Genomic DNA, 42219 nt, shown 5'->3' with positions numbered 1-42219 from the left:
GTCTGGTGGGCTCGGAGTTTTTTATAAGAGACAGGGTCCTCCTTCCTGCCCATCGGTAACCGCCAAGAACTTCGAGAAACTTCGAGAACAAGAGAGCTGAGCGGGTGGCCAGTCATAAGGAAACCTTAAAATCCCAAGGCCAGCCATCAGCCTCTACTAGGATTTAAATAGTAAAATTTCTCATTAAGGAGGAGATTATGGCAGCACAGCAAGCTCCGGCCCGAGAGCTATTCAAGGAGGCTTTTGAGAATCGCTACACCTGGGACAAAGACTTTCCTGGCTACCGAGCTGAGATAACCTACTTTCCCAAAGAAGGTGACAGCAGCCTCTCCTTCTCAGGAGTTGTGAGTATTGACCGCAACATGAAGATCGATGTTGCCGGCGTCGAGGACGAGGAGATCCGCCAGAAAATACGGGAACAGATGTGGGAAGTCATGGTGCATCGCGTTCGTCATTCCTTCGACGAGGAACACGGTGGCCACACCTTTGCCTATGGAGAGCCACAAAATTCAGACATCACTGAAGTTCTTGTTTCGGGCTTATCTTCTACCGATAGGTACTGGGTTCAGGGCAAGCACATTCAAATGGTACATCGCCATCTTGCCAATCGGACAATTACAGTCTCAGTTCAAGAGTTTTACGATACAGGTGAGGGCTACCTACCCACTCACTACACTGCTGAGTATTGTAGCCCAGGAACTGGAGAAAAAACTCAAGCAAAGATGATCTACGAAGATCGTTATCAAAAAATAGGTCGGTATTGGATTCTGGTTGAGAGAAGAATTTGGGAAGAGCAGGATGGCCAAAAAAGTTCATCCCCTCAACTTTTCCTCTTCTCTAATATTCGATTTTTCGAATAGCTGAGAAAAATAAGTTTTTCTTTGCGGCTGTGGGCATCTCTCATTATAGAAGGTGATGAGGTGCTCACAGCCAAGCTCAAAACAGATGGCCACAGGGTACAGCCTGTTAAGGGCTCAAGGGGTACAATAGCAGCACTTAGCAAACCAACTTCGGAAGGAGGATGGATTGATCAGTAGTAAAGAAGTCTTCACTATCTGCTCCATGCTATATTTCCCAATTCTGCAAAGCTGCCGAATAAAATGCTTCAACACCGACCACATCATCTCAATGGGATTCAACTCCGGCGCATACACAGGCAGGTATAGGATTCGTGCTCCTGTCCCCCTAATCAATTCCTCAACTTCCCGACTCTTGTGGATATTTAAATTGTCCATAATCACAACCTTCCTCGCATCTAGCTTCGGACATAGCTCGCTTCTCAAAAACTCCAAAAAATCTCCTTTCTTCATCCCACCCTTGATGACACGACAGCCAACTACACCTCTCAAGGAAATAGCTCCAATAACCGTATACTTTTCACCCTTGTATCTCTGACGATAATGATAAGCCCTTTGACCACGTAAACTCCGAGATACTCTCCGCTCCATTCCCTCCCAGACTCCCGTCTGGTCGATGGCAATCAAATCCTCCGCTGGAATATTCCTGACTTCTTGACTATAAGCTAGTCGTTCCCTTTGCACCTCCTCTTCTTTGACTTTTGCACTGCGGTAGGTCTTTTTTTTAGAGTCATTCCTTGCTTTTTCAAGAAATTATGTATCGTGACGATGCTTACATTGATTCCTAAGCGCTCGCGCAACAGTTCTTGATACTGCCACAGGTAGAAGTCTGGGTGTTCTGTAATAATTGCCATCACTTCCTGCCGATGTTGTTCCAAAATGCCCACTCGCTTGGTGCCTGCTTTCTTAGGGGCTAAATCTTGAGTTTGTTGGTACTGACGCACCCAGCGGTGTACTGTTCTTTTGGTCACCATGAAGCGTTTAGCTACCTGGCGGATGGAGGTGTTACCTGCCTGATAGGCTGCTACAACTCTTTGCCGCAAATCCAAAGAATGAGTCGGCATTCCTTTCTCTCCTTCCTCTTGAATACCTGTACCCTATTTTAAATTAAAAGGCTGTATCTTTTTTGGAGTTACCTATGTCTAAGCTGGACTCAAAAAATGCACCTGGACACCAGGTACTGGCTGCGGCAGGTAAAAAGGCACTTCGACCGGGGGGCTTTGGCGCTACCGAACGGCTCTTCAAGTTTGCCGAGTTCCGTCGAGGAGAAACTGTGCTGGAACTTGCCTCAGGCCTTGGCTACACGGCTATTCGATTGGCAAAGCGCTATGGCATACATGTTACCGGCATTGAGAAAAATCCAGATAACATTGCTCGCACTCGCGCTAATGTTTCTGCAGCAGGGCTAGCCGGCCAAGTTGAGATCCTCGAGGGCGATATCTTTCACCTAGATCAAATCGATCAGAAATTTGACTATGTCTTGGCGGAAGCTATTTTAACAATGCAGTCCGATGCAGGAAAATCTAAGATTTTGTCAGGGATTTACAATTGCCTCAAGCCAGGGGGTAAGTTCCTCAGCCATGAGCTGCGAGTTGAGGGATCCAACAGCGACGCTATCCGCAAGGAGTTATCCTCCGTAATCCATGTCAATGCCAATCCTTTATCTACTGACAGCTGGCTTGCAACTGTTCAGCAAGCAAATCTTACGGTTGTCCAGTATGCCACCGGCCCCTTAACTTTGCTCAATCCCGTTGCTATTGCTACAGAGGAAGGATTGCCGACGCTCTTAACTATGGTGTGGAATGTGCTTACACGTCCTGTAATCCGGCAGCGGATCTTATCTATGAAGCAAATCTTTAGCCGATATCGAAATAACCTAGGCTACATCATACTGATTGCCAAGAAGGAGGCTTAATGATGTCTCTTGTCTCCCCTGAGTCACCTTTTTTGCAGCTCAAAGATCACATTGCTTATTCTGTGGAAGGAGTTCTCAGCAAGATCATTTGGAAAAGTGAAGTCTGCCAACATACTCTTTTCTGTATGGCGGGAGGCACAAGTATTTCCGAGCATACCTCCACAAGGGACGCTACTCTCCACGTCATTGAAGGAACTGGAGTCTTAACCCTTGCAGGTGAGAAGATCTCTCTATCTCCGGGCATATTTGTCTTAATTTCGGCAAATGTTCCCCATGAGTTAGAAGCCACTGCTGACCTTGCTTTTGTTCTGACTTTATCAAAGGCAAGTTAAGAACGCCGCCTTTTACTCAGCCAGCCGCTTAACATCGCCAAAGCAAACATTCCCAGCAAAGCAAAGCCCAGCAGCCACCTTCCCTGCTCTAGGATCCCTGCCCCCAGAGCCACTACTGGGAGTGTAGAGACGGCAATGCCCAAAGCTAGGGCGAGAAGAAAGTTCTGCCATTTTATTTGGGTTAGGCCGGCGGCGTAGGCGACAAAGTCGAATAGGCCCGTCATTAAAAAACCAGCTGTAAGAAAAATATTGTTTTCCAGATAGTTAGCTGAAAGGGCATCGACTTTGTACATCCATTGTCGCCCAACTACTCGCTGTACTAGGTCTCTACCAAACTTTCTGGCTAGGTAGAAGTTAAGTGTACAAGAGATAAAATCAGCAATTGCAATGTAAAGGATTCCCGATCCAAATCCAAAGAGGGCTCCTGCCAAGATGGAGTAAAGGGTGCTGGGTATGGCAGGAATAATAATACTCAGGGAGCGTAATCCAATCAGGGCAAGGGGTGCCCAGGGGCCTAGTTTTGCTATAAATTCTCGAGTTGCCTCTGGATCTAAGCGACGGGCCAGCAAGATGGCAGCTAACAGGACAACAAGCAACAACAGCAGTGAGAGGATGTCTTTCCTTTTTCTGGAATTGATTTTGCTGCTAGAGGACAAATCCTCTGAGGGGGTAGGGGACGATCCTACTGACTCGCCATCTGCTGACTTGTCAAAGGTAGTGCCGGGCGGATAATAGAGTTCATCCTTCAGGATCCAACCTGTTTTCTGTTGCAGATAGGCATGTGTGCTCAAGCCCAGACGCTTTGCCTCGGTGGCAACAGCCTTGTAGTCTAAGCCCAATAGCTCGCAGAGCTCTTTTTGTCGAATACCAGAAGGTGGCTGCATAGGGCAAAAGATCTCTACTTTCTCTGCTAGATGCTTAAGGTTTCCGAGGGATGCTCGAAGTAGGCATGATTTTCATAAGGCTTGTTTTGCTAGTGTAGAAGGTGTCATGTATTTTGCTTTTTAGAGGTTGATAATGATCTTGTGTATTGGCGATGTTCTTAGTTTAGCAGAATTGCAACAGATTCTGTCCCTCATAGCCGATGCTGAATTTGTGGATGGTGCTCTGACGGCAGGCTGGAATGCCAGGCTTGTCAAAAACAATAGGCAAATGCCAAAGGGATCCCTTCAGCAACGGAAGATAGAGGAGATTATCTTGGCAGCTCTAGAGCGTAATTTGTTGTTCCAGATGGCTGCCCGGCCCAAGCTCATTCATTCCATTTTAATTAGCTGCTACGAAGCGGGAATGTCCTATGGCACTCATACCGACGATGCGCTGATGCTCGATCGGCATCAGCTGATGCGCACGGATATTTCCTTTACGCTATTTCTAAGTGCCCCTGAAGACTATGATGGCGGTGAGCTGAAGATCGAGAGTAGCGAGGGGGAGCAAGCCTACAAGCTGCCGGCGGGTGCTTTGATCCTCTATCCTGCTTCCACCTTGCACCGAGTTGAGCCTGTAACCCGTGGGATCCGCTATGCTGCCGTCAGTTGGGTTCAAAGCCTAATTAGGGATCCGCAAGAACGCGAGATCCTCTTTGATTTACAGACTGTGCGGCAGCAGATGTTTCAGGAATCGGGCAAGACACGCCACTTTGATTTGATCTCCAAAGTTTACGCGAACCTGCTGCGGAAATGGGCAGAGCTCTAGAGGGATCGAAGAAAATAGAGCAGGGCTTCTCTGTCTTCAGCAGCCATATTTTTAAAGATCTCGCGGGAGCGTTCAGCTTCTCCCCCATGCCAGAGAATGGCCTCCTCGAGGCTGCGGGCGCGGCCATCGTGCAAATAGCCGGAGGAGGGCAGAACTGTCTGCGACAAGCCGATGCCCCACAAAGGGGGGGTGCGCCATTCTCGGCCCGTGGCCTCGAAGTCAGCGCGGCCATCTGCTAGTCCTTCGCCCATGTCATGCAACAGCAAATCGGTGTAGGGGTGGATGACTTGGTTGGCCAGGGCAGGGATCTCATGAATGCCGGTTTGTAGCTCTGGTCGGTGACACTTGGCGCATTGGGCTTGGACGAAGAGCTTTTCCCCTCGCTGAACTTGGGGATCCTGCCAAAGGGCGCGGCCAGGCACGGCCAGGGTTTGCACGTAAACGGTTGTCGCTTGGAGAGTGGCCTCGTCGATATCTTGGCTGCCATCCGCGGCCGGAAAAAGAGGATTCGTGACACCCATGTCGTTGGCGTAGGCGGCCGCAGTTTGTTGCCTGAGGTTGGGGGTATTGGCTTTCCAACCAAACCGTCCCAGCACCAGACGCTGCTGCTCTTGATCCCAGACGTAGTTGGGGCGGCCAGAGATGCCATCTCCATCTGCATCGTCAGGATCAGCTGCTGCTAGGATCTCAGACTCAGGAACTGCCTCCAGTAGGCCAGCTCCAAACACCGGCTGAGGGACCCGCAGGGAGATGAGGACAGGATCGATGGGCGATCCCTCCAGAGTTAACAGCTTTACAACAGGAGAACGCAGCCTGTAGGGAGTTCCGTCGGCGTACTCTCTGGTCTGCTCTACCCAGTGCAACTCCACCTTGGCCTCTGGCCGATAGCCCCGAACGGCCTTTTCTTGAACCTGCGTGCCGATGCCGGCCACAGGGGGAGTGTTGCTATGAGGAGCAATGGCCTCCCATCCAAAAGGCTGGGGATCCCCGCTTCTATCCAGGGATCCAACCTGGCTGACTCTGACGACCCGCTGCCCCTTGTCAGGAAAACCTCGGCCGTTTTTAACATGACAACCGGCGCAGGAGTTGTTGTTGAACAGAGGCCCAAGGCCGGGGTTAACAGGCGCCGGAGCGGTGACGAAGCGAGCCTCAAAGGCGATGTCCCCCAGGGCATGCAACCTGGCCCAGCGGGGATCCAAGTTGGGAGCCGGCTGCTCGTAGGCTGTTGAGGTGCGGTTCCAAAGGGTTGTTTCGCCACCCGCTCGAGGGGGCAATGGCTGGGATCCCTCTGGGGCAGCGGGGAAAGCCAGAAAGCTCGCCGCCCAAAGAGAGGCCAATCCCAGCATGAAAATCTGGAGAAGACGACGCATCGGCTATCAAAATATCGGCAACTCAGCTCTTTTGGGACTTTCTTACTACTGCAGGAGCGGCACAACTTCCTGAGCAAAGCTGTCGAAAGCGTCTTCAATTTTTTCCATAGCGGCAGTAATAGATCCACGGGCATTGGCATCGCAAAGGCTTTTTTCGATAGGGGCAGGGATCCCCTGGAGAGCCGCCGCCGCTGCTTGTAACTCCGACTGAATTTGACTATCCAAATTGGGATTGATGTCCCGGACAAATTGGCTCAGGCCACGACCTTTTCTATCTCTAAATCCGCCCAAGTAAGCATACTGAACGCTGCGCACATTGGCCTGGAACTCCGGCAGCGAATGGTGGGCAAAGCGACTTTCCAGCAGAAAAGGATTTTGCTGGGCGAAGGCTTCGCCAATTTTGACCTTGCCCAGCTCGTCCAACATGCCGAGAATACCTTGGGCTATTTCTTCAGCAGCAGCTTGCAGCGTGAGATAACTCTTGCTGCCCTCGCCGGCTTTTACCCATTCTTCGCGAAAAGCAGGCAGCCCTTGCACTCCCTCTGTCCAGCTTTTGAGCAGCTTTGCCGCCGTATCCGCCAAAACTGGGCCAAGGGCAGCCAAGTACTCCCGATCCCGCTCGGTAAAGTCTTGCAAAGACTTGTTGTTATCCACGCCAAAGAGCAAGAAGGCCACGGCATGAAATCCCTTTTGCCCGCTTTCCAACTCGGCCACGGTCTCTGGAGTGAGGGGATCGCCGCTGTTGAGAACTTCCAGCACCTCCACCTCGTTCAGGGGCCATTCGTCCAAATCCGCATCCAGCCCCAAATAAGCCGCCGGCCCAAAGGCAAAAGCCTCGCTCTCCTCCCAAGTGATGCGGGCAACAGACCAAGCCTGGCGAGCCGCTTGCAAAGTCTGGGCATTGGGATCTTGCACGAAGGCCTGGATGGCCTGAGACAGGGCCTGGGTATCGGCGACCAACTGCTCATAGGCAGGGATCACCACCTGATCGGCAAAGTCGAGCAAAATCTGCCGATCCTGAAACCGCTGCTCAGGAGAGAGCACAACGGCTGGCCGGCGAGAGCCTGCCCCTTCTTCCCCACCCTCGCCGCCGCCATCCACCGGGATAGGCCGACACTCCGGGTTCATTTGAGCTGCCTGCTGAGGCGAAGCCTGGCTCAGGGCCGGTGGATCCCCGCCGCCCGCAGCCGAGGGATCCTTTTGGGTTTCCCCGCAAGCGGCCCCGCTGACCAGAACATAAAGCCCTATCCCCGTCCACAGCTTCAGATACCTCGACATCTCCTCCGACTCCTTTGCCCTCGACTTGGCCAACTTTGGCTTGATTGTAATCCAGCTATTGCGACTCAATCTTAAGAAGGGAGAGATTTTTATCACCGGCTGCCACCGGATCGCCCGGCTCGTCCCTCTGCGGGCCAGCTTCCATCTGCAGCTTCCCCAGGTGGGGCTATGGGCGGATACAAGTCCGACTCTTAACAAAACTTAACTCTAAAGACATTGATATTTGTTTGCAAGAAGCCTAGAGTAGGTCACAGCTCGCTGTTGAGATTTACTCTCAACAGTTGGTTACGTGTCTCGAAAGGATGTGTCCGTGCGGCCAGAGGCGGGCCTGGGGCAAGGTCTCTGGCCTTTTCCTAGAAAAGCTTGTTTAGAAACGCAAGAGGAGCGGAGATGACAGCGACGACACTCAAGCAAGAAGGGGGATCTAGCTCGCAACAACAGATCCCGTGGTGGGCGGGCAACGCCCGTTTGACCGATCTTTCTGGCCGGCTGCTGGGGGCGCATGTGGCCCATGCCGGGCTGATCGTTCTCTGGGCAGGGGCGATGACCCTGATCGAGTTGGCCAAGTTTGACCCCAGCCGACCGATGTATGAGCAGGGGCTGATTCTCTTGCCCCACCTGGCCAGCTTGGGGCTGGGGGTGGGATCCGGCGGGGAAGTCCTGGATACGGATATCTACTTTGCGGTGGGAGCGATCCACCTCATCAGCTCTGCCTTTTTGGGGTTTGGCGGCATTTTTCATGCCCTGCGCGGGCCGGCGGTGCTGGATCCCAAAGCCTTTCCCCTGTTTAGCTACGACTGGCAAGACAAAAACAAGATGACCACCATCCTAGGGATCCACCTGGTGCTGCTGGGATTGGGAGCCTGGCTTTTGGTGCTCAAGGCAGTGGTGTTTGGCGGCTTGTTCGACCCGGTGGCAGGAGAGGTGCGCCTGGTGTCTCCCAACTGGAACCCCTTTGGCCACCTGTTGGGCATAGAAGGGCGCCACTGGATCGCCGGGGTGGACACTTTAGAAGACGTGGTGGGCGGCCACCTCTGGCTGGGCTTGCTCCTGGTGTCAGGTGGGGTTTGGCATATCGCGACCAAGCCTTTTGCCTGGGCAGAACGGATTTTTATCTGGTCTGGGGAAGCTTATCTTTCCTACAGCTTGGGAGCTTTGGCCTTGATGGGATTTATTGCCGCCTATTTCGTTGCCGTTAACCCAGTGGTCTATCCCGAAGTTTTCTATGGGCCGCTGCTGCAGGTGGGCTTGGATCGCTATCCCTTCTTTGAGCAAGGGGGAGCTCTCACATCTAGGGTTTGGCTGGCCAATGCCCATTTTTGGCTGGCCTTTTTCTTCCTTCAGGGCCACCTGTTCCATGCCCTGAAAGCGCGAGGGTTCAATTTCCGTACCGGCAGAGTAGAACTTGCAGCGCAGCAGGCCTAACGGCAATCTAGCCATCTGATTTTGAGCTTTGCACTTGCAGTTTCGAGGTAGGAGCAATGGCAAAAGTAGGTCTATTTTTCGGCACTCAAACCGGAAATACCGAGAGAGCCGCTGAGATGATCCAAAAAGAGCTGGGCGAAGACAATGTAGATTTGATCAACATTGCCGAGGCCACGGTTGAGGACTTTGATAGGTACGACTACTTAATCATCGGCTGTCCAACTTGGAATATCGGGGAGCTGCAGGCCGATTGGAATGGGTTTTTCCCCTATTTGGATGAAATCGATTTTTCCGGTAAGACGGTAGCCTATTTTGGAGTTGGGGATCAGTTGGGCTATCCCGACAACTTTCAAGATGCCATGGGGATCCTGGCCCAAAAAATTGCCGAGCGCGGCGGAAAAAACGTCGGCTCCTGGCCTACAGAAGGCTACGAGTTCAATGAGTCCAAGGGAGTGGTTAACGGCGAGTTTGTCGGCCTTGCTCTGGATGAAGACAATCAGCCGGAGCTGACGGAAAAACGAATTAAAGAGTGGACGGCCAAACTCAAAACACTCTTCAATCTGTAATCTCAAACTCGGCTTCTTAGCTTGTTGTGGATACTGTGGGAGTTTGTCATGACTGGCGCAGTTCTATCTTCATCGCCTACCTCTGCTGAGGGATCCCCTCAGGTGAGCTGGCTGGCGGGCAATGCTCGCTTGGTGAATCTGTCCGGAAAGCTGCTGGGGGCCCACGTGGCCCATGCGGGGTTGATCATGCTGTGGGCCGGCGGCATGACTTTGTTTGAGGTGGCCCACTGGGATCCGGCTCAGCCCATGGGCAGCCAGGGGCTGATCTTGCTGCCCCATTTGGCCACGTTGGGCATCGGCGTGAATGCAGAGGGGGTGGCCACGGATCCCTATCCCTTTTTTGTGGTGGGCGTTCTGCACCTGATTGCCTCGGCGGTGCTGGGGGCAGGAGGGATCTTCCATGCCCTTTTGGGACCAGAGGTGCTGAGCAAGGGGAAAACCTTTGCCGAGTTTTTCGGCTACGACTGGGAAGATGACGACAAGATGACCACCATCCTCGGCATCCACCTGCTGCTGCTGGGGCTGGGTGCATGGCTGCTGGTGGCCAAGGCTCTCTTTTGGGGAGGGCTGTACGATGCCAACCTGGGCCGCGTGCGGATCGTTGCGGATCCCACCCTCAATCCGCTGCGGATCTTCGCCTACTTGACGCCGCTGATGGGTCAGCAGGGCATGGCCGCCGTGGACAACCTGGAAGACCTGGTGGGGGGACACATCTACGTGGGCCTGCTCTGCGTGCTGGGGGGATGGTGGCACATAGCCACGCGCCCCTTTGCCTGGGCCAAGCAAGTCTTGATCTACTCGGGCGAAGCCTACCTCTCCTACAGCCTGGGGGCCCTGGCTTACATGGGCATCTTGGCGGCCTATTTTGTCAGCGTCAATGAGATCGCCTACCCTGCGGCTTTTTACGGGCCGCTGGGGCTGGCCGCTGACGAAAGGGGAATTGTAAGCAGCCGTACCTGGTTGGCTACAGCCCACTTTGTCTTGGGGATCCTGTTTTTGGCGGGGCACATCTGGCATGCCATCCGGGCGCGGGCGGCGGCCAGCGGCTTTGACTTCCAGCGCGGGGGCTGGGTGCGAGCCACAGATCCCCAGGTGGGCAACTTGGACACGCCGGTAAACCAGGGCGATCTCACCCTGCTGCTGCTGCAAAACCTGCCCATCTACCGGGAGGGCTTGTCGCCTTTCCTGCGCGGTTTGGAGATCGGCATGGCCCATGGGTACTTCCTGGTGGGGCCGTTTTACAAGTTGAGTCCGCTGCGGAATTCGGAGCAAGCCCTGACGGCAGGTACGCTGGCGGCCATTGGTCTGGTGCTGATCCTAACGGTTTGTCTTTCGATCTATGGACGAGTCTCTTTTCCGCGCTCGCGGCTGGTGGCGGTGGTGAACACCCCCTATGGAGAGGTGGCCTATCCGACGCCGGGAGTGCAACTGATGGCGGAATCGCAGGGATCCCCTCAGCCGGTGCGAGTACCGGCAGGATCGGAGGACTTGCCCGAAAACTTGCGCACCCGTGCCGGCTGGAGCCAGTTGGCGGGAGGGTTTCTGGTGGGCGGCGTTGGCGGTGCCCTGTTTGCCTACATGCTCCTGAACAGTGCGGACGTGTTGGCCCAGATTTTGCCTGGGCTGTGAATGAGGTTTGAGGCTCCCTGGTTCGGGGATCTGCAGAAAGGAGAGGGGTATTGTCCCCTCTCCTCTATCCAGATCGGCTCGGATCCTTTGGGCCGCATTTTCCAATGGCAATTGCACTGTTCACAATTGCATGGTTCAACCGCACTTTGCCGGTTGGTTTCTGGCTACTGGACTTTGTAGATCTTTTGTTTGGCTAGCAGCCTTGATGGTTTTAACAGTCGAGATGGAATAGCGAATATGAGTTTAAGCTCCGCTTCTGCGCTCGCTTTTGAGGCCCTGTATCTGGGCATTTCTCCCAGTCTCAAGCTCTTTGATCAGCCTTTATTAGGATCCCTGGGGAAATGCTTTCGGATAGCCTACTGGGAGTACCACCAAACCCAGGATGAGCCTTGTAGCCTGGAGACTGTAATCACGCTGCTATACGAATATCTCAAAGCTTGGGATCGACCCGTTCATCTTATCGGCCACGGCTTGAGCGGGGTGGCCGCTTATCTTTTTGCCTGCCGTTACCCACAGCGGGTACAGTCTCTGACCTTGCTGGCCGTGGGAGGTTGGCCTGCTACCACTTGGCATGCCCATTTCTATGTGCAGCGAAAAATCTTTTGCTGGAGTCGGGAACAACTCTTGGTGCGTATAGCCCAGAGCCTTCTACCTACTTCAGAACAGTGGCGAGCACGCTCACTCTCCTATGCTCTGGCTAAAGATTTGGATACTTCTCCCATACCTCACTCCCTATTTCAGGTGATAGCGATTCCAGCCCAGAAAGTGTCGGTGCCGATGTTGGTTTGCGCCAGCAAGGATGACCCCATTGTGGATCCTGCTTCGCTCGAGAAGTGGAGAAACCACCTAAAGCCAGGGGATCAAATGTGGTTTTGCCCTGGGGGGCGACACTTTTTTCATTATTCTTTTCCAAGTTTGGTCAATCTGAAAATAATGGATTTTTGGCAGGAATTGCGTAAACTTCAGCCCAGCATGGCTTAGGGCGGCTGGACTTTCGCGGGATGATAGAATGGCTACTCATCCAAACAGCAGAGGAGCTCCGTTTGCAGCTAGGGCGAAGCAGCCCAGGTGGAGCCCCTGACAACAGGAAAACGGGCAGGGGTGGAATGAGGCCATTGAGCTCCCGGTAAAATTGATAGAATAGGGCAAGCCCCCAACTTGGATAGGGAATGGGCTTGACCGCGGAATCCGCGACTATGTTCGACAAGCTGCTCTTTCCCATCGACAACTCGCGTGAGACCAGCCACGCCTTGCCCTTGGTGGCAGACATAGCGCAGCGCTACAAAAGTCAGGTGTACTTGCTCTCTGTACTGGATGCCGCGGAGCTGGACGCGGAGAGGGCGGAACAAGCTCGGCAAAACATCCACAACCTGCTCAAGCAAACGGAGTCTGGCCTGCATCAAATCGGCCTCAACAGCGTCAAGAGTGAGTATCGAGAGGGAAAGGTGCCTTTTGTCATCTGTGATGTGGCAGACGAGCTGGAGATTAGCCTAATTGTAATGGGATCCCGCGGCCTCACCCTCTCCGGAGAGGGGCAGAATAACTCTGTCAGCCACCGCGTGATCGATCTTGCCCCCTGCCCGGTGTTGGTCGTGCCCTGAGGAGAGGGATCCCATTAACGGTATTCTATAGGGTACGCCAAGGCTGGCTCTTGCTACGGCGCCTGGATGTTGCCATGTGTAACAGCAAGGCCGTGATTTTTTGTCTTGCCTGGAGGTCTGCAGTACAACGAAGAGCAAGATACAGCTTTTTCCGACGTTGTGGGAGGTCTGTAGAGTCAGTCAGGAGCATCCCGGCCCCGCATACGTTTGTACCGACTTCAGGAAGTGTCGCCGGAAAAAGCTGTGAGCCCTATTGCTAGCAACAGCCGGTTAGTTCCACCTTTGGGAATCGTCATGGAAAGTCGTGGTTACAACAAGTCCTCACAGAAGAGCTTTGAGTTGATGCGGCATTTCGCAGAAACCTACGCCAAACGCTCCGAGACCTTTTTCTGCTCGGATCCGTCCATTACAACGGCGGTGATCGAGGGCTTGGCTCTGCATAAAGAGCAATTGGGCGCCCCGCTGTGTCCCTGTCGTTTTTATGAAGACAAAGAGGCAGAAGCGAAAGCCGGCTACTGGAACTGCCCCTGTGTACCCATGCGGGAGCGAAAGGAATGTCACTGTATGCTGTTCTTAACGCCGGATAACCCCTTTGCGGGCAAGAGCCAGACCTTAGAAGAGGTGCCTCTGGAATACCAAACTACCCAATGACAATGCCCGGCAGAGGACCTGCTGTCGGGCGACAAAGGTAGGCTTTGGAAAGGGGGCAGGGCTCGGTATAATCGAAAAGCCGTTGGGCAATGGTTATTTGCACGAGGAGGAAACGCTTTTATGACTCCCTCACTTGCTAACTTCCTCTGGAGCTTGGTGGCTGGTGCAGTTGTGCTGGGGGCTCTCTTTGGCGCCATCATCTTTGTCAGCCAAAGGGATAAAGTGCGTCGTCGCTGAGATCCCCGCTCGTTGGCACTTGCCCGCCAATGCTTCCCTTTTCCCTGTACTGCTATCGCTGGGTGGGGAGAGACTGGGGTGGCAAGATGTGGCTGCGGTACGCAATCGCTGGAGGGCTTCGCCCCTGTTGTCGGGGATCCAGCTGGGTTGGGTGACCAACAGATTGAGATCTAAGGCGCTTGAAGCCGTTGTTGCAAACGATCACACCTTATGATCGAAGACTATCCAGCGATACCCCAGGGATCCCTTGCCAGCGTTGACCCACCCCTTGTATTACTGGCGGCAAAAAAACCGCTACTACCACGAGGATCTGGAGCGGCTGCATCGCTTTTTTGTCCCTGCCGGTTTGCGCATCTTGGAGATTGGTTCCGGCACGGGATCCCTGCTCAACGCCCTGCAGCCCAGCGTTGGGGTGGGGATCGACCGGGATGCGGAGATTGTTGCCCAAGCGCAGGCAGAGTTTCCCCATCTCCATTTCCGGGTGCAAGATGCCCACACCTTGGACAAAGGGGATCCCATCTTGGCGGAGCCTTTTGATGTCATTCTCCTCACCAATACCCTGGGCTACCTGGCCGACATCCAGCAGGTTCTCCAGCAGTTGCGCCGCTTCTGTACCCCGCGCACCCGCCTCATCCTCTCCCACCACAACCCCCTCTGGGAGCCAATTCTGAGCCTGGCGACCCTCCTGAAGCAGCGCATGCCCTTGCCGGCAGCTAATTGGCTCTCGGCAGCCGATGTGGCCAATCTGCTGCACCTGGCGGGATACGAGGTCATTCAGCAGGGCAAGCGGCTGTTGTTGCCGCGGCGGATCCCACTCCTTTCAACTGTGATCAACCAGGTGATTGCCCCACTGCCCGGGATCAACGCCCTCTGCCTGACGGAATATACGATCGCTCGCCCACAACCTGACCCGGCTTGGGATCCTCCCCCTGAGCAGCAACCTTCCTGCACCGTGGTGATTCCGGCTCGGAATGAAGCGGGCAACATCCGCCGCTGCGTGGAACGCTTGCCCGAAATGGGATCCCGCACCGAGATCATTTTTGTGGAGGGGCATTCCAGCGACGGGACTTGGGCCGAGATCCAGCGGGTGCAGGCCGAATATCAAGGGATCCGCAATATCCGGGCTCTACGGCAGGAGGGCAAGGGCAAGGGGGATGCGGTGCGCAAGGGGCTGGCTGCCGCTACAGGGGATGTGTTGATCATCCTCGATGCCGATTTGACGGTACAGGCAGAGGACATGCCCAAGTTTTTCCGGGCTGTGGCTTCCGGGCGGTGCGACTTTGCCAATGGTTGTCGCCTTATCTATCCCCTGAAACCAGAGGCAATGCCTCGGCTAAACCAATGGGCCAATCGTTTTTTTGCCGCTCTCCTCTCCTACATTCTCGGCATCCGCATCAAAGATTCCCTCTGTGGCACCAAGGCCCTGTGGCGGGAGGATTACCAGCAGATTGCCAAGCTGTGCCAAGAGTGGGGGGATTTCGACCCGTTTGGAGATTTTGACCTGTTGCTGGGATCCGCCAAGCGCACCCTGAAGATCCTGGATATCCCCGTGCGCTATTTCCCCAGAACCTATGGTCGCTCCAACATTCACCATGTGCGAGAGGGGCTGCGGCTGCTGCAGATCTGTGGCTTTGCCCTCAAGCGCTTTAAGGGGTGCTGAATGTTGCTCTAGACCAAAGGCGCTGGTCTGTACTCTTGTCGAGGCAGGGCCAGTCTTTGCAAGTGCTTCTCCACCGTTGGGATTCCCGCCTAGGCACCCAGGACTCGTTACAATAATTAGTCAATTGGATCACTGTAACGTGTGGATTGGCCCTGATGGGGAGTGCCACAGGAACAAGCAATGGGAGAATCCGTATTGAGCAGGCTGGGCCAATGGATCTCGAATACCCCCCTGCGCTCCCTCGACCAAGCTTATGAGGCTGCCCTGCGCATTAAAGCCATCGAGGATCAATACTTCCAGGGAGGATCCATCGGCAGCAACGGGCAACATGGCCAGAATGTCAGCCGCTACTTTCAAATTCAACTGCGCCGGCAACTGCGCCAGATCGATCTGCGTTTGGCAGAGTTCAGAGCCAGCAGCGCCCTTTCTCGCCTGCCGGATCCCGAGCAAAATGGCAGTGGCCCTGTTTCTGCCCAAGATAAAGATCAAGAACGCCATGCCGCTGAGGTCGATGCTCCTGAAAGCAACGGCGAAAACCCTGAGAATGGTCGCCAAAGACGAGATCTTTCCATCTTGGAGAAACTGCAGTTTATCGATCAGGTGACTTCTCGATACAAACGCCCGACCAGAAAATCCCAACCTGTCTCTGCTTCAATTTCCACTTCACCTGAGCCTCTCGAACCGCCAGAACAACCTACCTCAACTGAACCCAGTTCTTCTAATGTCTCTGTCAAGGCAGGCTCCGGCAATGGCGCTGCCCCGGTCGCTTCCAAAGCTGCGATTCTGCCCCGCTCCATTCTGCGCACGGCCAGCCAAATCCGCCGTGAGCTGAGTTCCCAGGCCGAGGAGGAACTGATCCAAGAGTATCGGGAGGCTCGCACTCGCACACTGGTATCGATTCGTTTTCTGTTGTTGTTGGCCGTTTTGCCTCTGCTCACCCAGATCCTCTCGAAAAACTTTCTGTTTGGGCCATTGGTGGATCACTTCCAACAACGGGAGCCTGCCATTGTGGCTCTAAGCCACGAATTCCAAGAAAAAGCCCTGTCAGAGTTCGAGTTTTTCAAGGAAAGAATAGAATTTGAGCGAGCTTTGCACCATCAACCCCCAGAGTGGGATCTGGAATCAGAAGAGCAACTGTCCATGAAGGCAGAGGAACTGCTGAAAAAATATAGCCGTAGGAACTCGGAAGGCTTGAAGAATATCCTTGCTGATTTGCTTTCGCTGCTGGTGTTTGGCTGGCTTATCTTTATTGGGCGTGAGGAAATCGAAGTCCTCAAGTCTTTTTTGGATCGTCTGATCTACGGCCTCAGCGACAGTGCCAAGGCTTTCATTATCATTCTTTTTACCGATGTGTTTGTCGGTTATCACTCACCCCACGGCTGGGAGGTGCTGCTGAGTAATTTGGCTGCTCATTTGGGGGTACCGGAGAATCGCGATTTTATCTACGGCTTTATTGCTACTTTTCCGGTTTTTCTGGATACACTTTTTAAGTATTGGATCTTCCGCTATTTAAACCGTGTATCGCCGTCTTCAGTAGCCACCTATCGGGCTATGAACGATTAAGGGTTCGCAGTTGCATTTCAAACTGGGTTGAGACGCTTCCCAAGCGCTCCTTGCCGCTGCCGTAACCATCCACAACCTCTCTCAGAGGAAGAAAGAAGTTGGGGATCGACCTGACGAATCGTTTGATTGCCATTTGAAGCAACCGTAATTCGAGTTTCCTGAGTTAGCTGGGCGGGCGTAAGGATTGTCGATGGCAGAACCCGCAGACAAACCAACGCTCCAATTCGGCGGCAGTGGTAGGACAGCGGCAGGCGGGGCAGGGGAACAGGTTTTGCTGGGTTTGTTGTTGTTTCACCACTCTGGCCCAGCGCTCGAAAGCCACTTTCGGGTCGGAGGCGGGCTGTTTTGGATTGGGGCTGCGACAGGATCCAGGGCGTTGTCCATCTTGGTCTGCTAGGCGGGGAGCGCCATAAAACTTGCTGGTCAGCTCCGCATCAGGATGGGGGGCAGCCGGGCTGGATCCCTTGTGCCAGGCACCAGAGCTGAAGCGGATATCGCTGAGGGGAGATTGTAGCCGGCTGTTGAGTTCCCTGAGAATGATCTGGCGTTGCAAGGTTAAGTTTTGTGCCCAGGCCGGGGTAGAGGTGGCCACCTGCAGCACCTGTCGGCGCAGGCTGAGAGGATAGGTTTGGGCGGCTACGGCCTCTCCGACGAGTTCGGGCCAGAGCTGCCGCAGGGTTTGCATTTGCTTCAGTTCAGCCCAACGGGGATGGCTGCCAAAGCTTCCCAGTACCTCATCTAACCGCTGCAACATGGTGTCGATAGGGTGTCAATGGCAGGCAATAGCTTAGGAAACACCATTTTGGTCTTCCGGCGATTGAGCCGCTTCTTTGAGGGCAGAGTGAATGGAGTCGGTATCGGGCAAAGAAGGGGATCCGCCATTTTGACTGAGGGGGGCAAATCCCTCTAGGCTGCGGATATGAATATCTTGTTGCGGGAAGGGGATGCGGATCCCACGTCGCCGAAACTCAGCCTCGATCAGGAAGTTTAGCTCGCTGATCAAGACAAACTGATCTTGAGGACGGTTGATCCACACCAGCAGCTCAAAGTTAAGTGCAGAAGGGCCAAAGGACTTGAGCCAGACTTGGGGGGCAGGGCTGCTCAACACCCGAGCATTTTCTCTGGCGGCGCTGAGCAGGGCTTCGGTGACCAGGGCGGTATCGGAGCCGTAGGCCACGCCCACAGGAATGTGAATGCGACAGCGGGGATCCCGGTAGCTCCAGTTCACCACCTTCGATTCGGTAAAGCGGGAGTTGGGCACAATCACAAAGATGCGATCCAGGGTGCGCAAGACGGTGGCCCGTGGGCCAATGCGCTCCACTGTGCCGAGCAGGTTGTCCACTTCCACCAGATCCCCGATTTGGATGGGGCGCTCCAGCAAAATGGCAATGTAGCTGATGTAGTTGTTGGAGAGGTTTTGCAAACCAAAGCCGATCCCCAAACCCACCGCCCCGGCAATAACCGCCAAGGAGCCCAGATTAAGGCCGCTGAAGGGCAAGACCAGAAGGATGCCGAACAGGGTCAGGATGTACTTGAAGATGGCCGCCGAAGACTCTTGGGTGCCCAGATCCAGCCCCAGGCGTGCCAAAAAGCGCTGCTTGAAGCCAACACTGACGTAGTGGGCGCCGGTGAAAACCAAGATGGAGAGAACGAGGAAGACCAGCAAGCTGGCAATCGAAACGCTGGAGTTGGGCAGAGGCTGGGTGAGAACGCCCAGAGCCGTGGCGACCACACGACCCAGGCCCAGGTAAAAGGAGCGCTGAAAAGGTCGCAGGGCAGGGATGAAGCTGATACCGCGATCCAGCGAGATGCCGGCGATGAGGATTGCCCCCACGCCCCGCAGCAGCATCCCACCCACATCGATCCAGGTGCCCCAGGCCTCTCCGGCCTTAAGCTCCAACCAGCGTTGCAGACGGGTTAAGCTGCGGTCGAACAGCCGCCAGAGAAAGAACCCCACCACCAGGGTGGCGATCCCTGCCAGGAGGGTCAGAACCAGCACGCGCGGATCCTGGGCCCGTTGCAGAGCCAGCAGGTCTTCGCGGTAATTGGCAATCGCTTGCTCCAACCGCCGCGCCCAACTATTGGCCACCAGACGCACGTCATTCAGGTTCACCTGACCCGGTGTCACCCTGCGCTCTGCGGCTGCATCGGCATAGGTGACGGTAAACAAATACCGTTGGGTGGCCTCAAAGCGGCCTCTTTCCCCCAGGCGTAAGATGTATTGCCCATTGGCATCCTGGGCCACCCGTACCTCTGGCTCCGGCAACTGCCCTTCTTCGAGAAAGCGCTCGATGATCGCCCGAACGTTGTCGGCCCGCACATCGCTGGGGTAGTCTGCCGTCTGCAGGCGGAACACCGGGATGTTCCCCACCAACACCTCTGTGCCCTCTTGGCCGGTCAAAGGGATCCCGACTGGGCTGGGAGCCGGAGCAGGGGATCCCTCAGGAGTTGGCGCTTCAGCCGGTGTGGGTCGGGGATCGGCCAGGAAAAAGTTGGGATCCCGAAATTCAAGGGCTTGAGCCAAGGGGATCCCTGAGGAGGCAGAGGCGACGGCAGGGGTAAGCCAGAGACCTATCCCCACCGTCAGCCCAACCCAAAGAGCTGCTCGCTTAAGTGGGACGGAGTCCTGCATGGCCGGTTTGGTACGAACGCCCATCGATAATTGGGGATCCCTGAGGGCTGCCCTGTAAGCTCATGGTGGCACAAGCCGACCTCAATTTTGGCCAATCTGAGCAAGGATTTTAGGTGCCCTGAGGGTGGCCTAGAAGGCGTTGACGCAGCTTTTTGATTTTATCTCGTAGCTGGGCGGCTTCCTCAAATTCTAGGTTTTTGGCGGCCTCTTTCATCTTCAGTTCCAGTTGGCCGATCAGCTCCGGAATCTCGGAGAGAGGGATCTCTTGCGCAGCTTGAAAGGCTTTTTCCAGATCTGGGTCGTTAAGTTTGCGGGAGATGGCCAAAAAAGACAAGATGGCATTGCTGTTTTTCTTGACGATGGGCTTGGGCGTGATGTTGTGTTGGCGGTTGTATTGCAATTGAATTTCGCGGCGACGCTGGGTTTCGGCAATGGCCCGGGCCATGCTGCTGGTCATGGTGTCGGCGTACATCACCACCGTTCCACGGACATTCCGCGCTGCCCGCCCGATCATCTGAATCAGGGAGCGCTCTGCTCGCAAAAACCCTTCTTTGTCAGCATCCAAAATGGCCACCAAAGAAACTTCTGGCAAGTCCAACCCTTCCCGGAGCAAGTTGACCCCCACCAACACGTCAAAGGCCCCTTCTCGAAAGTCTTGTAGGATTTCAATTCGCTCAATCGAGGTGATCTCGGAATGCAAATAGCGAACTCGGATCCCTCGCTCCTGGAGATATTCTGTGAGATCTTCTGCCATCCGTTTGGTGAGGGTGGTCACGATCACCCGTTCGGCAGATCCCTGCCGAGAGCGTTCCAATCGCAAGTAAATTTCTCCCAGCAAATCGTCCACTTGCCCAGCCGTGGGGCGCACATGCACCTCAGGATCCACCACGCCGGTGGGCCGAATTACCTGTTCGACAACCCGACCGCTGCCGGGCACATAGAACTTCAGGGTCTTGCCATCTTCCACCAGGGTTTCAAATTGGGCCTCGCTCTGCTCTAGTTCCCAGTTGCCGGGAGTAGCCGAAACAAAGATGCACTGATGAACCTTGGCCCAAAATTCTTCGGCTTTGAGGGGGCGATTGTCGAGGGCGCTGGGCAGGCGAAAACCATGATCTACCAGCACCTGCTTGCGGGCACGGTCGCCATTGTACATGCCGCGAATTTGGGGCACGGTCACGTGGGATTCATCCACCACCAGCAGCCAATCGTTGGCCTTGAAATAATCCACCAAGCAGGCGGGGGGCTCTCCTGCTTTGCGCCCTGTTAAATGTCTGGAGTAGTTTTCGATCCCGTTGCAATAGCCCACCTCTCGCAGCATTTCTAGGTCGTAGCGGGTGCGCTGTTCCAGCCGTTGGGCTTCCAGGAGCTTGCCTTCTTTGCGAAAGAGGGCCAGTTGCTCTTCCAGTTCTTGCTCGATGTTGAGGATTGCCCGCTCCAGTTGTGCTTCTGGCGTCACAAAGTGCCGAGCAGGATAAACTCTGAGGGCGCTGAGGCTGTTCAAAATCTCGCCTGTAACCGGGTCGATTAAGCGAATGGCCTCGATCTCATCCCCAAAAAATTCGATGCGAATTACCCGATCCTCATACGCCGGCACAATTTCCAGCACATCCCCTTTGAGGCGAAATCGCCCCCGCACCAGCTCCAGGTCATTGCGCTCGTACTGGATGCTGGCCAGATCCCGCAGGACATCCCGTTGGTTAATCTCCTGGCCGACTTTGAAGGGGATGGAAGCCTTCAGGTATTCTTCTGGCATGCCCAGACCATAGATGCAGCTCACCGAGGCCACCACAATCACATCTCGCCGTTCAAACAAAGAGCGGGTAGCCGAGTGCCGCAGCATATCGATTTCATCGTTGATAGAGGAAGATTTGGCGATGTAAGTATCGGTGCTGGGAACATAGGCTTCCGGTTGGTAATAGTCGTAATAGCTGATAAAGTATTCGACGGCATTATTGGGAAACAGCTCTCGTAGCTCATTGCACAGTTGTGCCGCCAGCGTCTTATTGTGGGCCATCACCAAGGTGGGCCTGCCGATTTGCTGGATGGTGTGGGCGATGGTAAATGTTTTGCCGGTTCCGGTTGCCCCCAGCAAGGTTTGGAAACGATGGCCTTCTGAAATTGACTTCACCAAACCGGCAATTGCCTTAGGTTGATCTCCGGTGGGTTGATAGGGAGAAACCAGTTGAAACTCTGACATGGGTTTGACTTTCGGATGGGCCTAGATAGCTGCCGGGCTGGTCAAGGCAGGGCTGATCTGCACGTTGGTTTGGAATGGTGGTGCGGATCACAAAGGCTTGTAGGGTGCCTCTAAGCTTGACCGCCTGCTCAGCAGTGGGCTCCAGCTTGCGCACCAGGATGAGCCTCTGTTCCATGGTAAGGTTTTATCATGCATGACTGAGGGCAGCTCTTCTTCCTGGGCCTGTTCATGCCAGTGATGTGAAGCATTAGGGCCTGGGTACACGCGCTACGTCTCCCTCGGTGAAGAGATGAGATATGGGACGACGGCAACTCTTGCGCGGGATCCTAATCGGGTTGGGTCTTCTGGCCGCCCTGATGGTGTGGGTTGTCGTGTGGCTGCTCACCCGCAGTCCGGTAGCTTTGTTGCTGGCCCACCCGGAGCTGCCGCCAATTGTGGGTTTGGCCCCTCGCTCCGCACAAGCGCTGCTGGTGTTGGCCGTTCCCCTGGACGAGGTGCAAGCGTTTTGGCAAGCGGCAACCCCTGCCCCTCAGCGACGCGCTACCCGTCAGCAGTGGCAAAAGTTTTTCTCCCCTGAAGGCCCAGGCTGGCTGGGATCCATGCTGGCCGGGGGATCCCTTGATTTCGAGCGGGAGGTGCGGCCCTGGCTGGGGAGGAGCACCCTCTTGGCCAGTTTGCCGGAGTGGGGCACCTTGGTTGCCCTGGAAACGCGGGATGCGGCGCTCTCTCAGTTTGAGCTGAACCTATTGTGGGAACGGCAGAGCTTGGCCGGGAGGCCGGTGCAGGTGGACACTTACAAGGGCATTCAGGTGGTGTCCAGCCCGATTCCGGGCCTGCAGGGTTTCTCGGCAGCCGTTTTCGGCGAGCAATACGTGTTGCTGGCGGAGCAGCCTGCTGCCATTCGCGCCGCCATCGATGCTTGGCAATTGCCGCAGTTGTCTCTGGTGGCTCAGCCTCTGTTTCAGCAGGTCATCCAGCCCTTGCGGGAGGCGCATGTGGGTTGGGCCTTCTGGCAAAATCCAGAGGCGGTTTCTTCAGATGGGCTGACGTTGCAGGCGGTAGGGCTGGGGTTGGGGGTGAACTTCCAGGGCTTGGTGGCCGAAAGTGCTGCCCTCTGGCATGCGCCCGCTGGCTTCTCCTTGCCGGCGGCAGAAGCCTTTCGCCCGCAGATCCTTCAACATCTGCCGGATGAGACCTTGGCGCTGATTTCCGGAGAGAATCTGGTCTCAGTTTGGCAGAGCCTGGGGCAGATCCAGCCCCTAAATCCCCTGGGATTGCGGGTGGATCCCGGCCAGTGGCTGCAGCGCTTGCAATCTCAGGTGGCGCTGGACTGGCAGCGTCTGTTGCCGGAACGGGGAGAGTTTGCCTTTGCCCTTTTGCCCGGCGACGGGGATCCAGCCTGGCTGTGGGTCGGTAAGCTGCCGGATGAGTCGAGTTTCGACTTGGATGAGCGGGCGCGCGCCCAAGGCTGGCAGGTGGTCTCTCTGGCGACGAAGCGCGGCACCGCCACTGCCTGGGCCCAACCGACCACTCCTGCGGGGGAGACGGAGTCCTTGCCGTCAGAACCCCCGCCGGTCGCGACAGCGGGACGGAGTCCTCACCGCTCCACCCATCGACCGGAGATCCCCGTGTTGGCAGGGGAGCGGCTGGAAGTCAGCGGGAAGGGAGGATCCCTGCCGTTGCCGGCGGCAGAAGCTCTTCCCCAGTCGCCGTCGGGGATCCCGCTGCCGGCACAGGTGTATCATGCCGATCGCAAAGGCTATTCCTACCTGGCTTCTTCTCTGGCGGCTCTGGAGGCGGCCCTTGCGGATCCCCCCTTGGGTGCCGACCGCGCCTGGCGCAAGTTGGTGGCCCCCCTGCCCCACCGCAATCTGGGCTATGGCTATGGATCCCTGGGGTTGCTCTTGGAAAGCGAGCTGCCCGACCCGGTCGCGTCAGCGGCGCGGAGCGCTAAGGGATCCCGCTGGGCATCCACGCGCTTTGCCTTTGCCACCACAGCCTTCACCGTTTCTGAGGCTCCCTATCCGGATCAGGGTCGCCAGATTACCCAAATGGGCAAGCTGTTTTGGCAGTGGTATTGAGGGAGGGTCAGACTATCCAGGGATCCCGGCAGTTGGGGTGGATGTACTTGGCCAGATAGACCTGGTTGCCCATTTCATTCCACTCCACAAAGTCGAAGATTTGGGTGAGCAGAAGCATCCCCCGGCCCGATCGCGACAGCGGGACGGAGTCCTCTTCTTCAGTTTCCGAGATGCCGTGTTGGCAGAGGTGGAGCTTGCATTGGGGACGAAAGCCGGGCCCTTGATCTCGCACCAGCCATTGGTAAAAGGGCTCCGAGCTGGCGTACTCGATGATCACCTTCTTGTTGGGGTCGAGGCCGTTGCCGTGGCGGACGGCATTGATGATTGCTTCCTGTAGGCCCAAACGTATTTCCGCTCTCCAGGCAGGAGGGACTTTTGAGATCAAGAGATCGAGGACAGGCTGAGTGTAGAGGGTGGAGGGAAAGCTGATAACGCTCCAGGAGCAGTGGGCGGGTTTGAGGGAAAGGGCAATCACGGAGGCAGTCTTCCCTGGGGCACGGCACTCTGACCCCATTCTAGCAATCCCATCGGGGTCAACCCCAGCAGAGGTGCGGCAGGAGCTCGGCAAGGGGACTTTTGCCGTACCATCTTGAGTGGTAAGTCTCTTCGCGGTTTTATGGCGATCAAGGTTGGAAATAAGGTCAAAGTTCGCTCTGTCCAGGATCGCGGACAAGAAAACCTCAGCGCTCTGGTGGGCAAAGAGGCTGTGGTGCTGGCACGGCGTGTGGTCGATGGCAGCGGTGTCGGCTACATTCTGGAGTTTCCCGATCGCTCTCGACATTGGTTTTTCGAGAGTGAACTGGAGGTGCTCTAAGCCCCTGTCTGTGTTCTGTTGTCTAGAGGGTCGGTTGGTGGCTTCTCCTCCTCATTTGACTCGCCGTTTGCTGGCCCGCCAGATGGCCGCGCAGGTGGATGGCCTGACCGTGGAAATGGCTGCTGCTGCTCTGGAGGCTATGCTGGACAGCATTAGCCAATGCCTGGCCCAGGGGGGATCCGTGCGGCTGGCTCGCTTTGGCACGTTCTCGCTGCGCCATCGTCCCGCCCGGCAAACCTATCATCCGCGCACCAAGGCCCCTGTTCACATCCCGGCTGCCGATGTGCCTCATTTTGTTCCCAGCCCTGAGCTGGGGCGTCCAGCTGGGGTTCGGGTGTCCAAGTCTGAGTCCGCGGGATCCGTGTAGGGTAGCTGCAGAATGACCGTCCTGCTGTGGTTTCGCACCGACTTGCGCCTGCTGGATCACCAGCCGCTGACGCGGGCCTGCCAACAGGGATCCCCTTTGATCCCCTTGTATTGCTTGGATCCCCGCCAGTTCGGCGAGACTTCCCTTGGGCTCCGCCCCAGAACCAGCCCTTTCCGCGGTCAGTTTTTGCTGGAGAGTTTGGCAGATCTGCGGCAGCAGTTGCGGTCGCGCGGCTCGGATTTGGTGATCCGCCAGGGACAGCCAGAACAGGTGATCCCCACCTTGGCACAGGAGTGGGGGGTCGAGGCGGTCTATGCCCATGAAGAGGTGGGCACCGAGGAGAAGGAGGTGGCGGCTGCTGTTGAGCGGGCTTTGTGGTCTCTGGGGATCCGGCTGCAGGTTGATTGGGGCCATACCCTCTATCACCCTGAGGATCTCCCCTTTTGTCTCTCGCAACTGCCGGAGCTGTTCACCCGCTTTCGAAAGCAAGTCGAGGGGAGCACCCCCATCCGGGATCCCTTGCCCATTCCCTCGATCCCCCCCCTGCCATCGGGTTTGGATCCCGGCCCTCTGCCCACCCTGGCCTCGCTGGGGCTATCTTCACCTGCTAGGGATCCACGGGCCCGCTTCACCTACCTTGGCGGCAGCACTGCTGCCCATGCCCGCCTGCAAACCTACTTTTGGGATCGGGATCGGCTGCGCATCTACAAAGAAACCCGCAACGGCATGTTGGATCCCGACGATAGCTCCCGGCTTTCTGCTTGGTTGGCCCTGGGCTGCATCTCCCCTCGCACCGTCTATGCCGAGGTCAAGCGTTACGAGCAGGAGCGGGTGCGCAATGAGTCCACCTACTGGCTGGTGTTTGAGCTGCTGTGGCGGGATTATTTTCGCTTTATCTTGGCCAAGCACGGCGCCAAACTGTTCCGTCCTTCTGGGATCCAAGGGATCCCCATCCCTTGGCAACAGGATTGGCCGCGCTTCCAGGCTTGGTGTCGGGGTGAGACGGGCTACCCCTTGGTGGATGCCAACATGCGGGAGCTGGCGGCTACCGGATTTATGTCCAACCGGGGACGGCAGAATGTGGCCAGCTTTTTGACCAAGAACCTGGGCATCGACTGGCGCATGGGCGCTGAGTGGTTTGAGTCGCTGCTCATCGACTACGACGTGGCCAGCAACTACGGCAATTGGAACTACACCGCCGGCGTAGGGAACGATGCCCGCGGCTTCCGCTACTTCCACATCCCCAAACAATCTCGCGAGTACGATCCCAAAGGAGACTATCTGCGCCACTGGTTGCCGGAATTGGCCGGGATCCCGGGGGATAAAATCCACGAGCCCTATCGCCTCACTGCTGCCGAGCAGAAGCAATTTGGAGTCCGATTGGGGGTGGACTACCCTCGCCCACTGGTGGATTTGGAGAAGTCTCTCGCGGCCAACCGACGGGTTTACGAAGCTGCCCTGACCTGCCGATAGGCGTGGCTATGTCTGTGGCTTCTCTCCCGAGAGGGGGCTGAGGGGACTTTCCAAGCAGCAGTTCTGGCCCAAGAGTGCTATTCTAGTTAAGCGCTGTCCTGGCTCAGTAGCTCAGCGGTAGAGCAGGGGACTCATAAGCCCTTGGTCGCGTGTTCAAATCACGCCTGAGCCATCCACGTCAAACTTTTTTCAGAGGCTTCCCGGCCTGGCGGATACCCTAACTGGCTTGCAGCAGAGGGTTGGCGTAAAGTTATGGGTGGAACCTACTTCGGTTTGGGATCCCTGTCTTCACATCGGTTCTACAAATGGCCGTTCCCGATTATCAGAGCTTGATGTTGCCACTTCTTCAGTTTGCAGCCCGCAAAGGCACTGAAATATCAACCAGCGAAGCTGTTGAAGTTCTGGCAAAGGAACTGGGCCTCACAGAGGACGATCTCAGGGAGATGCTGCCGAGCGGTGTACAGCCAACCTTTGTCAATCGCGTCGGCTGGGCTGCAACTTATATGAAAAAGGCAGGGCTGCTGGAAACAACGCGCAGAGGATTCTACCAAATTACTGACCGCGGAAGAGATCTTCTTGAAAAACAGCCCAAAACCATCAATGTAGAGTTACTCAGGCAATATCCTGAGTTCATGGAATTTGAGAAGCCTAAAGGTACAAGAAGCAGCAACAAGGCAAGCAAACAAAAAGCTTTATCAGAGACTTCGGCAGCGACACCATTAGAGCAGTTAGAAGCTGCATATGAAAGTCTCCGTGACAAACTGGCTGATGAACTGCTTGCCAAGCTAAAGAAAGTATCGCCCGCCTTCTTCGAAAAGGTTGTTGTGGAGCTGCTGGTTAAAATGGGCTACGGAGGCTCACGAGCAGATGCGGGCAAAGCAATTGGCAAGAGTGGCGATGGTGGAATTGATGGGATCATCAAAGAGGACAAACTCGGTCTTGATGTTGTGTATATTCAGGCAAAGCGTTGGGATAGCAATCCGGTAGGTCGTCCTGATGTCATGCAGTTTGTGGGTGCTTTACAGGCTCAAAGAGCAAACAAGGGTATTTTTATCACTACCTCCAGGTTTACTGAAGACGCTAGCAGCTACGTTTCGCAGATCGGCAGTAAGATTGTTTTGATTGACGGCGAACAACTAACAAATCTAATGATTGAGCACGACGTTGGCGTATCTACAGTTTCGTTGTACCCAGTCAAGAAAGTTGATAGTGATTATTTTGAAGAGAGCATCTGACAACCGCATCAGCTCAGACCGTCAATTGGCCACAGCGAAATTGTCATTTGCCTAGGTGGAATGTTAACTATGAAAACGCCCAACTGAAAGAGGGAGATACGCCATGAGGGAAAGACGAGATCCTCACTGGGGGCTCTCCTGCTCAGGGTAAAAGTCGGGATCCATCACCTGATCCAACGTGTAGGGGCACCGGTCAGGCAGGTCATCTAGAGATAGGGGCGTTTCTTTAACCACCAGCAGGACGCTCTTTTGATAAGCTTTATTCATTGCTTCAACCAGATAAGACTTAAGGCTGGGATTATCCGCAATTAACTCCTGCACCTCTTGCCGCTGTTCGATAATTGTGGCTATCCTACTTTTGCTTCGTTGTTGAGGCTGAAACTGCCACTTTAGCAGATGGCCCACCAGGATCCCTAGCCGATTCACCAATTCGCGGCGTTCTTGCCTGCCCAAAGTCTCAATCTCCTCCACCAAGTTGGGAATATCCAATCGATCCCACTGCCCCGATCTCAGCAGTGCGGCTTGCTCTTGCGTCCAGGCATAAAAGTCGCAGTCGTAAAGCGCCATGATCCATTCCTAACAGGACACCGGCCAAAGATAAGTCAATCCTACCGGTTCCAGCCGTTGAGCTTCGACCTCATAAGTTTATCGAGTCCTCAAACTCTGTAGCTACAAAGCCTCGGATCTGTGGCAGCGTTGGATCCCAATGGGGCCTGACCCTGAACAATATGAGGTTTCAACAGGTCTGGAGCGCTTGATCACGGCCCAGGATCCAGGCGATAAGGGGGGGATCCCTGTGGTCAAGATAATACCGGACGGTTTGGGTCAGGTCGATCTCCAAGATGCTGGTAATCATCCTGTGCATGAGCTCCAGATGGATCCGGTCGTCCTAGGTAAGCAGAGCATACCTGCCATGGAGGCTGTTGTTGAGAGCGGCCAAGGCTGTTTGGGTGGCAGTAGCCATTCAAAGGGAGGCTTGAGGCAGGCATCCCACAGCAAGCGGAGTCGGGCCTCGGTGATGTGGAGAGGAGAATATGTTTTTGAAGGGATCCCTTTCAGCTCTCTCCCTCTGTTTTTTTCCGCGAGCGAGTTGAGGTCGCTTTCTTCGCGCCAGCGGATGCCGCAGATCTCTTGGATGATTTCTTCAGAGTAGGGGGCAACGCTGTAGGAGTTACGAAAAATACTTCCGATAGGGCATCCAGTTTTTTGCCTCGCGTAATTTTGCACCCAAGCTTGGTTATGGGGGTTAAGTCCTGCCACCAACTTCTATCCGCCTCTGCAATCCGGGCAGCTGCAATGGTTACATCGACTCCCTTGAGGGGACTGCTGGGTCGCTCGGCTAGGTATCTTAGCGCAGCCAAGATAGTCTCTCTCGATGTATTGGTCAAATTTACCTTCGGAACAATTTCTTTGGCGAGAATCTGGGCCTGCTTAACCTGCTCTGGATCAGGATCGACAACGATACACCATAGCCTTTCCAGTCCCGCTTCTTGAGCAACTGCATAGACAAAATGGTTACCAATGGCCTTGTACTGATAGTCGCCAGCCTCGGCCACCAGCAGAGGAACCCAGTTGTGTCCTCCTGTCGCCCTTAGCTGATCTGCGGCTGCGGCAACAAGGAAGGAGGGAGCAGAAAACCCATCGGCGGGCGTAATGCTCTCAAGGGGTAAGTTAACCAACCTACCTAGATCTGAAAACTCACTCATCGATAAAGTACTCACGGGCAAGACTCTGGTAGTATTCTAAAACTCTCCTGCGCTTAAAGACGGCAGGAGTTCGAGCAAAGCTTGCAGAGGATATCACTGCATAGTCAGGTATCCTAAAAATGCTTTTGTCTTCATTACCTTTCTTAAAATGCGGCCAGAAATATGGACGTAGATCTACACTTTTCTCCTGCTTGATAAGCTTATCTATCTCTTCGTTAGCTAGTTTAATAGTGTATTCACTTCCCGAAGAGACGCCGTTGAAAAAGGTAGGCAAAGCAATAGGGCCACCATCCTGTCGTGACCTAGCAGTTTCTGGAATAAACTTGGTGATTACTCTAACAGCATTATTCAGGGAAGACAGATCGTTGGGGCGGGTAGGTATCAAAATAACATCGGCAGCAAAAACACCACTTTGGCTGAAGTAAAGCCATTGAGTTGGGCAGTCGATTAGGATGTAATCATACTCATTGCGAAGAGGGGCAATCAGATCTCGAAGGCGTCGGGTTCCCTTTTGGATATATGCTAGCGACTGGCTGTCGGTCAACGTCTCCAGCTCAGGGTCTCTTGGGATAATGTCAAAGCTAATGTCGAGAGTTGAGTCAAAGATATAGGGGAACCTATTATTGATTGGATAGCTAAGCGATTGAATAATACTATGAACATCTATCTTTGGATCTTTCAAGCATTGTGTTAGCGTAATCTCTCCAGGAGAAAGGCCAAAACTTCTTGTCAAGTCTCCCTGAGAATCAAAATCAACAGCTAAGACTCTTTTTCCCTTTGCTGCAAGTGCTGCTGCCAAGTTGATGACAGTCGTTGTCTTGCCTACGCCTCCTTTGTTATTGTACACACATATAGTCAAGGCACGCTCATAGTTTTCTAGCTTGTTTCGCAAATCACGTACTATGGTCTCAATGTTATCTGGATTAATGGATAAGTTTGCTGTAGCAGGGTGGACGACTTTTCCATGCTTCCTCCAGATCTGGATGTAACTCGCGTTTGTGATTATTCCCCACTTTGCAGACTTAGAGCGCTCTCTAGATAGGTATCCTTTTACTTGATCTACTGCTTCTTCGTAAGTGGAAGAGCCTTCACTGAGGTCATATGTTCTAGATTTGACTTCTAAAAAAAGATATGGATTTTTCTGGGAGTTATAAAAAATATCCGTAGCTTCCGTATTCTTCCGTGCTGCAAAGTCTACCTTTCCACAGCCTGTCTCAAATTGAGGTCTAATCTCTAGATCGTCAAAGCCCAGCTCGTAGAGGAGAGGGTTGGCAAAATACTGGACAATAACTTGCTCAGTTTTTTCGCTAGGAGATATTTTCTCAAGTTTCTCCCGAAGAGAGTTAGCACTGGCCATAGGACGACAAAGGTAAACAAAAAACTGACACTTAGAACTTCTCGAAGTGTGAAACTGGGGTAATCCCTTGGTAGATTGAAAGCTTGCCCTCAGCATAGCAGTTGCTTGGCTCGTTCTGACAGTGCCTGAGCTGTCAGGCCGTTGTAGTCCATCAATTCGGCGGGGGTGGCGGTGGTTTCCCCGCGTTTCCAAGCGAAGAAATCCCGCGGGCCGGCATAGCGCAACATCAAGGGTTCGAGCATCAGGCTAGATCCGCCTGTTACCCCAATGAGGGCCTCGCCGGCAAACCAAGCGGCAAACTCCTGGTCGGACATGAATTCCCCATCTGGCTGAGCACAGGTGGACCAAGCCACGTCGCCGGGGCGATACAGACGGCGGGGGTTAATCACCGAGACGATTTTGCAGCCGATCCCTTGGGCTTGGAGCTGCTCAGCCGCCTCGAACACGGGCAGGAGAATCATATCCCCCACCACGGCAAAGACCACGGTGCGGGATCCAGGAAGTTCCTGAAGGACGATGCAGCCCTGCTCTACTGCTTGGCGGGCTTGTTCGAGGGTGGTGCGGATGGGCAGGGGGGTTTTGCTGGCGATGATAGGGATCCCTTTGTTGCAGGTGGATAGGGCCCATTCGTAGGCAGCTTGGGCACAGTTGGCATCCGGCGGGAAGAGGGGAAAGATGTTGCCGTTGCGCATCATGGCCGCCAGGTAGGCTTCAATTTCCGGGCGTTGGTGGGTCCAGCCGTTGCGCCCCTGTTCCAGAGCGCCGGCAGTGAAGAGGGCAATGGCCGAGGGGGTGGGCCGGCGCAGCTCCGCCATGGCTTGGGTTACTGTCTGCCAGATGGGTAGGCCGTTGACGGCAAAGGACTCGTAGGAGCACCACAGGGAGCGTCCGCCGAAGAGCGCCAGGCCCGCCGTCAGTCCTGCGCAGGCATCTTCGCTCAGGGGCTCATAGACTTGTCCTTGGGGCTGTTGGTTGTAGAGGGGATCCACCGTGGGGTGAATCACCTTGAGACCTTGGTTCACATTGGCAATGCCGGAAGCTTCGTTGCCGTCGGCATTGGCCACCAAAAAGTCGGGATCTTTCTGCCCCACCTGCACCACCAGGGATCCGATGGCCGTGGTGGAAACCTGCTTGTCCCCCAGGGGAAACTCCGTTAGGTTTAGGGATCCCAGAGGTGGAAGGGGCCGAACGAACTCTGTAACCGCCACTTTGGCGGCTGGCCCCCCGGCGGCCCGCTCGCAGTTCTGTCGCACCAGGGCCCAAGCTGCCGGATGTAAGGCCCGCGCCCGCAGAGCCGCCACAATGTCCGGGTGATCCAGGGTGTGGTGGCCGTAGAGGTTGTGGGACTTGGATCCCTTGGCATGTACCCCAGCCCCCTTCAGTTGCTTGAGGATGAAAACCGTTAATTGTCCGCTCAGGGCTGATTGGATGGCTCGCTCCATTTCGATCAGCACCCTTTGGGCAAAGGCAAGGCGGGCTTCTAGGGAAAACTGGGTGCTATCGACATAGGGGCCGGGCTGCTGGGCATCGTCGAAGTCTTTGGCGTCCACCAGAATCACTTTCTCAAAGCCGTTGCCCCGCCAATACTCGGCCATCTGGGCGTTGCTGGCGGTGGAGATCATGCTGTGGTGCTCTTGGCTGTAGCCGTTCCAGACCAGCACCGGCAGGAAGTTGGTGCGCTGCGGGAAAGCCGTGTGGAAGTGAATCATGGAGCTCATCACATAGGGCTCTCCCAGGCCGCCATCCCCAATCGTGACCGGGAAGAGGCGATCCGGGTAGAGTAATGCCCCCGCCATGGCAAAGTGCTGCCCCTGCCCCAGCGGCCCAGCCGGCGCCAGCAGTCCGGGAATGTAGCCAGAGAGGTGACCCAACAGCCCTTCCCGCTCTCGAAAACGGGCCCGCAGGTCGGCGACGGTGTGGATGCCCATCTCGGCCAGGGATCCATCCAAAAACATGGCCGCGTAAAAGCCCGGCGCGTGGTGCCCAACTTCGGTGGGGATGTTCTTCTGGCCCAGGTACACCAGAGCTGCATAGGCTTCTGCTTGGCTGGCAAATCCGCCCGGATGGCCTGAGGCTTTACTGGCGGTCATTTGCAGGGTGAGGTAGCGCAAGGCATCGGCATAGAGCAAGGTTTGGTAGGCGGCCATACGACTGCCGGGATCCCTCAGTTTCCCGGTGCCGGCATCCACTGCAGGGGCCTGGCCCAGGCGGTCGAATTCCGGCCAGGGATCCCCGAAGTACTGGATCCCTTCGCAAAAGGCGGGGACTTGGGCAGTTGCCTCCTGAGCCAGTGTCATCGGTTCAGCCTCACGCTTGTTGGGTTATTCACACTCACTGTAAACCCGATAACGCTTTTTGGATGTTCTGAGCAGAACTCGTCCAGCCGACGATGCCCCCTTGCGCCCGGATCATCTCCAGGGTGGCTTGCTTGAACTCTGGGAAGTAGCTGGCGGTGCAATCTTCCACCAGCAGGCACTCATAGCCGCGGTCATTGGCCTCGCGCATTGTGGTTTGCACGCAGACTTCTGTGGTTACCCCGGTGAACAGCAGGTGGGTGATGCCGCGCTTTTGCAAGATTGCTTGCAGCTCGGTGGCGTAGAAAGCCCCCTTGCCGGGTTTGGGGATGACGATCTCTCCCGCAAGCGGAGCAAGCTCAGGGATGATGGTGTTGCCCGGCTCTCCGCGAATCAAAATCCGCCCCATAGGGCCTTCGTCCCCAATGGTCAGGGATCCCTTGCCGCGTTTGCGCTTGCTGGGCGGGCAATCGGAGAGATCTGGCTGATGACCCTCTAGGGTGTGAATGATGGTTAGGCCCTTCTGACGACAAAAGTCCAGCAGCCCCTTCAGGGTGGACACAATGGATCCCAGTTGGGTGACATCGTTGCCCAACATTTCCCCAAAGCCGCCCGGCTCCAGGAAATCTCGCTGCATATCGATGATCACCAGGGCCAACTGAGACAGGCCGGGAACTTCATACTCGTAGGGCAAGGCCGGGATCCGAAACATAGAGACCCCCAGTTGGGATCAATGCTGGGGCGGGGATCCTGCCTCGGCCAGGCCGATTTCCCTCAACCGCTGGGCCAAGTATTCTCCGGCAGTCAGGGAAGGGAACCGAGGGATCCCGCCGGTGCGGGCCACACAAGTCGGCAAGGGCGTGAGATCCACCTCTGGCCGCGGATGCACAAAGAAGGGAATGGAAAAGCGGCATTCTTGAGGGTTGTCGGGGTTGGTCACCCGATGGGTGGTGCTGCGCAGCAGGCCATTGGTGAGGTTTTGCAGCATATCCCCGGCATCGACAATGATCTGACCGGGCAGAGCCGAAATGGGCAGCCAAGATCCATCTCGTTGCAGAAGTTCTAGCCCTGGCGCGGTGGCTTCACACAAGAGCGTGATCAAGTTGATGTCTTCATGGGCTGCAGCTCGTAAACTCTGGGGAGGGGCTTCAGCGGGAAGGGGCGGATAATGAATCACCCGCAAGAGATTGGCTCCTCCTTCCGCCGCTTTGGGCAGGTATTCGGCAGGCTCCCCCAGATACAGAGAGATTGCTTGCAACAGTCCCTGGGCACAGGTTTCCAGTTGGGCGAACAGCTCTACCATCACCCTGCGAAATTGGGGCACCTCCCGAGGCCAGATGTTGGCAGGAAGGTGGGGATCCCCTTCGCGCCCGATGTGCCAAAACTCTTTCATGTCAGGATAGGGATGATCTTTAGCGTGTTCTTTGCCAAAGGGGGTGTACCCTCGTTGCCCCAGCAGCGCCGGATCCTCATAGGCTCTCTTGGTTGGCTCTGGCAAAAGAAAAACGGCTTCTGCGGCTTCATAGGCTTCCCGGATCAATTCCGGCGATAGGCCATGGTTGACCAAGGCAAAAAAGCCAATCTGTTGCAGCGCTTCCCCCACCTGGCGGACAAACTGCTCCCGCTCACCTGACGTTCCGTTTTGAAAGGCGGCAAAATCGACAACCGGCAGAGTCTGGCGTTGGGGAGTGGTTACCACGGCAAAAGTCGTCTCCGGCGAAGAGTCAACGCTATTTCTAGGCAGCGGGCTTGGTGTCCTATGCTATCCTTCCTAAGAAGCCAAGGGGAGAGTTCTGAATCGAAGACGGTCTGTTCGGGGTTCATCTACAATATCTATCTACAATATCTAGAGTCTAAAGCTGCTCAGCTACTTGCCTTCCCACAAGATGCAGGTAGAATCCTGCCGGACAGCCTCTGTCCCTTTTGTCTGGAGATTGCACCTTGTAGTGGCCTGTGCCCTTTTTGGAAGGCTGTGATAAAGTCGATAGAAGCAAAGCTATGGATTGATTTTGCCTTGAGAGCAGTCTGAGCCCTGGGTAGGCGGAATGGAGCGAGTTGTTCTGTTGTTGCACTGGGTTAACTGGATAAAGCAGGGCAGGCTACTTCTCTCTTTTTTAGCTGATTAAAGTTTTTGTAAAGTTACGGATACCTGTTGCTTGTCAACCATAACCGCGCCTAGAATTGCCGAGGACTGATGTTTTCGGAGATAGTTTGCAGACACTGTTGATGTTGCTTTCCTTTTGCCTACTCTCAATCTGTTGACCTTTCGAGACCGACTGCTCTATGACAGACACTCATCCCTGTGCCCCCTGTATTGTGAATACGGGAACTTTGGTGAACAAGCGGGATATTTACCGACTCCTATCCGATTTGGCCCGTGTTCGCTACTTCGATATCGTCGATGGCTCAGTGCGGAAGCAAGGGGAAGGCTGCGTGGTGGATGTTTTTCAGGATCCCACTGCTGCCACACTGGTGGTAAACCGTAGCCTCTACTTAAATGTGAACAGCTTTGACTATGCCTGTCTGCGGGATCCCGCTTCCGAAGAAGAGATTGCCAACCTGGGCAAGGAGCAGCCGGGCGTGGTTATCGACTTGGTTCAGGACGGACGTATTCTGCGCTTGGTTCCCCTGGTGGAGCCGCGTTCGGATCCCGAGGAGCTCTTGGGGGATAACCAGGCGCTGCGGGCAGCGGTGGATGTTTTGGCTGCGGGCTGGGGCATAGAAGAGGAAAACTCTTCCGACTCCTCAGATTGAGAGATCCTGACCTGAAAATATAGACCTCCAAACCCATCTCTTCCTGGCCTTGAAGTTGACCGGTGCGGTGTGACGCAAATCATGCTCGGGAGGATGGTTGCAGCCGGTATGATCCACTTGGGTCATGGGGCTTTTTGGGAGGTGGTGTGAATTCAAGGCAGCGACTGCTTTTGGGCAGAGTGTGGGGCCTGCGCCTGCTTGGATCCCTGGTGGCTGTGCTTCTGGTACTGGCGCTCAAGGCCTGCGGGGGAAGTGGTGGCTCCTCTTCTGTGAGTGTCATTCCCACTCCCATTCCAACCGTCATTCCCACTTCTACTCCAACTGTCGTTCTCACCCCTACTCCGACTGTCGTTCCTACCTCTTTGCCCTCGCCAACGACTGCGCCTGCTTCCCAGTTCACCATTGACGTTCGCTTTCCCGACAACAGTCTCACTCCTACCCAGCAGTCGATCATCCGCAGTGCTGCTCTGCGCTGGCAACAGCTCATCGTTGGCGACCAGCCGGATCTGCCCCCCACCACCATTCGGGCCGACGAATGCGATCGAGGGTTTCCCAGCACGCCACTCAATTTCCCCATCGACGATCTGTTGGTGGAGGTGCGGGCCAGAAACCTCGGCGACGAGCGAATTTTGGGGGGAGCTGCTCCCTGTTTTGTACGGGCCTCTAATGGTCTGCCTTTTTACTCCGTAGTTCTGTTCAACAGTCAAAATCTATCTGCCCTGGAAGAACGAGGGGATCTGCCCATTACCGCCCTGCACGAGTTGGGCCATGCCTTGGGCTTCTTGCCCATCGTCTGGGATCCCAAGGGGCTAACGGTGGGCTTGGTGGGACGGGATCAGCCTACGCCCCCTGGCTATGATCCCCGCTTTATCGGCCCCAGGGCGGTCAGCGCCTTCGCCACGCTGGGAGGAAACGCGCCCTCTGTTCCTTTAGAAAACGAGTTTGGGGAGGGATCCCGAGATTCCCATTGGCGGGAGAGCGTCTTGGGCCGCGAGCTGATGACCAGCCGCATCGACCGGGGGGTAGCCAACCCCTTGAGCATTCTCACGGTGGGAGCAATGGCAGATATCGGCTATGAGGTGAATCCAGCAGCGGCGGATGGCTTTGCTTTGGGGCGCAGTAGAGGGATCCCTCAGCCTTTGGAACTGCAGGAGCTGGAGTTGACCCTACCCCTACAGCGATTTGACGCCGAGGGCAGGCGGGTGGGGGATCCCCAGGCCTAAGAAAAGGAGTATATCTACTCATGGCCAAGAGGCTACCTTTTAACAATAATGAAGGTCGAGTTGTATAACTTCACAACATCGACATAGCATCGACAAGTTCTCAACATCGACAAGTTCTCACCTCATCTCTTTGCAATTAGCTATGGGTATCCTCAAGAAGCTTTTCGGCGGCCTGTTCTCCTTCTTCGGCATTCTCTTCGGCGGCTTGGTGGATTTTGTTACCGGGCCTTTTCGTTCTGCACCAGCTTCTCCCAGCTCTGCTCCTGCGGCTACAGCAACTGCTCCTGCCAACAAGCCCAAGGTGGTGGTGGAGAAGCCTTTTGTGCCCAATGAGATCTCGGCTCCGCGTCCTAACCGTCGCCCTGGCCCGGCTTTGGATGTGTTCCGGGCTATGGTTCAGGAGATCCCTTCGGCGCGGGCTTAGTCTGCCCATCTTCGGGAGCAGCTCGTAAGATGGAGGTGACACCGCTGGAGACTGCTCTCTATGTCCGATCTCTCTTTCTCAGAACAAGAACGGCTGAAACAGCTTGAGCGTGAACTGGAGCAGGCGGCTGCAGCCTCTCGGGAGTCGGGAACATCCGTTGCGTCTCAGGGGAAAAGTGCCGTCCGAGCTTGGGTTGAGACTTGGGGGCGTCCACTGGTGACGGTCTTCGCCATTCTGGGCTGTATTCTTCTGGTCGGGCTGTTCTTCCGGGTTTTCGGCACCGTTCTCAGGTGGGCAGTGGTGGCGGGGCTGGGCTATCTGCTCTATGCCTGGGTGGTGGCACCGCGGCTGGGCCTTCCCACCGGAGCTAAGTCGAAGCCAGAGGACAGCAATCTCGACAGCTTTTGATGCCTAGGGATCCCTGGCGAGCCTATGTTTACTTGGCGGCGGCCATCTTGGGCTGGGCCACGGCTGCCAGCGCTTTTAAGTTTGGGTTGCGGTACCTGTCGCCGACGGTTCTGCTGATTTTTTCGGCCTTTAGCTCTTGCCTGATCCTGGGGATCGTTTTGGTGGTTACAGGGCGGGCGAGGTTGATCGGCAGGCAGAAGGGATCCCAAGTCCGCCTATCGGCTCTTCAGGGGCTGCTCAACCCCCTTGGCTACTATGGGGTGTTGTTCCAGGCTTATGACCGTCTGTCGGCTCAGGCGGCGATGGCTCTGAATTACACTTGGCCGCTGGTGCTGGCTCTTCTGGCGGTGCCGCTGCTGGGAGAGCGCTTCCGTTGGCGGCTGGTGTTGGCCTTGGGGGTGAGCCTGCTGGGAGTGGTGCTGGTGGCTACGGGGGGATCCTGGGGCACCTTGCAGGTGGAGGATCCCTGGGGGGTGCTGCTGGCGGTGGGCAGCTCTGGAATCTGGGCGCTCTACTGGCTGCTCAATGTGCGGGATGGGCGAGATGCGGTGCTGAAGCTGTTTATGGGGTTTCTCTTCGGCAGCCTCTATGGCCTGCTACTGCTGCCGTTTCAGGAGGTCTCTTGGACAGTTGCGGGGCTGGGTTGGGCGGCTTACATTGGTCTGGCGGAGATGGGCCTGACTTTTGTATTTTGGCTGCGGGCTCTGGAGTTGGCGGGCCATCGGGGATCCCTGGCCAACTGGGTGTATGTGACGCCTTTTTTGTCGTTGGGGTTGATTGCGGTGCTGTTGGGCGAGACGATTGCGCTGGGATCTGTGGTGGGCCTGGGCTTGATCTTGGCGAGTAACCTGTGGGGATCCCATAGGGAAAAGCCCCCCGCGGATCCTGTTCTGTCCTGAGGCGGTTGCGTTCGCGCCAGCGGGACGGAGTCCTATCGCGTTAGCGGGACGGAGTCCTATCGCGTTAGCGGTGCAGAGCACAATGAATCCCGTTCCTCTGTATGTGGCGGCAACAGCTCACGGGTTTGGGCACGTTACCCGTCTGGCGGCGGTCGTGAATGCTTTGCTGCGGCGGGATCCCCATGTTCTGCCCATCTTGGTCACGCCGGCACCCCGCTGGCTCCTGGAGCGCTATGTAGAGGGGAAGTTTCTCCATCGACCGCGGGCGTTGGATGTGGGGGTGGTGCAGCCGGATGGGCTACAGGCCGATCTGCCGACTACGTTGGCCGCCCTCAAGGCGTTCAAAGCCAGCGCTGCGGAGCTTATTCGGGAAGAAGCGGATTTCATTCGAGCCCAGGGGGTGCCTTTGGTGTTGGCGGATGTGCCGCCCATTGCTGTAGCCATTGCCCAGGCTGCCGGGATCCCCTGCTGGATGGCCAGTAATTTTGGCTGGGATTTCATCTATCAGGAGTATGGCCCGGAGTTTCAACCGTTTGTGGCCTGGGTTCGGGAGCTCTATGGGCAATGTGACCTTCTGTTTCGCCTGCCCTTTAGCGAGAGCATGGTCGCGTCAGCGGTGCGGAGCACTAGCGCCTTCCCGCATCAGCGGGAGGTGGGGCTGACGGGATCGGATCCCCGCTACCCACCAGAAGAGGTCGCCGCCCAGTTGGGGTTACACCCGGAGCAACCCAGGGCTTTGTTTACCTTTGGCGGGCTGGGGGTGCAGGGGTTTCCTTACGAGCGGCTCCAAGATTTTCCCGACTGGCAGTTTCTCACCTTTGATCCGGAAGCTCCCCCCTTGCCCAACTTGCGGGTTTTGGATGGGCGGGTGTGGCGACCGGTGGATGTGATGCCCCTCTGCCGCTGGGTGGTGTCCAAGCCGGGCTATGGCACTTTGGCGGAGGCCCTGCGCAGCCGCACACCTATGGCCTGTGTTACCCGCTCTGGGTTTGCTGAGTCACCGTTGCTGGTTGAGGGTTTGCGGCGCTATGGCTGGCATCGCATTCTCTCGCCAGAGGAGTTTTTTCAAGGATCCTGGGACTTTTTGCGGGATCCCGCCCACCCGCCCCAGAGGCCGGATGGGTTGGATCTCCAGGGGAATGAAACCCTGGCTGCGGCCTTAGAGGCATTCCTGCGGGGGAGGGATCGCGGGTAGGATAGGGGGCAGCTTTCTGCAGCGGATCCCTTCACGGTAGCGGTGTGGAGCCCTATGGCCAGCAGCTCGTTCGGGTCAGCGGTGCGGAGCACTGCGGAATCTTTGCGGCAACTGTACGAAGAACTGCCCTACCCCAATGTTTCCATTGAGGCCTCGGGCCGCAACGCCATTGACGGGTTGTACCGCCTAAGTTTGACCACCGCCCAATACGCCCGCACCCGCGCCATTGTGCCCAGCGAAGGCGCTCTCATTTTGAATGCTGGCTGCGGCTCGGGCTGGGAAACGTTGATCCTGGCGGAGGCCAATCCAGGGGCGCGGCTGGTGGTGTGCGACCTGTCAGCAGAATCGGTACGGGTGACGGAGCGACGCTTGCGCTACCACGGCTTCGGGGAGGTGGAGCTCCATGTTCTCAACCTATTGGACATCGAACAGTTGGGGCTGGAATTTGATTTCATCAGCCTCAACGATGTGCTCTATCTGCTGGACGATCCGGTGGCGGGGCTAAAAGCCCTCAAGCGGGTTCTCAAACCTGACGGGATCCTGCGGGCCAACCTGCACCACGCCTACCAGCGGGAGGTGATCTTTCGCCTACAAGAGGCGTTTCGGCTGCTGGGGCTGTTTGATCTACCCACTCCTGAGGCCTGTCAGCGGGTACGGGAATTCATGGCCAGTTTGGCCTCGGACGAAATGCGGGCAGCCCTGCGCTGGAACCCTGAGATCTACAAAGACGACACCAACATCCGGGCCAACTACCTCTTGCCAGGAGACAAGGGCTTCCTGATCCCCGACCTGATGCGCATGCTCGAGGAAGCTGAGCTGGGCCTGGTTTGTCTGGTGGACTATGCCGACTGGGATCCGGCGCTTTTGTTCAAGGAGAGGGCCATGCCCCCCTGGTTGCAAGCTGAGTTGGACAAGCTCTCGCCTGCGGATCAAAATCACTTTTATGAGCTGATCTACCCCAACCATCGCCTCATTGACTTTTGGGCGGAACACCCCGGCTCTTCCTTGGTCTTGCCCTGGAGCGACGCCGATTGGCTGGGGGGCAGGGTGCAGCTTAACCCCATCCTGACCGACAACGTCGAATTTCGCCAAAACTTCGCCAAAGCCTACGAGAAGAAGCTGGAGTTTGCCATGAATTGGCCGGGGGCTAGCTATGGACGCCTAACCATTCCAGCTCCTCAGATGGCCTGGCTGGGATCCCTGTTGCAGGGGCCAACGCCGGTGAAGGCCATGATTGAGCAGGCAGCTCAGGTCAACACGTTAGAGCCGGAAGCGGCCCAGGAGGAGGTGCTCACCTACCTGGCAGGGCTGGAGTCGTTTTTGTTTGTGATGTTGGATCCTGCACCCGTTCCAGGAGAAGGAGTTTTTCCAATCGCTTGAGATCCCCGAGCCTTTCTCCCAAGGGTAGAGGGAAGCCAATGGGCCGGTTCACGGCAACTTGGAACGACTATTGAGGGATTGAGGCTCTGCCGGGCTGCAAGAACGGTCTTGGGCAGATGTCAGATGGGAAGAGATCCCTCTCTAGCGATCCACCAGGCGCAGCTCGAAGGTGAGGATGTTGGCGGCCAAAATCTCCAAAGCCCCGCCCTCGATAAGGTCGCGAGTGAGGGCAGCTCCGGAGCCACTTTGTTGGATCAATTCGCGGCTGCGGCGCACCGTCTCTTGTCGCTGGGGATCATCCACAACCACCTGCCGCTGATTGGACAGGCTGAGGCGATAGAAGTTGGGCAAATCTCCCCGGGTGGCATCAATGGCCAGATTGGTCTCTTCGGGGGCCACACGGAAGGGGGCGCGAGCGGTGAGCAGAGCCACCTGAATATCTTGATCCCGCCCATCGAGACCCTGCAGCTCGGAGATATCGATCTGGAAGTTGAGGGTATCGCGGTCGCGGGTGAGGCGATTGACCCGTACCTGGTTAAAGCCGACCGCAAACTCTCGTTCCGGCTCTCCAAACCGCTGGATGGTGGCCTGCAAGACCGACTCTTCGTTGAGGGGGGTAACCCGAATGAGGTAATCCCAGTCCCGCACAAAGGTGTACTCGTTGGGCCCCACACGGACGTTGGGATCCACCAAGTTGGCGGTGGGACCGGGGCTACCGGCCCGGCTGAGGGCCACCACGTACCAGTAGTTGGGGCTGATGGGCAAACCCAGGGTCATGCGTACTTCCAACACAGGCCGGGCCCAAGCTGCAACAGCCGTGAGAGCTGTTATGGCCATGGCCCCGAAGCAACTCCACAGCCAGCGCTGGGGAGGAAAATTAAGCTGCGGCGGGCGAGAGCAAGTGATGGCTGTAGTTCTCATTCAAGCCTTTTCAAGGGCAGTTGCCTGTCTGATACATTCACGCTGAACTCTCCTGAACATGGTTCAGGAAAGAAGCGATCGCA

40 protein-coding genes and 1 tRNA gene are annotated in these 42219 nt (G+C 55.9%); 26 read left to right on the top strand and 15 right to left on the bottom strand.

The genetic code is table 11. From position 1 onward, the window contains the following. The first annotated feature begins 197 nt into the window (after nt 1-197). On the top strand, nt 198-860 hold the full coding sequence (locus NW838_RS13820) for a DUF3386 domain-containing protein (RefSeq protein ID WP_011431401.1): 663 nt from the start codon (nt 198-200) through the stop codon (nt 858-860). 114 nt (nt 861-974) lie between these two features. On the opposite strand, the gene NW838_RS13815 is transcribed toward NW838_RS13820, so the two are convergent. Continuing rightward, a protein-coding gene (locus tag NW838_RS13815) for an IS630-like element ISSoc15 family transposase (RefSeq protein WP_148203181.1) occupies nt 975-1921 on the bottom strand; the annotation gives its coding sequence in 2 pieces (ribosomal slippage) (nt 975-1585 and nt 1585-1921; 948 coding nt in all). Nucleotides 1922-1995: 74 nt separating this feature from the next. Between NW838_RS13815 and NW838_RS13810 the strand changes: the two genes are divergently transcribed. After that, complete coding sequence (locus NW838_RS13810; protein WP_414358094.1) at nt 1996-2772, top strand: SAM-dependent methyltransferase; 777 nt, start codon at nt 1996-1998, stop codon at nt 2770-2772. Continuing rightward, nucleotides 2772-3104: a cupin domain-containing protein gene (locus NW838_RS13805; RefSeq protein ID WP_011433845.1), complete on the top strand. Its 333-nt coding sequence runs from the start codon at nt 2772-2774 to the stop codon at nt 3102-3104. The genes NW838_RS13810 and NW838_RS13805 overlap by 1 nt, the downstream gene beginning before the upstream one ends. Here NW838_RS13805 and NW838_RS13800 read toward each other — a convergent pair. Then, a complete protein-coding gene (locus NW838_RS13800; protein WP_414358091.1) occupies nt 3101-3988 on the bottom strand; it encodes a TVP38/TMEM64 family protein in 888 nt (295 codons plus the stop codon). The two genes, NW838_RS13805 and NW838_RS13800, sit on opposite strands and share 4 nt — an antisense overlap. Nucleotides 3989-4121: 133 nt before the next feature. Between NW838_RS13800 and NW838_RS13795 the strand changes: the two genes are divergently transcribed. Further along, nucleotides 4122-4796, top strand: coding sequence for a Fe2+-dependent dioxygenase (locus NW838_RS13795; protein WP_011431398.1), 675 nt, complete (start codon nt 4122-4124; stop codon nt 4794-4796). Here NW838_RS13795 and NW838_RS13790 read toward each other — a convergent pair. Continuing rightward, complete coding sequence (locus tag NW838_RS13790; protein ID WP_414358088.1) at nt 4793-6166, bottom strand: di-heme oxidoredictase family protein; 1374 nt, start codon at nt 6164-6166, stop codon at nt 4793-4795. The genes NW838_RS13795 and NW838_RS13790 overlap by 4 nt on opposite strands. Nucleotides 6167-6211: 45 nt before the next feature. Continuing rightward, the gene (locus NW838_RS13785) at nt 6212-7444 is read right to left on the bottom strand and encodes an imelysin family protein (protein WP_011433843.1); all 1233 of its coding nucleotides are present in this window, start codon (nt 7442-7444) and stop codon (nt 6212-6214) included. Nucleotides 7445-7834: 390 nt separating this feature from the next. On the opposite strand from NW838_RS13785, the gene NW838_RS13780 reads away from it, so the two are divergent. The 9 genes from NW838_RS13780 (at nt 7835) to pxcA (ending at nt 16776) form a co-directional block, all read left to right on the top strand. Further along, nucleotides 7835-8869 carry a chlorophyll a/b binding light-harvesting protein gene (locus NW838_RS13780; RefSeq protein ID WP_099812753.1) on the top strand — a complete coding sequence of 345 codons (1035 nt, stop codon included), beginning with the start codon at nt 7835-7837 and terminating at the stop codon, nt 8867-8869. A gap of 56 nt (nt 8870-8925) precedes the next feature. Continuing rightward, nucleotides 8926-9435, top strand: a complete 510-nt coding sequence (gene fldA, locus NW838_RS13775) for a flavodoxin FldA (protein ID WP_414358087.1) — start codon at nt 8926-8928, stop codon at nt 9433-9435. 48 nt (nt 9436-9483) lie between these two features. Continuing rightward, the gene (locus NW838_RS13770) at nt 9484-11064 is read left to right on the top strand and encodes a chlorophyll a/b binding light-harvesting protein (RefSeq protein ID WP_414428229.1); all 1581 of its coding nucleotides are present in this window, start codon (nt 9484-9486) and stop codon (nt 11062-11064) included. Nucleotides 11065-11301: 237 nt separating this feature from the next. Continuing rightward, nucleotides 11302-12045 carry an alpha/beta fold hydrolase gene (locus NW838_RS13765; RefSeq protein ID WP_414357692.1) on the top strand — a complete coding sequence of 248 codons (744 nt, stop codon included), beginning with the start codon at nt 11302-11304 and terminating at the stop codon, nt 12043-12045. Between the two features lie 215 nt (nt 12046-12260). Beyond that, nucleotides 12261-12665 (top strand): universal stress protein, encoded by a 405-nt coding sequence (locus NW838_RS13760; protein ID WP_414357691.1) that lies wholly within the window; start codon nt 12261-12263, stop codon nt 12663-12665. Between the two features lie 294 nt (nt 12666-12959). After that, a complete protein-coding gene (locus tag NW838_RS13755) occupies nt 12960-13316 on the top strand; it encodes a ferredoxin-thioredoxin reductase catalytic domain-containing protein (protein WP_414357690.1) in 357 nt (118 codons plus the stop codon). Between the two features lie 120 nt (nt 13317-13436). Next, nucleotides 13437-13553: a photosystem II reaction center X protein gene (locus tag NW838_RS13750; protein WP_011432450.1), complete on the top strand. Its 117-nt coding sequence runs from the start codon at nt 13437-13439 to the stop codon at nt 13551-13553. Between the two features lie 256 nt (nt 13554-13809). Then, a complete protein-coding gene (locus NW838_RS13745) occupies nt 13810-15213 on the top strand; it encodes a glycosyltransferase (protein ID WP_414428228.1) in 1404 nt (467 codons plus the stop codon). A gap of 180 nt (nt 15214-15393) precedes the next feature. Then, nucleotides 15394-16776: a proton extrusion protein PcxA gene (pxcA, locus tag NW838_RS13740; protein WP_414428227.1), complete on the top strand. Its 1383-nt coding sequence runs from the start codon at nt 15394-15396 to the stop codon at nt 16774-16776. Nucleotides 16777-16939: 163 nt separating this feature from the next. Here the strand turns inward: pxcA and NW838_RS13735 are convergent, their stop codons facing one another. The 3 genes from NW838_RS13735 to uvrB all read right to left on the bottom strand — a co-directional run bounded on the left by NW838_RS13735 (nt 16940) and on the right by uvrB (nt 21605). Next, complete coding sequence (locus tag NW838_RS13735; RefSeq protein WP_414428226.1) at nt 16940-17530, bottom strand: DUF721 domain-containing protein; 591 nt, start codon at nt 17528-17530, stop codon at nt 16940-16942. A 33-nt stretch (nt 17531-17563) separates the two neighbouring features. Further along, entirely contained in the window at nt 17564-19432 is a 1869-nt protein-coding gene (locus NW838_RS13730; protein ID WP_414357686.1) for a mechanosensitive ion channel family protein, read from the bottom strand. Between the two features lie 85 nt (nt 19433-19517). Continuing rightward, the gene (gene uvrB / locus NW838_RS13725) at nt 19518-21605 is read right to left on the bottom strand and encodes an excinuclease ABC subunit UvrB (protein ID WP_414428225.1); all 2088 of its coding nucleotides are present in this window, start codon (nt 21603-21605) and stop codon (nt 19518-19520) included. Between the two features lie 296 nt (nt 21606-21901). On the opposite strand from uvrB, the gene NW838_RS13720 reads away from it, so the two are divergent. Next, nucleotides 21902-23686, top strand: coding sequence for a DUF3352 domain-containing protein (locus NW838_RS13720; RefSeq protein ID WP_414428224.1), 1785 nt, complete (start codon nt 21902-21904; stop codon nt 23684-23686). A 7-nt stretch (nt 23687-23693) separates the two neighbouring features. Here the strand turns inward: NW838_RS13720 and NW838_RS13715 are convergent, their stop codons facing one another. Further along, nucleotides 23694-24161 carry an ATP-binding protein gene (locus NW838_RS13715; protein ID WP_414357683.1) on the bottom strand — a complete coding sequence of 156 codons (468 nt, stop codon included), beginning with the start codon at nt 24159-24161 and terminating at the stop codon, nt 23694-23696. Between the two features lie 141 nt (nt 24162-24302). On the opposite strand from NW838_RS13715, the gene NW838_RS13710 reads away from it, so the two are divergent. The 5 genes from NW838_RS13710 (at nt 24303) to NW838_RS13690 (ending at nt 27575) form a co-directional block, all read left to right on the top strand. Further along, a complete protein-coding gene (locus tag NW838_RS13710) occupies nt 24303-24500 on the top strand; it encodes a cytochrome b6f subunit family protein (protein WP_041436278.1) in 198 nt (65 codons plus the stop codon). Nucleotides 24501-24537: 37 nt separating this feature from the next. Next, nucleotides 24538-24867 carry an HU family DNA-binding protein gene (locus NW838_RS13705; RefSeq protein ID WP_238376891.1) on the top strand — a complete coding sequence of 110 codons (330 nt, stop codon included), beginning with the start codon at nt 24538-24540 and terminating at the stop codon, nt 24865-24867. 12 nt (nt 24868-24879) lie between these two features. Beyond that, complete coding sequence (locus tag NW838_RS13700; protein ID WP_414357682.1) at nt 24880-26340, top strand: DASH family cryptochrome; 1461 nt, start codon at nt 24880-24882, stop codon at nt 26338-26340. A 100-nt stretch (nt 26341-26440) separates the two neighbouring features. Next, a tRNA-Met gene (locus NW838_RS13695) sits at nt 26441-26512 on the top strand. Between the two features lie 133 nt (nt 26513-26645). Then, the gene (locus NW838_RS13690; protein WP_414358483.1) at nt 26646-27575 is read left to right on the top strand and encodes a restriction endonuclease; all 930 of its coding nucleotides are present in this window, start codon (nt 26646-26648) and stop codon (nt 27573-27575) included. Between the two features lie 123 nt (nt 27576-27698). Here NW838_RS13690 and NW838_RS13685 read toward each other — a convergent pair whose 3' ends face one another. The 6 genes from NW838_RS13685 to NW838_RS13660 form a co-directional block, all read right to left on the bottom strand. After that, nucleotides 27699-28142, bottom strand: a complete 444-nt coding sequence (locus NW838_RS13685; protein WP_414358481.1) for a DUF29 domain-containing protein — start codon at nt 28140-28142, stop codon at nt 27699-27701. Between the two features lie 488 nt (nt 28143-28630). Next, on the bottom strand, nt 28631-29281 hold the full coding sequence (locus NW838_RS13680) for a Rho termination factor (RefSeq protein ID WP_414428223.1): 651 nt from the start codon (nt 29279-29281) through the stop codon (nt 28631-28633). After that, nucleotides 29274-30638, bottom strand: coding sequence for an AAA family ATPase (locus NW838_RS13675; RefSeq protein ID WP_414428222.1), 1365 nt, complete (start codon nt 30636-30638; stop codon nt 29274-29276). The genes NW838_RS13680 and NW838_RS13675 overlap by 8 nt, the downstream gene beginning before the upstream one ends. A gap of 89 nt (nt 30639-30727) precedes the next feature. Next, nucleotides 30728-32935, bottom strand: coding sequence for a phosphoketolase (locus tag NW838_RS13670; protein WP_414428221.1), 2208 nt, complete (start codon nt 32933-32935; stop codon nt 30728-30730). A gap of 34 nt (nt 32936-32969) precedes the next feature. Next, entirely contained in the window at nt 32970-33644 is a 675-nt protein-coding gene (locus NW838_RS13665) for a cysteine hydrolase family protein (RefSeq protein ID WP_414428220.1), read from the bottom strand. An 18-nt stretch (nt 33645-33662) separates the two neighbouring features. Then, nucleotides 33663-34631: an isopenicillin N synthase family dioxygenase gene (locus NW838_RS13660; protein ID WP_414428219.1), complete on the bottom strand. Its 969-nt coding sequence runs from the start codon at nt 34629-34631 to the stop codon at nt 33663-33665. 584 nt (nt 34632-35215) lie between these two features. On the opposite strand from NW838_RS13660, the gene NW838_RS13655 reads away from it, so the two are divergent. The 7 genes from NW838_RS13655 to NW838_RS13625 all read left to right on the top strand — a co-directional run bounded on the left by NW838_RS13655 (nt 35216) and on the right by NW838_RS13625 (nt 41215). Continuing rightward, a complete protein-coding gene (locus NW838_RS13655; RefSeq protein ID WP_414331929.1) occupies nt 35216-35686 on the top strand; it encodes a hypothetical protein in 471 nt (156 codons plus the stop codon). Nucleotides 35687-35832: 146 nt separating this feature from the next. Continuing rightward, nucleotides 35833-36909 (top strand): leishmanolysin-related zinc metalloendopeptidase, encoded by a 1077-nt coding sequence (locus NW838_RS13650; protein ID WP_414428218.1) that lies wholly within the window; start codon nt 35833-35835, stop codon nt 36907-36909. 142 nt (nt 36910-37051) lie between these two features. Further along, entirely contained in the window at nt 37052-37333 is a 282-nt protein-coding gene (locus NW838_RS13645; protein WP_011432432.1) for a hypothetical protein, read from the top strand. 60 nt (nt 37334-37393) lie between these two features. After that, on the top strand, nt 37394-37741 hold the full coding sequence (locus NW838_RS13640) for a hypothetical protein (RefSeq protein WP_414413951.1): 348 nt from the start codon (nt 37394-37396) through the stop codon (nt 37739-37741). Beyond that, nucleotides 37741-38640 (top strand): DMT family transporter, encoded by a 900-nt coding sequence (locus tag NW838_RS13635; protein ID WP_414428217.1) that lies wholly within the window; start codon nt 37741-37743, stop codon nt 38638-38640. Before NW838_RS13640 ends, NW838_RS13635 begins: the two co-directional genes overlap by 1 nt. Nucleotides 38641-38722: 82 nt before the next feature. Then, the gene (locus NW838_RS13630; RefSeq protein ID WP_414428216.1) at nt 38723-39835 is read left to right on the top strand and encodes a glycosyl transferase; all 1113 of its coding nucleotides are present in this window, start codon (nt 38723-38725) and stop codon (nt 39833-39835) included. A 54-nt stretch (nt 39836-39889) separates the two neighbouring features. Next, the gene (locus NW838_RS13625) at nt 39890-41215 is read left to right on the top strand and encodes a class I SAM-dependent methyltransferase (RefSeq protein ID WP_414428215.1); all 1326 of its coding nucleotides are present in this window, start codon (nt 39890-39892) and stop codon (nt 41213-41215) included. A 141-nt stretch (nt 41216-41356) separates the two neighbouring features. Here the strand turns inward: NW838_RS13625 and NW838_RS13620 are convergent, their stop codons facing one another. After that, on the bottom strand, nt 41357-42052 hold the full coding sequence (locus NW838_RS13620) for a hypothetical protein (protein ID WP_414357768.1): 696 nt from the start codon (nt 42050-42052) through the stop codon (nt 41357-41359). Nucleotides 42053-42219 lie beyond the last annotated feature (167 nt).

The sequence above is a fragment of the Synechococcus sp. R55.2 genome (genome assembly GCF_047462075.1).
Lineage (GTDB): Bacteria > Cyanobacteriota > Cyanobacteriia > Thermostichales > Thermostichaceae > Thermostichus.
Note: the sequence above shows the minus strand (reverse complement) of the source record. Positions and strands in the feature narration are given on the sequence as shown.

Bases quoted from the DNA above. Each gene is read 5' to 3' on its own strand.
- NW838_RS13670 (WP_414428221.1), bottom strand. From the start codon at position 32,935: ATGACACTGGCTCAGGAGGCAACTGCCCAAGTCCCCGCCTTTTGCGAA.
- pxcA (WP_414428227.1), top strand. From the start codon at position 15,394: ATGGGAGAATCCGTATTGAGCAGGCTGGGCCAATGGATCTCGAATACC.
- NW838_RS13630 (WP_414428216.1), top strand. From the start codon at position 38,723: ATGAATCCCGTTCCTCTGTATGTGGCGGCAACAGCTCACGGGTTTGGG.
- NW838_RS13685 (WP_414358481.1), bottom strand. From the start codon at position 28,142: ATGGCGCTTTACGACTGCGACTTTTATGCCTGGACGCAAGAGCAAGCC.
- NW838_RS13665 (WP_414428220.1), bottom strand. From the start codon at position 33,644: ATGTTTCGGATCCCGGCCTTGCCCTACGAGTATGAAGTTCCCGGCCTG.
- NW838_RS13785 (WP_011433843.1), bottom strand. From the start codon at position 7,444: ATGTCGAGGTATCTGAAGCTGTGGACGGGGATAGGGCTTTATGTTCTG.
- NW838_RS13760 (WP_414357691.1), top strand. From the start codon at position 12,261: ATGTTCGACAAGCTGCTCTTTCCCATCGACAACTCGCGTGAGACCAGC.
- NW838_RS13655 (WP_414331929.1), top strand. From the start codon at position 35,216: ATGACAGACACTCATCCCTGTGCCCCCTGTATTGTGAATACGGGAACT.
- NW838_RS13810 (WP_414358094.1), top strand. From the start codon at position 1,996: ATGTCTAAGCTGGACTCAAAAAATGCACCTGGACACCAGGTACTGGCT.
- NW838_RS13680 (WP_414428223.1), bottom strand. From the start codon at position 29,281: ATGAGTGAGTTTTCAGATCTAGGTAGGTTGGTTAACTTACCCCTTGAG.
- NW838_RS13730 (WP_414357686.1), bottom strand. From the start codon at position 19,432: ATGGGCGTTCGTACCAAACCGGCCATGCAGGACTCCGTCCCACTTAAG.
- NW838_RS13640 (WP_414413951.1), top strand. From the start codon at position 37,394: ATGTCCGATCTCTCTTTCTCAGAACAAGAACGGCTGAAACAGCTTGAG.
- NW838_RS13625 (WP_414428215.1), top strand. From the start codon at position 39,890: ATGGCCAGCAGCTCGTTCGGGTCAGCGGTGCGGAGCACTGCGGAATCT.
- NW838_RS13755 (WP_414357690.1), top strand. From the start codon at position 12,960: ATGGAAAGTCGTGGTTACAACAAGTCCTCACAGAAGAGCTTTGAGTTG.
- NW838_RS13690 (WP_414358483.1), top strand. From the start codon at position 26,646: ATGGCCGTTCCCGATTATCAGAGCTTGATGTTGCCACTTCTTCAGTTT.
- uvrB (WP_414428225.1), bottom strand. From the start codon at position 21,605: ATGTCAGAGTTTCAACTGGTTTCTCCCTATCAACCCACCGGAGATCAA.
- NW838_RS13780 (WP_099812753.1), top strand. From the start codon at position 7,835: ATGACAGCGACGACACTCAAGCAAGAAGGGGGATCTAGCTCGCAACAA.
- NW838_RS13820 (WP_011431401.1), top strand. From the start codon at position 198: ATGGCAGCACAGCAAGCTCCGGCCCGAGAGCTATTCAAGGAGGCTTTT.
- NW838_RS13735 (WP_414428226.1), bottom strand. From the start codon at position 17,530: ATGTTGCAGCGGTTAGATGAGGTACTGGGAAGCTTTGGCAGCCATCCC.
- NW838_RS13765 (WP_414357692.1), top strand. From the start codon at position 11,302: ATGAGTTTAAGCTCCGCTTCTGCGCTCGCTTTTGAGGCCCTGTATCTG.
- NW838_RS13645 (WP_011432432.1), top strand. From the start codon at position 37,052: ATGGGTATCCTCAAGAAGCTTTTCGGCGGCCTGTTCTCCTTCTTCGGC.
- NW838_RS13720 (WP_414428224.1), top strand. From the start codon at position 21,902: ATGGGACGACGGCAACTCTTGCGCGGGATCCTAATCGGGTTGGGTCTT.
- NW838_RS13700 (WP_414357682.1), top strand. From the start codon at position 24,880: ATGACCGTCCTGCTGTGGTTTCGCACCGACTTGCGCCTGCTGGATCAC.
- NW838_RS13770 (WP_414428229.1), top strand. From the start codon at position 9,484: ATGACTGGCGCAGTTCTATCTTCATCGCCTACCTCTGCTGAGGGATCC.
- NW838_RS13620 (WP_414357768.1), bottom strand. From the start codon at position 42,052: ATGGCCATAACAGCTCTCACGGCTGTTGCAGCTTGGGCCCGGCCTGTG.
- NW838_RS13795 (WP_011431398.1), top strand. From the start codon at position 4,122: ATGATCTTGTGTATTGGCGATGTTCTTAGTTTAGCAGAATTGCAACAG.
- NW838_RS13710 (WP_041436278.1), top strand. From the start codon at position 24,303: ATGGCGATCAAGGTTGGAAATAAGGTCAAAGTTCGCTCTGTCCAGGAT.
- NW838_RS13805 (WP_011433845.1), top strand. From the start codon at position 2,772: ATGATGTCTCTTGTCTCCCCTGAGTCACCTTTTTTGCAGCTCAAAGAT.
- NW838_RS13675 (WP_414428222.1), bottom strand. From the start codon at position 30,638: ATGGCCAGTGCTAACTCTCTTCGGGAGAAACTTGAGAAAATATCTCCT.
- fldA (WP_414358087.1), top strand. From the start codon at position 8,926: ATGGCAAAAGTAGGTCTATTTTTCGGCACTCAAACCGGAAATACCGAG.
- NW838_RS13635 (WP_414428217.1), top strand. From the start codon at position 37,741: ATGCCTAGGGATCCCTGGCGAGCCTATGTTTACTTGGCGGCGGCCATC.
- NW838_RS13750 (WP_011432450.1), top strand. From the start codon at position 13,437: ATGACTCCCTCACTTGCTAACTTCCTCTGGAGCTTGGTGGCTGGTGCA.
- NW838_RS13790 (WP_414358088.1), bottom strand. From the start codon at position 6,166: ATGCGTCGTCTTCTCCAGATTTTCATGCTGGGATTGGCCTCTCTTTGG.
- NW838_RS13800 (WP_414358091.1), bottom strand. From the start codon at position 3,988: ATGCAGCCACCTTCTGGTATTCGACAAAAAGAGCTCTGCGAGCTATTG.